The organism is Pseudaeromonas paramecii, from assembly GCF_039540575.1.
Taxonomy (GTDB): Bacteria; Pseudomonadota; Gammaproteobacteria; order Enterobacterales; family Aeromonadaceae; genus Pseudaeromonas; species Pseudaeromonas paramecii.
Genome location: NZ_BAABFC010000012.1, coordinates 227,257 through 283,946, shown reverse-complemented (window position 1 = coordinate 283,946; position 56,690 = coordinate 227,257). Strand labels below are relative to the sequence as shown.

Here is a 56,690-nt window from a genome sequence, read left to right as displayed (position 1 = left end):
CCCGGCCACCACGCCTTCTTCCACCGCGGCACGGGTCGCGTGCAGGGCGTCTTCGACGCGGGCCTTCTTCTCTTTCATTTCCACTTCGGTGGCGGCACCCACCTTGATCACGGCCACGCCGCCGGCCAGCTTGGCCACGCGCTCTTGCAGCTTTTCCTTGTCGTAATCGGAGGTGGACTCTTCGATCTGTTGACGGATCTGGGTCACGCGGGCTTCGATGGCGGAGACTTCACCGGCACCATCGATGATGGTGGTGTTTTCCTTGGTGATGGTCACGCGCTTGGCACGGCCCAGATCTTCCAGGGTGGTCTTCTCCAGTTCCATGCCGATCTCTTCGGAGACCACGGTACCGGCGGTCAGGATGGCGATGTCTTGCAGCATGGCCTTGCGACGATCACCAAAGCCCGGGGCCTTGACGGCGGCCACCTTGACGATGCCACGCATGGTGTTGACCACCAGGGTAGCCAGGGCTTCGCCCTCCACGTCTTCACCGATGATCAGCAGCGGCTTGCCGGCCTTGGCCACGCCTTCGAGCACCGGCAGGATTTCACGGATGTTGGAGATCTTCTTGTCCACCAGCAGGATGAAGGGGTCATCCAGCTCAACGGAGCCGGTTTCCGGCTTGTTGATGAAGTAGGGAGACAGGTAGCCACGGTCGAACTGCATGCCTTCTACCAGGTCCAGCTCGTCGTGCAGACCGCTGCCATCTTCCACCGTGATGACGCCATCACGGCCTACCTTTTCCATGGCTTCGGCAATCAGGTTGCCGACCGTGGTGTCGGAGTTGGCAGAGATGGTACCGACCTGGGCAATGGCCTTGGTGTCGGCACAGGGCACGGACAGGGCCTTGAGTTCTTCCACGGCGGCGATCACCGCCTTGTCGATGCCGCGCTTCAGATCCATGGGGTTCATGCCGGCGGCCACGGCCTTCAGGCCTTCGGTGATGATGGACTGGGCCAGGACGGTGGCGGTGGTGGTACCGTCACCGGCGGCGTCGTTGGCCTGGGAAGCGACTTCCTTGACCATCTGGGCGCCCATGTTCATGAACTTGTCTTCCAGCTCGATTTCCTTGGCCACGGACACACCATCTTTGGTGATGGTGGGGGCGCCGAAGGACTTGTCCAGCACCACGTTGCGGCCCTTGGGACCCAGGGTCACCTTGACGGCGTTAGCCAGAACATTCACGCCCTCGAGCATCTTTACGCGGGCATCACTACCGAACAGTACGTCTTTTGCAGCCATGTTGTTCAATCCTTAAATTCTGTTATCGGGAAGGACGGGATTATGCTTCGACAATCGCCAGGATGTCGGACTCGGACAGGATCAGGACTTCCTGGCCATCCAGCTTCTCGGTCTTCACACCGTAGCCTTCGTTGAAGATCACCTTGTCACCGACCTTGACGGCCAGGGGCTTGACGTCACCGTTGTCCAGGATCCGGCCCGCGCCAACCGCCAGCACCTCACCACGGGTGGACTTCTGGGCGGCAGAGCCAGTCAGGACGATACCGCCAGCAGACTTGGCTTCAACTTCGGTGCGCTTGATGATTACACGGTCATGTAATGGACGGATTTTCATCGATAACTCTCCTACTGAGTGTTGTTACCTTCAGCGGCCGCTTCGGCCGGCTGTAAATGGGAATGCCCTTCCAATGTGGGGACGGGATCCACGCCTTCAAGGGGGGGCCGTAAAAAAATTTTCTCAACGATCCTTACGCTCGTACTCGCCATCCACCGTAGTGCCCTGGGAGGCCGCCCGGCCATCGCGCTCCACCTGGCCCGAGCCAGTGGCGTCGTTAGCGGGGGATGCGAAGGGGCTGGCGGCCGGCGCAAAGCCCGGCACGGCCTTGAGCCAGCGGGCGATGAGATGGCGGCGCAGGGTCGGCTGCAACAATAGCAGACCCAGCAGATCGGTGAAGAAACCCGGCAGGATCAGCAGGCCGCCGGCCACGGCCAGCAGCAGCCCCTGCAGCATCTCGCCGGCCGGAGCTTGGCCCTGGGCCAGGCGTTGCTGGGCGGCCAGCAGGGTCTTGAGCCCCTGGCTGCGCACCAGGGAGATGCCCAGCACGGCGGTAAACAGCATCAGGGCCAGGGTGGCGAAGGCCCCCAGCACGGCGCCCACCTGGATGATGAGCCAGAGTTCGATCAGCGCCAGCAGCAGAAACGCCGGCAGCAGTAATTTGGTCAAAGGCACCTCGGCTTAGCGGCCCAACGGCGGGCCATGCTGGCTATATGGTGACATTTTGCCCGGATTCAAGGGGCCGGGCGCCACAAACCACCACCAGCGCATGACACTGCGATAAGCCCAGCAATGCATATGGATGCGCCACAAAACAAGAGACAGACCGCAAATAATCACTGGCCAAGCCGGCAATTCACAGACCGATGCGCTAAGGATATAGTCGGGTGAACCCAGTCGTAGGCCGGCCCCATCCGGGCCGTCATCCAGGCCGTGATCCCGATTACGGCAAGTCAGGGAAGACTGGCGCATGGTGGGGCACGAGGCCTGGTGCAGGATAGTCAGGTGGACGTCTGCCCCTGTTTTGGCAAGCCGCAGCACGGCCCACGGGCCGAGGGAGTAAGTCATGCAAGACAGTCAAGTGCGCATCGAAGAGGATCTGCTGGGAGAGCGGGCGGTACCCGCCGACGCCTATTACGGCATTCACACCCTGCGGGCGATTGAGAACTTCCAGATCAGCGACCGCACCATCAATCAGGTGCCGGCCTTCATCAAGGGTATGGTGAAGACCAAGCAGGCCGCCGCCCTGGCCAACGGCGAGCTGGGCCTGCTGCCGGAGGAGACGGTGGAGGCCATAGTGCAGGCCTGCCGCCTGATGCTGGAGCAGGATCGCTGCCTGGATCAATTCCCCATCGACCTGTTCCAGGGCGGTGCCGGCACCTCGGTGAACATGAACGTCAACGAGGTGCTGGCCAACCTGGCACTGGAGCTGCTGGGGCGACCCAAGGGAGACTACGCCGTGGTGAATCCCAACGACCACGTCAACTGCTGCCAGTCCACCAACGATGCCTACCCCACGGGTTTTCGGGTGGCCTTGTACGAGAGCAGCGAGACCGTCATCCAGGCCCTGACCTCGCTGATCGCCGCCTTCGACGAGAAGGCCAAATCCTTTGACGAGATCCTCAAGCTCGGTCGCACCCAATTGCAGGATGCGGTGCCCATGACCCTGGGCCAGGAGTTCCACGCCTGGGCCGTGACCCTCAACGAGGAGATAGGTCGCATCCACAAGGCGCGGGAGCTGCTGCTGGAGGTGAACCTGGGGGCCACCGCCATCGGCACCGGTCTCAACACCCCGCCGGAATATTCCGCCCTGGCGATCCAGAAACTGGCGGAGATCACTGGCGCCCCTTATGTGCCGGCAGAGGACTTAATCGAAGCCACCTCCGATTGCGGCGCCTACGTCATGCTGCACAGTGCCCTGAAGCGGCTGGCCATCAAGCTCTCCAAGGTGTGCAACGATCTGCGGCTGTTAAGCTCTGGCCCCCGGGCCGGCTTCAACGAGATCAACCTGCCTCAGCTGCAGGCCGGCTCCTCCATCATGCCCGCCAAGGTCAATCCGGTGATCCCCGAGGTGGTCAATCAGGTGGCCTTCAAGGTGGTGGGCAACGACATCACCATCACCATGGCCGCCGAGGCGGGACAGCTGCAGCTGAACGTCATGGAGCCGGTGATCGCCCAGTGCATGTTCGAGTCCATTTCCCTGCTGCAGAAGGCCTGCATCGGCCTGGAGCACAAGTGCGTGCGGGGCATCACCGCCAACCAGGCCATCTGCGAGGCCTATGTGTTCCACTCCATCGGCATCGTCACCCTGCTCAATCCCCACATCGGCCACCACATGGGCGACAAGGTGGGGCGGATCTGCGCCGAGACCGGCAAGTCGGTGAAGGAAGTGGTGCTGGAGCTGGGCCTGCTCACCGAGGCGCAGCTGGACGAGATCTTCTCGCCGGCCAACCTGCGGCGGCCCCAGTACCGCGGGCGGCGTTATCCCCGCGGCCTGCGCGGTGCGGACAAGGGGTAAACCACACGGCGACGTTGGGTCGGTGCCCCAGGTGAGGACGCTGACTCAGCGCGGCAGAACTGGTTTCCAGTGGGTCGATTAATTGCTGTGAGCCCGCTCATGGAACGATGATTTTTCATAGTCGGCTGGCTATAGTAGGGCCTGCACCCCCCTATCGGAGGCCCCATGACTGAGACCCTACTGGTGTTATGTACCTGCCCCAATCAGGGCGTGGCCCAGCTGCTGGCCCGCCAATTGGTGGAAAATCGACTCGCCGCCTGCGTAAATCTCATCAAGGGGGTCACCTCCATCTACCTCTGGGAAGGTCAGGTGGAAGAGACCCAGGAAGTCCAGATGCTGATCAAGACCCGCAACAGCCTGTTTGAACCCCTGCGGCAGTTCATCCGCCAGCATCATCCCTATCAGGTGCCGGAGATCCTCGGCCTGCATGTCTGCCAGGGGGACAGGGAATATCTCAACTGGCTACAGGAGAGCCTGGGGTGCGACTGATCCCCTGGCTACTGTGTCTTGTGCTGCTGTGCATCGGCCCGTCGCGGGCCGATGAGCTGCTGGACAGCCTGCTGGCCCCCAGTCAACGCACGCCCCAGTATCTGCCGGTCGAACGCGCCTTTGCCCTCAGCTGGCAACAGGAGGGCGACCGGGTGCGGGTACACTTCACCCTGGCCCCCGGCTACTACCTCTATCGGGACAAGCTCAGTTGGCAGGCCCAGGGCGCTCAGCTACAGGCGCCCACCCTGCCCGAGGCCCAGGCCCATGAGGACGACTTCTTCGGGGAGACCTGGGTCTATTACGATCAGCTGGACTTCAGCCTGCCGCTGACGGCGGTTGACGAGGGCGCGATCCTCAGCCTGCGCTACCAGGGCTGCACCGAGGGGCTCTGCTATCCGCCGGCGCAAGCCAGCCTGGCCCTGACGCCAGTCGCACCCTCTGTGACCCAGTTGGCGGAGACGACGCCGGATATCGCCCCCCAGCCGGTACCCCCCCCAGCCACCCCAGATGACACCCCCCTGGCTCGCGGTGGCGCCATGGGCCTGCTGCTGTTCTTCGTGCTGGGCCTGGGCCTCTCCCTCACGCCCTGCATGTTCCCCATGTACCCCATCTTGAGCAGCCTGCTGCTAGGCAATCAGGGCCTCAGCCCCCGGCGTGGCGCCTGGCTGGCCCTGCTGTATGTGCAGGGCATGGCCATCACCTACAGCCTGCTGGGGCTGGCCATCGCCAGCCTGGGGGCCGGCCTGCAGGCCCAGCTGCAGCAGCCCTGGGTGTTGTGGGGCGCCAGCGGCCTGTTTGTGCTGCTGGCCCTGGCCATGTTCGGCCTGTATCAGCTGCAGCTGCCCGGCCCGCTGCAGGGACGGCTGCACCAGCTGACCAACCGGCTGCCCAGCGGCCATGGCCTGGGGGTGCTGCTGATGGGGGCCTTGTCGGCCCTGGTCTGCTCCCCCTGCACCACGGCGCCCCTGTCCGGCGCCCTGCTGTTCGTGGCCCAGGGCGGCGATCGCGGGTACGGCGCCGCCGCCCTCTACCTGCTGAGCCTGGGCATGGGGCTGCCTCTGCTGCTCATCGGTGCCTTCGGCAACCGCTGGCTGCCCCGTGCCGGTCGCTGGATGGAGAAGGTCAAGACCCTGTTTGGCTTCGTGCTGCTGGCGGTGCCCCTGCTGCTGCTGGAACGGCTGCTGCCGGACTGGCTCATCCATGTCGCCGCCCTGCTGTTGGCCCTGGGAGCCATAAGCTACCTGCTCAAAGGCTGGGAGCCCCCCAAGTACCCGCGGCTGGGCAAGGGCGCCCTGCTGTTGACTCTGGCCCTGCTGGGCGGTCTGTGGATCGCCCCCCGGGATGAAGCCCCGGGACTGCCCTTCACCCAGGTGGCGGGCCTGTCGGGCCTGCAGGCGGCCCTGGCCCAGGCGCGCCAGGACGGCCAGCCGGTGCTGCTGGATCTGTATGCCGACTGGTGTGTGGCCTGTCGGCAATACGAGGAGGAGACCTTCCGGGATCCGGCGGTGCAGCAGGCGCTGGCATCCTATCGGCTGTTGCGGGTTGATGTGACGGCGGCCAGCGCCGAGAATCAGCAACTGCTCAGCCAGCTGCAGGTGTTCGGTCTGCCGGCCCTGCTGTTTTATGGCGAAGGCGTCGACCCCGTGGCCCGCCTGGATGGCTTCGTACCGCCCCGGCGTTTTGTTTCTCATATGGAAACCATTTTCAACTAAGCGAACACCCCCGGTAGTCCATCCTGTGCTCTGGCGCCATTTTTAACGGATCTTTATGGCTAACTGCTTGAGATGGCTGAGTAAAAAAACTAGTCTGTTCCCTTCTTAATCAGCCGAGCCGTATCATCATGTTGCCGAGCCATACTCCCCGGCTCCCATGCCGGACATTCTGCCCTTGCCATCGCGCCCATCAGGCGCCGACGGCTGGTCATCAGGCACTGCGCCACAGGGTGACACCCGAGGGGTGGACATGAGCGACTGGTCCCTCTACATGATCCGGGATGGCCACGGCTGCCTCTACACCGGCATCAGCACAGACGTGACGCGGCGCCTCACCGAACACACTAGCGGCATGGGCGCGCGAGCGCTGCGCGGCAAGGGACCGCTGGAGTTGGTATTCCAGCTGCAAGTGGGGGGCCACAGCCAGGCCCTGCGACTGGAATACCTGCTCAAACGCTGGCCCAAGTGGCGCAAAGAAGCCCTGCTGCGGGGTGAGTGTCAGTTACCTGAGTTGCAATGAGTGTCCTGAGACGAAAACGCCAGCCCGAGGGCTGGCGTTTTTTATGGCGGTGCCGGCAGTTAGAAGTCGTAGCGCAGACCCACGGCGACGATATCCTCGTCGGTATTGCCGAATTGACGCGCCTCGCTGGCGCTCAGCTGGTTCCAGCGGTAATCCACGTAGGCCATCACGTTGGGTTTGAAATTGTAGTACCCACCGACACTGACATATTCGGTCAGGGTGCTGTCGATGCCTTGGCTGGCATCCTTCACATCGGTGCGCACATAGGCCAGTGACGGCTTGAAGGCGTCGGTCAGCTGGTACTGCACCACGGCTTCATAGCCCTGGCTCTTGTCGAAGAAACCGTTGGCCTCGGCGTTATAGATGTGATGACGCCCGTAGGAGTAGGTAGCTGCCGCGTAGATGCGGTTGGCGTCATACTTCATCCCCACGCCGGTCAGTTCGGCATCCTGGGTGCCACCGAAGCTGGCATTGGCACGCTGATCGCTGGTCTTGTTCACCCGGTTATAGGCGGCGGCCAGGCTGACGCCTTCGGGGAAATCATAGCCCAGCAAGGCGGCATAGCCTTCGCCGTTGTTCTTGGACCAGCTGTCGGCATCCTGGTGCTGGGCATCGGCCTGCCCCGTGTATTGCAGGCCGGCGAACAGGCCGTTGTAGTTGACGTTGTATTGCAGCAGACCGCTGTTGCGACCGGTCCCCAGTAGATCGGCGCCACTGCCCAGACCGTCACCACCGAACTCCGGCAGCACATCGGTATAGTCGTTCAGCTTGGAGAACAGCCCAAACTGGCGGCCGTAGCTGACGGCACCGAAGTCACCGCCCAGACCGGCAAAGGCCTGACGCACCTCATCGTTATCGCTGCCGGAGGTGGGCAGGTTGTACTCGAAAGCACCAAAACCATACAGGGCGTTGTTGATTTGCGTACGGCCATCGAGGCCCACCCGCAGATAGCTCTCGTCACCTCGGCTGTCCTCATCACCGGAGCCATAGTAGAGGCCAACGACCCGGCCATTGAGGTTCAGCTGAGTGCCATCTTGGTCGTAGAGGGAAACGGCTTGGGCGGCAGAGGCGCCCAGTACAGAGGGGATCATCAACGCCAGAACTGAATGCTTCATCATGATTCCTTATTGTCGGTTGGCAGGCCAGGCCTGCCGGGAAGGGCCCCAAACAACCGGGGCCGTTGCTCTCCGGACTATATGCCCGCTGCCTAAACCCTGGCTTAACGAGACGCAGATCACAGCTGCGGCAAACCGCCAACACGGCAGTCGCATGACGGTCATACCGGGCGGTTAGCCCGCTGCGGCGAAGTGATGGTTCGACCAGGACAGGTCAACGGGGAGCGCATGGTGCTGGTTTGGTAGCCAACTTTACATTAGAGTAGGAAAATCATGATGTTGTCGCGCAAAGCCCCATCAGGAGGCCGGCATGTTCGGACTGATCAGACGCTTCTACCTGCCGCTGGGGCTGTTGCTGGCCTTGGGGATGGCCGCCCTCATCAACCTGCAACTCAACAGCGTCCCCATGGTGCGCACGGCGCCCCGCCATCCCGTCTATACCCTGAGCCAGGCCAGCGATGCCGACGCCGTGGCCCGGGGAGAGTCCATCGTCAAGCTGGGCCCCTGCCTGTTCGGCCTCTACCCGGGCACCCAAGCCTTCCCCTCGGAAGCCGATGCCCGTGATTACCGCGGTGCCCGTGGCCTGGATAGCCAGCAATGGCGGATCTTCCGCCTCTCCGGCGACTATCAGCTGGATGTGACCGACGGTGTGCTCAACAAGAGCCTGCAACTGGCCGAGTTGATGCCCTAACCGGCCAGCGGACGCGGCGGCCCCACCAGGCTGTGCCGCTCACGATAATGGGTCGGTGACAGCCCCATGCGTCGCTTGAAGGCGGTGGAGAAGTGATAGGGATTCTCGTAACCCAGTCGATCGGCGATCAGTTTCAGTGGCCAAGGCGTGGTCTGCAGCCAGTGGCTGGCCCGTTGCAGGCGCAACCATTCGATATGCTGCATGGGACTGCGCCCCAACTGGGCGCTGAACAACCGGTGCAACTGGGCCCGGGAGCAACCGAGCCGCCGAGCCAACTCCTCGGTGGACCAGGGATAGGCCAGGTTTTGCTGCACCTGCTGGATCACCTGCTGCAAGCGGGATGTCAGGCCACTGGGAGCCATGTCGCTGAGCAGGCGCCGCAGCTGCAGACTGAGCAACTGGCTCAGGGCCGATAGCGCCTGGCCACTGAGCAGATCCCGGCGGTTCTGTTCGGCCTGCAACTGCTGCATCAAGGGTCGCAGACTCACCACCTCCGGCCGGCTGTAGCGGGTCACCTCCCGAGGCAGATTGAGTTCCCGACTGTCCTGATCCAGCAGCAGGAACACCTTCTCCCAGGGCTCCCCCTCCAGGGTACGCAACTCGTAAGATGCCCCGGCCGGCACACACAGAATGTCTCCTCCACGCAGCCGCTGCACCCGTCCGGCCACCTGGCTCCAGCCCTCGCCCGAGAGGGTGATCTCCAATAACGGAAACGCCAGCTGCTGGGCCACCCGATAGTGGCCCGCCAGCTGGGCATAACCCACCACCTGCAGGCCAAAACCTTCGGCCAGGCTGCCGGTGCGACAGTCGAAGATATGCTGCTGACTCTCCGCACTGAGCTCTATGATGGGACAATGAGACAAATAGACATCCTAACGAAACAGCCAAGTATGGGGATTGGCCTATAAAAGCTGAGAGAATGACCAACGTCAAGTTGTTGATCTGGATTCCCTGGTGCGACAAAGAGAGAGGTTCTCTCGGGATGGCTTGTACAGGGGACCTGGTGAGTCACAACCACAGTCTCAGGGCTGGTTGAACGTTCAGCTTGATCCTTATGTTGTTTCTTTATAATGCCGCCACATACTTCTGGCGGCATTTTTTTATCCGCTGACAGCCCTCAGGCGGTCGTTTCACGCTTGGCGGCGACCAAAGAGAGCACCGTCTCCCCCGCCTTGGGTGGCGCCGAACCGTCCACCTCCATCACCCTGAGCCGCCCCTTGTCCGTCACCACAAACAGTGGCAGCGCGTCCGGATGGGTCTTCTGGTAATCCTGCCAGCTGAAGGCATCACCCAGGCGAGTCGCCTTGACCTGAGCACCCAGCGCCAGTTGGCTGGTGAGTTTGGCGTAGGTGGCATCGGGGGCAAACAGCCGCTGGCGCGCCCGGAAGGTGCGGCTCTCGCAGTTGGCCCGCCCCTGCTCACTCACCCGTAACGAGAAGACCTTGTCGGCCCCCAACATGTGGGCAAAGTGCAACACCCCCAGGGCGTTCTGATGGCGGTTGGGCGAGAGGGCCAGCACCCAGCGCACCGAGCCCAGCGGCAATTGCCGTTCCGCCTGCTCGGACTGCGGGTTGCCGTAATAGCTGGGCAGCCCGCTCATGCGGGCCTGACGGTAGTAATCCCACACCGGATCCGCCAGCAGCACCGGGATGTTCTGCTCCTTGAGCGCCGTCGCAATGACCCGTGCCAGATGGTTCGCCCCTATGATGAGCACCAGGCTGGCCTTGGGTTGCTGCACCTTGAGCCAGCGGGCCAGGGGGGAAGCGGTCAAACTCTGCACCACCACGGTGGCGATGATCACCGCAAACACCAGGGGCACCAGCTTGTCGGCATCCGGCACCTTGGCCTGCTCCAAGGAGGCGGCGAAGGCGGAGCCCACGGCGGCCGCGACGATTCCTCGCGGTGCCACCCAAGCCAGCAGGGCCCGGGCCCGCCAACTGAGATCGCTGCGCCAGCTGGAAAGCAAGATGCACAGGGGGCGCGCCACCAGCTGAACCACCAGCAGCAGCGCCAACACCATGGGGCCCAGCTGCCACAGCTGATGCATGTCCAGCCGAGCCGCCAGCAGGATAAACAGTGTGGAGATGAGGATGACGCTCAAGTCCTCCTTAAAGGCCAAGATCTCCTCCAGATCCAGATCCGAGCGGTTGGCCAGATAGAGCCCCATCACGGTAACGCTCAAGAGCCCGGACTCGTGACTCAAAAAATCCGAGATAGCGAACAGCCCCAGCACGGCCGCCAGGGAGGCAAACTTCTGCAACTTGGCGGGCAACAGATCCCGGCGGATCAGCTGGGCCAGCAGCCAGCCCCCCAGCCAGCCGAGCCCCAGGCCCACCCCCAGGGTTCGCCCCAGCGCCTGCAGTGAATGCAAAAAGACGCCATCCGGGCTATGCAAGGCCACCGCCTCAAACACCAGCACGGCAAACAGGGCGCCGATGGGGTCGATGACGATCCCTTCCCAACGCAGGATGCGATCGATCTCCGGGGTGGGACGAATGACATTGAGCATGGGAGCGATGACGGTGGGGCCCGTCACCACCAGCACAGCCCCCAGCACCAGCGCCACCTGCCAGGCCAGCCCCAGCAGGAAGTGGCTGGCCACGGCGATCACGCCAAAGGTGGCCAACATGCCGATGGAGCAGAGGTTGCGCACCACCCGCCCTATGCCCTTGAGCTCAGACAGATGTAGTCCCAGGGCGCCTTCAAACAAGATGATGGCCACCGACAAGGAGACGATGGGGAACAGCAGATCCCCCATGATGGCATCGGGGTTAAGCACCCCGGCCACAGGCCCCAGAGCCAGGCCGGTGAGCAGTAGAAACAGAATGGCCGGCACCCGCAGGGACCAAGCCAGCCACTGGGCCAATACGGAAACCAGGGAGATCGCCGCCAGCATCAATACCGTCATGCACACCCCTCACAGGCTGGCCGGGAGACTGCCCGGCGGTTCAGTCAGGCCTCACAGTGCCCCATTCGGCGGCATTTGACAACCATTGAGGCCGGCGCGCGGACATAAAAAAACCGGCCTGAAAGGCCGGTTTTTCGGACATCTAAGACTTACTTTTTGGCGTCGGCCGGCTTGGCTTCTGCCTTGGCGTCCGGCTTGACGATCTCCAGCAGCTCCACCTCAAACTGCAGTACAGAGTTGGGCGGAATGGAGCCGGCACCTTGCTCGCCGTAGGCCAGCTCAGAGGGCAGGAACAGCTTGTACTTGGAACCCACGGTCATCAGTTGCACGCCTTCGGTCCAACCCGGGATCACATGATCCAGCGGGAACTCGGCGGGCTCGTTACGATCCAAGGAGCTATCGAACTTGGTGCCGTCGATCAGGGTGCCGGTGTAGTGCACCTTCACCACGTCGCTGGCCTTGGGCTTGTCACCCTTGCCTTCGGTGATCACCTGATATTGCAGGCCGGACTTGGTGACCTTCACCCCTTCCTTCTTGGCGTTCTCTTCCAGGAACTTCTTACCCTTTTCCAGGTTGGCCTTGGCATCATCCTCGGCCTTCTTGGCAGCGGCTTCGTTGATCTTCTTATCGTAGGCCTTCAGCGCCTTCTCCAGCTCTTCGTCGCTCATCTTGGGCTGCTTGGCCAGACCATCCTGCACACCACGCAGAATCACATCGTTTGCCAGGGTCACACCCAGCTCTTGCTGACGCGCCAGGGTGTTGCTGATGTAACGGCCCATGGACAGACCGATGGCATAGCCGGATTGTTGTTCGAAGGTCTTGAGTTCAACCTGCGCCGGCTGCTCGGCCTTGGTGTCCTCTTTTTGGCAACCGGTCACGGCTACGGCCACGGCCACTGCCATCAGGGACATCTTGAAAAATTGCTTCATCATCATCTCCGCGATTGGAATCATTCTCTTTGTTTGTCAATTAAAAGAGAGGCTTATTAAGACAAGCGTTTTATACTACCCCCTAGAAGGAGTCGAACAATAGCGTGGAGCCAGCAATAATGAAAAAAATCTCTCGCTGGCTGGCTGCCAGCCTGCTGGGACTGCTGGCCGCCTGCACGGGAGGCAGCGATCCCGTGGCCCAGTGGGAGCAGGCACCAAGCGGTTCTTACGCCGCTGACCTCACCGAGGATGGTCGAGTCGCCGTGGTCTCCACCGTGGATCGCGGGGTGCTGGTGTGGGATTTGCCGCAAAACAAGGTGCGCTACCAGTGGCAACACAAGAAAGATACGGCCAATGATGTCTTCCTGGTACGCATCTCCGCCAGCGGCACCCATGCCGTCACCGCCGGCCGCAACGACTTCGTCATCTGGGATCTGGAGACCGGCAAGGCGGTAGGCTACTACTCCCAAGAGGAGTCCAGCATCCGGGATATCGCCATCTCCAGCTACGGCCGCTATGTGCTCATCGGTCGCAGTGATGGCAAGGTGGAACATGTGGATCTCAAGACCGGCCGGCGGCTGGAGTTCCTCGGCCACACCGAGAAGATCAACTCGGTGGATCTCTCCCCCAACGGCCGTTACGCTCTCACCGGGGGCAACGATTATGCCGCCTACCTGTGGGATACCCAGAGCGGACAGGTGATCTGGCGCTTCAACCACGGCAGCCGGGTCAGCAAGGTGGCACTGGATCCCAAGGGCCGTTACGCCTTCACCGCCGACAGCAAGAGCAAGGCCAACATCTGGTCTCTCAAGGATGGCAAGTTACTGAGCCAGTTGAAGATCCCTGCGCGACAGCTCATCTTCAGCGCGGTGCGCTTTGCCAACGATGGCAAGTGGCTGATCACGGGCTCGCCGGCACGCCGCCTGCAACTGTGGGACGTGCTCACCGGCCAGCAGCTCAAGGCCTGGCAGGTCTCGGCCCGCAACAAACTGCGCCCCTCCGGCGGCGTCATCTACTCGGTGGCGCTGCAGGACGACAATCGAATCATCACCGCCAGCTCCAGCGGTCTGGCTGAGGCCTGGTCGGTACAATGAGGTTATGATGCAAGACGACGTACAATCCCTGCTCGAACGGCTGGAAACCCGGCTGGCGTTCCAGGAAGACACCATAGAAATGCTCAACCAGGCCCTGATCCAGCAACAGCGTCAGCTGGACGGCCTGCACGAGAAGATGAGTGCCATCCAGTCCAAGCTCAAGGAAGTCCAGGGCTCGCCGGTGGCCAGTCAGGCCGAAGAGACGCCGCCGCCACACTATTGACGGCCATAAAAAAACCGCCCTCGGGCGGTTTTTTTATTCGCTGGCGCTTAGTGGCTACGGCAACCACCGCCGCCACAGCACTGATGCTCCTCTTCCTCGGCATGCTGATGACCGTGACCGCCGCAGCAGCCTTCGCCACCATGCTCATGGCCATGGTCGTGGCCGTGACCACCACAGCAGCCTTCGTCGCCATGGTCATGATCATGACCACCGCAGCAACCGCCACCGTGAACGTGACCGTGAGCGATCTCTTCGGCAGTGGCAGCACGCACGTCGCGCACCGTCACGGCGAACTGCAGGTTCACGCCGGCCAGCGGATGGTTGGCATCCACCTTGACGAACTCTTCGGACACTTCCACCACTGTCACCGGACGGTGACCATCGTCGGTATCGGCCACAAAGGTATCCCCTTCGGCCACTTCCATGCCGTCAAACAGCTCGCCCGGCACTTCTTGCACCAACTCTTCATGGTACTCACCGTAGGCGTCGGCGGCGTCCACCTTCAGCTCAAAGCTGTCGCCGGGTTCACGGTCATACAGTGCCTTCTCCAGACCCGGCACCAGGAAACCCGCGCCGTGCAGGTAGACCAAAGGTTCGCGGCCTTCGGTGCTATCCAGCACCTCACCCGCTTCGTCGGACACTGTGTAATCAAGGGTTACTACGCTCAGATGGCTTACTTTCATATCTAAATTCCGGCTGGCACTGTGGATAAATTGCCGCCAGCATACCGGAAAAAAGCCAAACTGAATACACGCCGGGGTCCCCATCTGCCCCCCTGGCGGTTTTGACGTATAATGCGCCCTCGATTTGCCACCAGTGCTGTTTCCATGCCCTATCCCATCGAGTTTTTGTGCCAGACCAGTTGCCATCTTGAACTGCCCCAACGGCAGCGCGATCCCCATGCCCAGTTGCTGCATCTGTATGCCGGCAGCGCCCTGTTGCGCCTGGGCAAGCAGCAATGGCTGCTGCCCAAAGGGGCCAGCTTCTGGCTGCCGGCGGAGTGCCTGTACGGCCTGACCCGGTTGGCCGGAGCCCAAATAGGGCGAGTGCGCTGCTCGGTGCGGATCAGCCAGGGGTTGCCGACGGAGGCCGGTTTCTTGACCGGCGCCCCCCTGCTGCCCGCCCTCCTCGATAGCCTCAGCCAGGATACCGATTTGGATTGGCAAGGCGCCCATGGCCGCAAGCTGTTGGTGCTGCGTGACACACTGCAAACCTGCAGCCTGCGTCAGCAGGCGCCCTTGGCGGCACTGGATCCCGGGCTGGCCGCCGTGGTGGAAGCCATCATGGCCGGTGGTGATGCCAGCGCCCAGGCCACCGCCTGGACACACACCACCGGCTTGTCCCCCCGCAGCCTGCCGGCACGCTTTCGCACGGCCCTGGATCTGGGGCCGAGCCAGTGGCAGAGCCAGTGGCAACTGTTGCAGACCCTGGACGGCATCAAGCGTGGGCTTAGCGAAGCCCAGGCCGCCACAGCGGCCGGCCTGAGCGGTCTGGCCGCCTATCAACGACTGGTGCAGCGCTACCTGCCCAAACACGCCCATGCGGGCAACCGGAGTTCAGCGTCATGATCCTCGCCTCCCACATCGAACTGCTGCGTGGCAGCACCAAGCTGCTGGAAGATGCCAGTGCCACCATACACCCGGGCCAGAAGGTGGGCCTGGTGGGGCGCAACGGCTGCGGCAAGTCCTCCCTGTTTGCCCTGATCAAGGGGCAGCTGCAGGTGGACAACGGCCAGCTGAGCGTGCCCGCCGGCTGGCAGATCGCCAGCGTGGCCCAGGAAACCCCGGCGCTGGACATGCCGGCGCTGGAATACGTCATCGACGGCGATCAGGAGTACCGTCAGCTGGAGCAGGCCCTGGCGGCCGCCACCGAGGCGGATGACGGCCTCAAGGTGGCCGAGCTGCACGGCAAGCTGGAGGCCATCGACGGTTGGAGCATACGCGCCCGGGCCGGCGCCCTGCTCCACGGCTTGGGCTTTGCCGCCGAGCAGCAACAATCCCCGGTACGCGCCTTCTCCGGCGGCTGGCGCATGCGCTTGAACCTGGCCCAGGCCCTGCTCTGCCGCTCCGATCTGCTGCTCTTGGACGAACCTACCAACCACCTGGACTTGGATGCCGTGATCTGGCTGGAAGGTTGGCTCAGGAGCTACCGTGGCACCCTGCTGCTCATCTCCCACGACCGGGACTTTCTCGACAAGGTGGTGGGGCGCATCATCCATATCGAAAACGGCAAGCTCAACGAATACACAGGCGGCTACTCGGACTTCGAGCTGCAGCGCGCCGAACAGCTGGCCCAGCAGCAGGCGCTGTACGAGCGCCAGCAGTTGACCCTGGCCCACATGCAGTCCTATGTAGAGCGCTTTCGCTACAAGGCTACCAAGGCCCGCCAGGCCCAGAGCCGCTTGAAGGCCATGGAACGGATGGAGCGGATCCTGCCCGCCCACGTCGACTCCCCCTTTAACTTCAGCTTCCGCGCCCCGGATGCCCTGCCCACCCCCTTGATGCGCATGGAGCAGCTGTCCGCCGGCTATGGTGACAAGCGGGTGCTGGAGCAGATCAAGCTCAACCTGGTGCCGGGTTCGCGCATCGGCCTGCTGGGACGCAACGGCGCCGGTAAGTCCACCTTCATCAAGCTGCTGGCCGGCGAACTCGCCCCCTTATCCGGCGAGCTGGAGCCCGCCAAGGGCGTCAAGATCGGTTACTTTGCCCAGCATCAGCTGGAATACCTGCGGGGGGACGAGAGCCCCCTGGCCCACCTCACCCGCCTGGCGCCCCAGGCCAGCGAGCAGGAGCTGCGCAACTACCTCGGCGGCTTCGACTTTCACGGTGACAAGGCCCTCTCCCCGGTGGCCCCCTTCTCCGGTGGCGAGAAGGCCCGCCTGGTGCTGGCCCTGGTGGTGTGGGAAAAACCCAATCTGCTGCTGCTGGACGAACCCACCAACCACCTGGATTTGGAGATGCGCGAGGCCCTGACCCTGGCGTTGCAGGGCTTTGAGGGAGCCATGGTCATCGTCTCCCACGATCGCCACCTGTTGCGTACCACCACAGACGATCTCTATCTGGTCCATGGCGGCCGGGTAGAAGCCTTTGATGGCGATCTGGACGACTACCACAAATGGTTGCTGGAGCAGGACAAGGCCCAGGCCAGCCCCCAAGGCAGCGGCGAGCCGAGCCAGAACAGCGCCGCCGCCCGCAAGGATCAAAAGCGTAAGGAGGCGGAATTCCGCCAGAGCCTGCGGCCCCTCAAGCAGCGGCTCGACAAGCTGGAGAAGCAGCTGGAATCCCTGCAAGGGGAGCTGGACGAGATAGAACAGGCCCTGGCCGACCCGGCCATCTATCAGGAATCGGCCAAGGCCCAACTGACCGCCCTGCTCGGCCGCCAAGGCCCCCTGAAACAAGCCCTGGAGGGCGTCGAGCTGGAGTGGATGAGTCTGGGCGAGGAAATAGAGCAGAAGGAGCAGGATTTTGCCCAAGCCCTGTGAGCCGGCTGTTCCGAGCCCGGCTGAGCTATGGCAAGCCACCCAGGCCCTCTACCGCGAGCCTGGGGTGGAGGCCCTGTGCCTGCAGGCCCAGGACAAGGCCGGTGCCGACATCAACCTCCTGCTGCTGCTTGTCCTGCTGGCCCGCCGGGGACAGGGGGCCCTGCTGCCGCCACTGCTGGCCACCAGCCAGCGTCAGGCGGCGGTGCTGCAACCCTGGCGCGCCTTGCGCCGCCGCCTCAAGGCCCGGGTGGAAACCAGTGACTACCAGGCCCTGCTCGCCCATGAGCTGGCCTTGGAGCAGTGGGCCCAAGAGGGCCTGCTGAGCACGCTCACCCTTGGCAAAGGCCACGGCCTGACCGACTATTTAACTCATCTTGGCTTGGATCAGAGCCCGCTGCACCCAGCGTTGCTGGCCCTGGCCACCCCTACAGCCCCGGAATCCGCCCCATGCTAAGTTATCGCCATGCCTTTCACGCCGGCAATCATGCCGATGTCCTCAAGCACGCCGTGCAGAGCCTGCTGCTGGAGGCCTTGAAGGCCAAAGACAAGCCGTTTTGCTACATAGACACCCACGCGGGCGGCGGCTGTTATGACTTGAGTGGCGAGTGGTCGCAGAAGAAGGCCGAATTTGAAGACGGCATCGGCCGCCTGTGGTCCCAGCCGGCCGACTGGCCGGAGCTGGCCGCCTACCTGGGCGCCATCGCCACCCTCAACGACGAGCAGGGACTGCGGTTTTATCCCGGCTCGCCTGAGCTGGCCCGCCACCTGCTGCGTGAGCAGGACAAGCTGATGCTGATGGAATTGCACAACAACGAGGTGGAGATACTGCGCCGCCATCTGGGCGCCGACCCCCGGGTGGCCATTCACCACAGAGATGGCTTCGAGGGACTGCTGGCCCTGCTGCCCCCCACGCCAAGACGCGGCCTGGTGCTCATCGACCCGCCTTACGAGCTGAAGACCGACTACGACAAGGCCGTGAAGGGGCTGGAAAAGGCCCTGCGGCGCTGGCCCACCGGCATCTATGCCCTCTGGTACCCGATTCTCGGCAAGCAGGCCGACCGCAGCCGAGAGATGCTCGAACGCCTGGCCGCCTTGCCGCTGCCCTCCCTGCTCAAGGTGGAGCTGGAGGTGGCCGCCCAGCCGGCGGACTGGGGCATGAACGGCTCGGGGCTGGCCATCATCAATGCCCCCTGGCAACTGGACAGTCAGCTCGGGGCCCTACTGCCTCGTCTGAGTCACTGTCTGCACCAGGCCGACGGCGCACAATGGAGCCTGGAATGGCTCATTCGAGGATCTTGAAAATACTCTAACGAAACCCTTCGTTTCTTCCGAAGAAACAACTCTCCGCTCACAGAACTGGCCGCCATGCATATACAAGACAGCGGCTTATGGTGATAATTCGCCCGCGAACTGCGGCTTTCTTCGCCGCTGGTCTGACAAGGGATTCACCTCATCACAGGGAATAAGGATTGTATCGGTCCAGTTATTGGACTGTCGTGACACAAGAGGGCGTATGGCGGGTAGTCGCTCCCCATCCTGTACAGGTTTCACATTAATCGAATTGTTGGTTGCCGTGGCCATCCTGGCCATAGTGGCGATGATTGGTGTGCCTTCATTTCAGAGTTTCATGGAAAAACAGCGCGTCATGGAGCGCCGTGATGCCTTGCTGGGCGGCTTGTCTCTGGCCAGGGAAACCGCCCTCAACCAGTTGCAACCCGTGGTGTTGTGCCCGTCAAACGATGGCAGTAGCTGCGGCAGCAGTTGGGCAAACGGCTGGCTGGCGTTTATCGACAGCGACCGGGACGGCGCCTTGGACAACGGCGAGGATATCATCGCCGTGCAACAGCAGGATGCGAGCATCAGCGTGAGCCAGAGCGGCGCCAGCAGTACAGTCACCTTTCAACCCAATGGGTTTGTCACCAGCAGCACCTTTAGTTTTTGCTCCGCAACCGTCAGCACCAGCAATCGACGGGTAGGGATCAGTAGCGTAGGCAACCTGACGCTAGGAGATGGCAGTGCAATTACCTGTAGTTAGTCAACAACGTGGCACCACCTTGATTGAGGTGCTGATCGCCCTCGTCATCATCGCCATCGGCCTGCTGGGCTTTGCCAGCCTGCAGATGAACAGCATGCAACGCCAGGAGCAGGCCAAGGCCTATCAGGCAGCCGTGCAGTCGTTGCAGGAGCTTTCGGAAACCATGACGCAACATGCTGATTTGACCGTCAGTGGCAATTTCGATTTTGCCGGCCTCTCCGGCAGCACACCTGCTGCCATGAGCTGCAGTCCCTGCACCGGCGCCGATCTGGCTAAACAGCAATTGCACAGCTGGTATCAGCGCATGAGCGCCCGCCTGCCCTCCCCGCGCTTTGCGGTGGCCAGCCAGTCCCTTGAGGGCGGACGCCAGGTCACCATTACCCTGACCTGGGACGCCAATCTCACCGGTAGCGGCGCCAGCAGCTGCACTACCGCCGACAGCCACCAATGCCACCACCTGACCTTTTGGGTAAGTAGCTGATGTTAATGATATCGCCCCGCAAACAAGCACAAGGATTTGGCTTGGTGGAACTGATGGTCGCCATCGCCATCGGCCTGTTTATCATCGCCGGTCTCTACAGCATGCTCAGCAGCAGCCAACAGACCTATGCCCTATCCCAGGCCAACGGCCAACTGACCGAGGCCGGCCGCCGCGTCAACCGCCTGCTGCAAAACACCCTGGCCCAGGCCGGCTTTATCAACTATCAACGCCTGCGCCTCAATAACAGCCTGCCGGTAGCGACGGTCGCCTCACCGTCGGTGAGCTGGACACTGGGGCAGTCCGTGTCAGGATCCAACGATCTGGCCAGCAGCGGTACCGCCCTGGCGGGTACCGACGTGCTGCTGATGCGCTTTTACGGCTCAAGCAAGAGTGATAATGATGGTGGCACAGATACCAGCGCAGATGGTTTTTTGTTCGATTGCAGTGGCAACGCCATGAACAATCAGAAGTTGGTGACCCTGAGCCTGTATGTCTCGCCCAACAAACAGCTGATCTGCGCCGACAATCAAGGCAACAGCCAGGTGCTGGCCAACGACATCGAGTCCTTGCAGTTTCGCTTCCTGCCCGACACCACTGGGGCCAGCTTTGTCACCGCCGATAACATCACGAACTGGAGCGGCGTGATCGCCGTGGAATATGCCTTCCTGGCCAGCGCGGCGTCGGGCCAGGGGATCCAGAGCGCCAGTCAGAGCTATCAATTGCTGGACAAAACCGTCACAGCCGGCGGAGATCGTCAACTGCGCCAGGTGTTTAGCGGCAACATCACACTCCACAACCAGGGGGGCTAACCATGAACCGTTCCCAGCAAGGCATTGCCCTCATCACGGCGCTGATCATTACCCTGCTGATTGGCATCATCGCCCTGGCGGTGGGCAAGACGGCGATTCGCAGTCAGCAGACCGCCTCCAGCCAGTATGATCAGGCCCGCAGCCAAGCCATCGCCCAATCGGCCATGCTGCGCGCCGAGGCCCTGTTTCGCAGTACCGTCGCCTCGAACATAGATCAGATCTTTGCCGGCGCCTCCGGCAGTATCAGCACCAGTTTGCAGAGCGATGCCGCCTGGTGGCGTGACAGCAGCAACTGGGCCAGCAACGTCACCAGCTTCAGCGGACTCACCGAAGGGTCACCCAAGTTTCGTATCGAAGAGCGGGAGTTTGTCCCCATCTCGGCTGACGTGGAAGAACAGCAGGGCCGGCAGTACTTCCGGGTCACCAGCCGAGGCGAAGGCCCCGGCGGGGCACACACCCTGCTGCAATCCTACTTTGTGGTGACCACCACACAGAAAACGTCAGGTTAACAACGAATTAGTAACGAATAAGGAAATCGGCTATGGGGCACCGAGGCTTTACCCTACTGGAACTGATGATCACAGTGGTGGTGGTGGCAATTCTCGCCGCCGTCGCCGTACCCAGCTACTTCAGCTATGTGCGGGATTCCCGCCGGGATCTGGCCAAGCAAAGCCTCTTAGCCGCCGCTCAGAAGATGGAAAGCTATTACGCGCTGAACATGAGCTACGCCGGGGCCGCCGCCTCAAGCGGCAGCCCCACCGTCTTCAGCGACAAGGTGCCGGCCGATGGCACAGAGCGTTACTACACCCTCACGGTCAGTGCCAGCCAGTCCAGTTACACCCTAAACGCCGTGCCACAAGGCTCACAGACTAGCGACAGCTGCGGCACCCTGAGCCTGACCCGCACCGGCGCCAAGAGCCCCAGCACCAGTGGCTGCTGGTAAATCCATGGAGAGGACCACAATGAAACAATTTGGCTTGCTGTCGTTGCTATCCATGTGGCTGCTGGGCCAAGCCCAGGCGGCCGATCTCAGCCTGCCCACCAGCCCTATCTTCGTACAGGGCCAGGTAGCGCCCCTGGTGATGCTGGTGATGGGACGGGATCATACCCTCTATTACGAGGCCTATAACGACGCCACCGATCTCAATGAGAACGGCAAGATTGATGCCGATGAGATCCGCTACGCTCCGGAAGCTCGGGACTACTTCGGTTATTTTGACTCCTATAAGTGCTACAGCTACAGCAATAGCATGTTCACGCCGACCTCTGTCACTACTGATAAAACCTGTAGCGAACTCTGGAGCGGTGATTATCTTAATTACCTGACCACCAGCCGTATGGATGCCTTACGCAAGGTGCTCTACGGTGGCTATCGTTATCATGAACAGACCAATGCCAGTCACCCCATCCTTGAACGCTCCTTTATTCCACAAGATGCCCATAGCTGGGGTAAAACCTGGAACCCCAGCGTGATGGGGCAAATACTTAATAGCAAAACGGGCAAGTATTTAAATATCTCAGACTACACGCCACTGGCAGAAGCGGATGGGTCAGGAAACTTACTCGGCTATATGTTTGCCAACACCTCTACCAGTGAGGATGGCGCCCCTTTGCTGCGAGTGCTCACACTACCCCGAGGCCAGATGGGAGAGTCCTATACAGGGACCGCTTATACCGAAACCCCCAGCTCCCAATCGTCAACCTACAGCACCATGTATTTTCGTGGCGACCCCAATGGTTGGGGAAATAATGCAACCACTGTAGACCCCATGACCAAGGTCGGTAAAAACACCTGGCAGACCTTGCAAGTGTTTGAGGCAAACGGCAAGGAGAAGGGGTTTAAGTTTACTACTGCCCCTTACGACTGGAGCCAGGTTCATTTTGGTGATAATAACCAGGATGGCACAGCCGACATGTGGGGGGGGGACATTAAAACAACCAATGCAGGCCCTTATATTGTCAAATTCAATGACAGCACAAAAAAATATACGCTAACCGCATTTGAGCAGCCTATCTATATCTGGAACTGGGTCAGCAAAGAAAGACCCGTATCTGGCGACTATATGGATAACAAGACAGGCTCGCTGACATCCCTCCGGACCGATTATACGGTGCGGGTGGAAACCTGTAATGACAGCGTCGGGCTGGAGAGTAACTGCAAGAAGTATGGCTCCGGCAACAGTGCCACCTATATGCCCATCGGTCTGCTGCAAGAGTATGGTGAAGGCGACACCCCACAGATGGAATTTGGCCTCATCACCGGCTCCTTTGTGAAAAACCTCTCCGGCGGCGTGCTGCGCGCCAAGATGGGCAAGATAGATGACGAGATCAAGAGCAACGGTAAATTCGAGCCGTCGGTGACGCGCATCATCGACACCCTCAATAAGCTGCGCATCACCAAATTTACCTTCGCGGCTACCGATGACTATCAATATCAAGGTGCCAATGGCTGTGGCTGGATCAAGACCCGGGCGCTGAACGAAGGGGAATGCACCAACTGGGGCAACCCCATCGCCGAGATGCTCTACGAGAGCCTGCGCTACTTTGCCGGTGCAGAGGAGCCCACTGCGGCCTACGCCGTCGATGAGGACGAACTCGCGCTACCGATCGATACCTGGGATGACCCCTACGACGATCGCAATTATTGCGCCAAACCGGTCAACCTGGTGATCAGTGATGAAGGCACCTCCTACGACTCGGATCAGTTGCCTGGCTCGCTATTTCCCAAGGACGGCTTTACGCCAACCGGAACCACCCTCGACGGCCTGGACGTCAGCAGCTGGACCAGTACATTGTCGGAGAAGGAAGGCAATATCAACGGCGGTCTCTTCTATATCGGCGAGGTCAAAGACAGCACAGAAGGCAAGAATGCGCCTACCGCCAAGACGGTTCCCAGCCTGGACGAGGTGCGGGGCCTTGCCCCCATGGAGCCCACCAAGCAGGGCGGCTATTATGCCGCCGGCCTGGCTTATTACGGGCATCAAACAGATCTCAATACCTCCAAGCAAGGCACCCAATCCACCAGTACGGTAGTGGTGGCCCTGGCCTCCAACCTGCCCAGCATAGAGATCCCCTTCGGCGAAAAGAAAATCACCCTGATCCCCTATGCAAAATCCGTCGGTGATGATGCGACCGCGGGCTCTGACAACAAGATAGATCCCACAGGGGACTTTCAGCCAACCAACACCATTGTGGACTTTTATGTAGAAAGCCTAACCGATGATGAAGGCACTTTCCGAGTCAACTATGAGGATGTAGAGCAAGGTGCCGATCACGACATGGACATGATAGTACGCTATCACTATGTCAAGAGTGGTAATCAGCTGACCATTACTCTCACCTCGGAGTATGCCGCTGGCGGCATTGACCAGCATGCCGGCTATGTGATCTCCGGCACTACGGCCGATGGCCTCTATCTGGACGTCAAGGATAAGAGCGGGGCGCACGTCAATTATTCTCTGGATACGGTGGGGAATCTGCCGAGAAAAGACGATCCATCGAATGCCACCGTCGATCTGCCCTTAACCAAAACCCGCACCTTTACGGTGAATACCAGTGCTAACAGCACGGCGGCACAACTGCTTAAATCCCCCCTCTGGTATGCCGCCAAATGGGGTGGCTTTATCGACGATACCAAGAATGGAACCCTGGGAGACCTGGATCTGGATCGCGACACAGAGTGGGACGAAGATGGTGATGGGATCCCGGATACCTATTTTCGCGTCACCAATGCAGGCACCCTGGGGACACAGATCAAGGCTGCGCTGGACAAGGCACTGGATAACACCCGCTCTGCCAGTGCGGTGAGCTTTAGCGGCTATCAGCTTGGTAACGATTCTCAGGCCTTCCTGGCCAGCTTCGAGGCCAAGACTTGGTCTGGTGATCTGCAGGCCTATGCCGTCACCAGCGGCGCCATCGCCACCAGTCCCAGCTGGAGTGCGGCCGAGGAGCTGGATGCCCGCAGCGGAGTAAGCGATCGCGTGATCATCACTTGGGATGGCACCAGCAAACGGCTATTTTCCCAACCCAGCAGTTTAAGCGGCAGCACCACGGGTCTCTCGTCAGACATGATTGATGAATTACTGACGGGAATCACTGGCAGCTCAGCTGATAAGCTGAGCTATGTTCAAGCGTTGGTGGACTACCTGCGAGGCGATCGCAGCAATGAGGCGGGAGGCGTACAGGTACCCATCGTCAAGACCAACTTCCGCCCTCGCAGCAGCCGGCTGGGGGATATCGTCCATAGCACGCCTGTCTATGGCAAGTCGGTGGATGGCGTGCCCTTTGTGGTGGTTTCTGCCAACGATGGCATGGTGCATGTGTTCCACGCCGATACCGGTGAAGAGATATTGGCGTTTATCCCCCATGGCATCTACGACAAGCTCAACCAGCTGGCGGATGTGGATTACGACAGTGCCCACCAGTTCTATGTGGATGGCGAAATTAAGGTCTCCTCCATCAAGGACGATGATGATGAGTCCAGGGTCATCGCCGTGGGTACATTCGGGCTGGGTGCCAAGGGCGCCTGGGCGCTAGATTTGAGTAACCTCAGCAGTGTCAGCAACACATTGAGCGCCGCCGATAAGATCCTTTGGGAAGTGGATAGTCTGGGTTATGTGCTCTCCCCCCCCGCCGTGGCGAAGGTCCAGGATAGCAATAATCAACGCTGGGTGGCGGCCTTTGGCAATGGCTATAACGATGGCACCACCGCAGGCTACAGCAGCATCAAGGTCTACGACCTGCTGGACGGTGAACTGCTCAAGACCCTGACCAGCCCCAAGGGCAAGACTAACGATCCGACAGGACAATCCCGTCCCAACGGCATGGCCGAGCCGGTGTTCGCCGATAGCGATCTCAACGGCGTGGCCGACCGCCTGTACGCCGGGGATTTGTTTGGCTATCTGTGGAAAATTGACGTCAACAAAGACAACATCAGCGACTGGGACTTTGCCATCAAGAGTGGCAGTACACCCAGTCCCTTGTTCATTACCCAGTATGCCACCGGCACCACCCCGGCCTATGAGCCACAACCCATCACCACACGCCCGGCGGTGGCCTTCCACCCCTCAGGTGGCCTGATGGTGCTGGTCGGTACCGGCAAGTACTTGGAAGCCAGCGATACGGACGTATCCGATCAGGTGACCCAAAGCCTGTACGGCCTGTGGGATAACGGCGCGAATGACACCATTTCCCGCACCAATTTGGTGAAACAGGAGATCACGGCCCAAACCACATACCGCACCCTGAGCAATAACAGCATCGACTGGAGCACCCAGAAAGGCTGGTATCTGAATCTAATCGTTAAAAATGCGACCAGCAATGAAGGAGAGCGGATCGTCAACAACATCACGGTGCGCAACACCAAGGCGTCGCTGACCACATTGATCCCCAATGAAGATCTCTGCTCCGGCGGTGGCACCGGCTGGTATATGGAGATCAACCTGTTGACCGGTGACAATCAGGGGCTGGAAGAAAACTCCGAATTGCTGGAAAAAATTCCCAGCAAGCCCGTCACCAAGCTGGTCACCACGGCGGATGGGGATGTGGAAGTCTCCAACAGCGTGCGGCTGGATGGTGAAGATGAGCTGTTCGAGAGTAATCCGACGGTGGAGCGCACCGGGGCCGTCTCCTGGCTCAAGGTCTACTGATCCACCGCTGCACTGAAAAAACGGCTGCCAACTGGCGGCCGTTTTCTTCTCTTAAAAAGCAAATTTATTCATCTATTGCACTTTGCCACAATCTGCTCTCTATCCCGCTCACAGGCGCGGATCATTCGAGCTAAAACCCAAAAAAGGCAAGATAGTTAGATTTTATAACCTGTTTACCACATATCCATTGGTTGTAAATGCTTAGCCTTAGACAAAACAAGTCTCACATGAATACTTTTGGTGTTTTTTATTGATTGCATAGCCAGTCAAAAGTCCCATAATGCGCCCGTTCGTTATTTCGTCACTTCGACAGCAGGCCAAATCGGTCGGTCGGAGGTTAACTTGGTGACAGGGCCATGGCCCTTTTGTGAGGTGTTTGCATAAGATGAACAGCCAATTCGTTGCGGGTATGGATTATCGTGGCCTGGTGGCCAAACATGGCTCTCCGCTGCTGGTCTTGGACAAGGCCGCGGTGCGTCATCAGTACCGTGCGCTGGCCGCCGCCCTGCCGGGTGTGCGTCTGCATTACGCGCTTAAACCCCTGCCCCATATGGGCGTAGTGGAAACCCTCAAAGAAGAGGGTGCCGCCTTCGATCTGGCCACCAACGGTGAGGTGGATCTGATGCGTGAGGCCGGCATCGCCCCCAACGAATGTATCCATACCCACCCGATCAAGCGCGATGGCGATATCCGTCACGCCCTGGAGTATGGCTGCCAGGTGTTCGTCTTTGATAACCCGGTGGAGCTGGACAAGTTTGTCGCCTACCGTGACCAGGCTCGCCTGTTGCTGCGCGTCAGCTTCCCCAACCCGGAAACCAAGGTGGATCTGTCCAAGAAGTTTGGCTGCACCCCGGAGGCCGTGCTGCCCCTGCTGCGGGACGCCAAGGCCAAGGGGATCCAGGTCATCGGCCTCTCCTTCCACGTGGGCTCCCAAGTGCCCAACGCCAAGCGCCATGTGGAAGCCATCGAAGCCTGTAACGACCTGCTGCGCCAAGCGGCGGCCGAAGGGCTGGATCTGGCGGTTCTGGATATCGGCGGCGGCTTCCCGGTGGCCTATCAGGGCGAGGCTCTGGATATCGAGGCCTTCTGCGCCCCCATCCGCGCCGCCCTGGCCAACACCCCGGCGGGCACCCGTCTGCTGGCCGAACCGGGTCGCTTCATCAGCGCGCCGGCCATGACCTCCATCAGCAGCGTCATGGGCAAGGCCGAACGTTTCGGTCGTACCTGGTACTACCTGGACGATGGCCTGTACGGCAGCTACAGCGGTCAGCTGTTCGACCACATCACCTACCCCAAGATGGCGCCCTACGCCCAGGGTGAGCTGCACCCCAGCGTGCTGGCCGGCCCCACCTGCGACAGCATCGATGTCATCGCCGAAGACATACTGCTGCCGGAGCTGGCAGTGGGCGATCTGGTGGTGGGTGGCATGATGGGCGCCTACACCTGGGCCTCCGCCACAGAGTTCAACTTCTTCCGCAAGGCCAACATACTGGTGGTGGACAGCGAACCGGCGGCCCTCCAAGCGGTCGCCTGAAAGGGTTAGCCCTCGAGGTTGAGTCATAGAATGCAAAAGCCCCGCGATGCGGGGCTTTTTGTTTTGCCAGAACGGCCTCTGGCTCAGAGGGAGTTCAGGTTTGACCAGTTCTCCACCGGCTTGGCATACATGGCCCGCACCAGCGGTCTAAGTTGCTCGGGCATGGCCGCCAGGCGGGACTCGAAGCGCTGACGCTCCTCCTCGCTGACCGGCGCCTGGGCTCCCTGAGCCGCCACCAGGTTGCTCGGGAACAGCCGGTATTGCCGATGAATGGCGTCATCAATCTGGGCCGCCAGGGACTCCGGACTATCAAAACCCGCAGTAAGCGGCTTGCCAAAGCTCACATGCACCCGGCCCTTGTAGCCGACGATCCCCGCCACTATGCTGGCGATGTCCTCAAACTCGCCCTTCTCGTAGGCGCCGGTCTGCGCCTTCTCGAACAGCTCCCGGGCCTTGGCCAGATCGCCGGGATCGTACTCATAGCTGATGCTCACCGGCACCAGGTTCAGGCTGGCCATGTAGTCGGCAAATTCGCGTTTTTGCTGCTTGCCGGCCATGTAAAACATCTTGAGGATGGCCGGATCCGTGCTGTCATCCCCATCCTTGGCCCGGCCTTCCTTCTGGGCGATCCAGATGGAATGCCCCTCGGCCAGGGAGTGGGCAATGTAGGCCGACAGCTCGTTGAACGCCTTCATCATCTCCCGTGGCCCCTTGGCCGAGCGCTTGACGATGAAGCTCTTGTTCAGGCGCATCAGCTCGGTGGCACAGGGCTTGCGCAGCAGATTGTCGCCAATGGCGATGCGTACCGTCTCCAGGCCGCACTTGTACAGCCCCCAGTTGACGAAGGCCGGATCCAGGGCAATATCCCTGTGGTTGGAGACAAACAGGTAGCCGGTACCGGACTGCAGCTGTTCCAGCCCTGAGAAGGTGACGCCGTCCGTGGTGCCGGCAATCATCTTCTCCATGAAGCGGGCCACCTCCTCCTGCACATCCCGTACCGTGCGCACCTTGGCCCAGCGCCGATGCAGGGCATGGCGGATGAGCGGGCGGATCAGCCAGCCCAACCAGGGGGTCAGCCGGGGAAAGCGAAAGCGGGCAATGGCACTGAGCAGTTCAGGATCATCGATCAGGCGGTCGATGGCCGCCGGCACTTCATCATCGTGATAGGGGCGGATATCGGCAAACGGCTCCACCGCTGGGGTCATATTGGTCATGGTGTGGTCTGGGCTCTAGTCACTGCCTGAGAAAAACGCGGCAATTCTACACGGTTCGGGCGCTAAACTCGAACTCCTACCACCAGAGCATCAAGACACAGGCCGCCGTCAGGCCCGCCATGCTGACATTGAATCCCTGCCAGGCCCGGGGCGAGCGCAACCAACGCCCCACACTGGCGCCAAACAACAGCCAGACTCCGCCGGTCAGAATGCCCATGGCAAAGAACACCCCCTGCACCCCCAGGGCACTGGCCCAATACTGCTGACCCGCCAGGGTAAAGCCGCTGATGGCCGACAGGGCCATCAACCAGCCCTTGGGATTAAGCAGCTGCAGCAGCGCCGCCTGATACCAGTTCGGCAGACCACTGGCTTCCTGCGTGCCCGGCGGGGCGGCCCAGGCCAGTTTCCAGGCCAGCCACAACAGATAGAGGCTGCCCACCCCCTTGAGCAGCAGGTGCAACAGGGGCCAGTGAGTGAACATGACCCCCAACCCCATGGCGGTGGCCAGGATCAATAGATTAAGCCCCCCCACCACGGCAAACAGCATAGGCAGGCTGCGCCGCACCCCCAGGTTAGCCCCGGCACTGGTGAGCAACATATTATTGGGCCCAGGTGTCCCACAGGTGACTAATGCAAACCCCAACAGGGGCAACCACCAGCTCGGCTCCATTTCTACCTCAATGCAATGCCTTAGATCAGCGCCATATCATCACCACACAGGCGGCAGTGAGCAAGCCCATCACGCCATTGAATCGCCGCCAACTGAGCGGTGTCTTGAGCCATTGCCCCACCTGAACCCCAAACTGGGCCCATAACAAACAGGATCCCAGGCAGATGAGACAAAACAGGCCGATAAGCCAGGCCACCGAGCCCCAATAAGCTTCGCCAGCCAGGGTAAAGCTGGAGATGGCCGACAGGCTCATCATCCAGGCCTTGGGGTTGACGAACTGAAACAGCACCGCCTGATGAAACGCCATGGGCTTATCCCGACTATCAGGAGCCAGACTGGGGGCACCCGCCCGGCCGATCAGCCAGCCCAGCCACAGCAGATAGGCACTCCCCACCAGGCGCAATCCCCATTGCACCATGGGCTGAGCGGCAAACAATTCCCCCAGCCCCAAGGAAACCAAGAGCAACATCAGCCCCATGCCGGCACTGATCCCCACCACATGCAGCAGGGTGCGCTGCAAGCCAAAGCGTGCCCCGGCACTGGTGAGCATGAGATTATTGGGCCCTGGCGTGATACTGCTCACCAGGGCAAACGCCGCCAGCGGGCCCCACCATTGCATTTCCATAACTAACTCCCGAGAAAGGGCATCCGGACGCAAAATTGTATCGATACAAATACTGTTTTGAGACATGATTTGTGCTGCAACCAGCACAATCACACCCTATAATCGACCCAATAATGGATCAACAGGTTTATTGTCACCATGACAATCTGGACACCCCAGCTTAGCGGGCAAGGCCCGCTCTATCGTCAACTGGCGGAGGCCATCGCCCAAGCCATAGAGTCAGGTGAGCTGGCTGCTGAGCAGCGGTTGCCCACCCACAGAGCCCTGGCGGACCAGCTGGGGGTAACGGTGGGCACCATCACCCGGGCCTATGCCCTGGCCGAACAGCAGGGCTGGCTGCAGGCGCGTGTGGGTGCCGGCACCTATGTCAGACGCCCGCTGGGTCACGCCAGTCAGGCCTGGCACCTGCAGGCCCCGGATCCTCACAAGGTGGAGATGTGGCAGAACCTGCCGATCCCCCAGGAGCGCCACGGTCCTCTGCAACGAGCACTTGTCGAACTGGCTCAGGAACCCCAGCGTCTGAGCCAGCTGATGGACTACGGTGAGGCGCAAAGCCCGGCGCCCCTGCGCCAGGTCCTGGCCGACTGGCTGGCAAGCCAGGGCATTCTACTGGATGCCGAGGGGATCTTCTTTACCTACGGGGTACAAAGCGGTCAGCTGCTGAGCTTGATGGCTCTGGGGCTGGCCGGCGGGAACCTGTTGTGCGAGGGCATGACCTATCCTGGGCTCAAGAACCTGGCCGCCGTGCTGAACATCCAGCTCAAAGGGCTGGCCCTGGATGAAGAAGGACTGCTGCCGGACGCCCTGGAGCACGCCTGTCGTCAGGGACAATACCGCGCCCTGTACCTGGTGCCCACGCTGCAAAACCCCACCACCGCCACCATGAGTCTGGCGCGACGCCAAGCCATCATCGCCATTTGCCGCCAGTATCGCGTGCTGGTGATCGAGGATGATGTGCATGGCCTGCTGCCGCCTGAGCGCCCGCCTTCGCTGGCGGAGCTGGCCCCGGAGCAGGTCATCTATCTGGGCAGCCTGTCCAAGGGGATCAGCGCCGGCCTGCGTTTAGGCTATGCCCAGGTGCCCGCCAGCTTGCGGGGCGCCTTCGCCCAGGCGGTACGCGCCAGCAGCTGGATGATCTCCCCCTTGCTGGTGGAACTGGCCTGCGGCTGGCTGCAACAAGGCGACGCCGCGCAGCTGCTGCAACGCCAGCGGGATCTGCTGGCCCAGCGCACTCGCCTGTTACAACTGCGGCTGGGTGACAAGGGCATTCGCCACCAGGCCGGCAGCATGCATGCCTGGCTGCCCCTGCCCCCCCACTGGCGCGCCGAGGCCTTCGTGCAGGCCGCCCGGGAGATGGGCGTGGTGGTCGCCGGCGCGGAAGCCTTTGCCGCCGGTCATTTTGCGGTACCCCAGGGGGTGCGGCTGTCCATCAGCCAGCCCCTGGACAATCCCAGTCTGGAGCGCGGGTTGACCCTGTTGCGCCAATTGCTGGAGCGTCAGCCCGGCAATCCCGCCCTGTTGTAAGTCAAGGAGCCCCCATGCTGATCCCCTGGCAGAGCCTGAGTGAAGAGACCCTCACCAACCTCATCGAATACTTTGTCCTGCGGGAGGGGACCGACTATGGCGAGCAGGAGGTGAGCCTGGCGGACAAGGTGGCCCAGGTGCGCCAGCAACTGCAACGGGGCGAGGTGGTGATCCAGTACAGCGAACTGCACGAGAGCGTCACCCTGCTGAGTCAGGCGCAGTGGCGCCAGCAGTCTCTTTGGGCAGAAGATGACAGCCACTGAGCAGCACCTGACTGCCACTGCGTAGCACCCCCTCCTCCCCCTTGATCCAGAAGCTGAGGCGCCCGTTGTCGTAGCGCACCCCTGAGACTGTCTTCAGCTTGGGCAGGATGTAATGCTCGCCGTTGTGGGTCAGCTCCAGCCAGTCGAAGTGGCCATCCAGTCGCACCGGCAACAGGGTGTCGCCGCACTGGTAGACCCGCGCGTAGGGATCCGGCTCCGGCTCGGAGGCACAGGCCGATAGCATAATCGACAGCCCAACGGTACCGGCCAAGCGCCCACAAATATTGAGATAACCCACAGATTCCTCCTGTTTTTTTGATGGATCCGATCCGGATCTTTAGCCGTCACTGGTTTCGGCGCCGCAACCCTTGCCATAGGCAACAGGGCCCCTTATGCTACCCCAGTTATTATAAAGACAAAGACCGCTCACAGGCTGAACCTGCTGCGCGGCAGCTATATACGAGGACTAACAATGGTTATTGGCAAGCCGCAAAGCGACCCGACGCTCGAATGGTTCCTGTCTCACTGTCACATTCACAAGTATCCGGCCAAGAGTACCCTGATCCACGCCGGAGAAAAGGCAGAGACCCTCTACTTCATCGTCAAAGGCTCGGTCGCCGTGTTGATCAAGGATGAAGAAGGCAAGGAGATGATCCTCTCCTACCTGAACCAGGGGGATTTCATCGGTGAGCTGGGTCTGTTCGACGATGCAGAAAATCCCACCCGCTCCGCCTGGGTTCGCGCTAAGAGCCCCTGCGAAGTGGCCGAGATCTCCTATAAGAAGTTCCGTCAGCTGATCCAGGTCAATCCGGATATCCTGATGCGCCTGTCTGGCCAGATGGCTCGCCGTCTGCAGACCACCAGCCAGAAGGTGGGTAACCTGGCCTTCCTGGATGTGACCGGTCGTATCGCCCAGACCCTGCTGAACCTGGCCAAGCAACCGGATGCCATGACGCATCCGGACGGCATGCAGATCAAGATCACCCGTCAGGAAATCGGCCAGATCGTGGGCTGCTCCCGGGAAACCGTGGGTCGCATCCTCAAGATGCTCGAGGATCAGGAACTGATCTCCGCCCATGGCAAGACCATAGTGGTGTTTGGCACCCGCTAAGGGCCGCCCACCGACAAGAACGCCACCCATGGGGTGGCGTTCTTTTATGGCAGCAGTTGCTCGGCCAGGGCGCTGAGGCTGGCCACCTCCTCCTCGGCCTGCGGCGTCCCCCGGCGTCGCAGCCAGCGGGCTTGCAGACCACAGGCCTTGGCGCCGGTATAGTCCTCCACCCGGGTATCCCCCACCATCAGCACCGCCGCCGGTGGCAAGTCCAGTTGCTGGCAGACCCGCCGATACAGCTCAGGATGGGGCTTGGGATAGCCCAGCTCGAACGACCAGCACCACAGATCCAGCTGGTCATGGAGCAATTGCCGCACCGGCTCGGCATAGGGTTGCGCCAGATTGGCCACCACTCCCAGACGATAGCCCTGCGCCCGTAACTGGCCCAGCACGGCCGAAACCTCCGCATAGAGACGAACCCCAGCAAGCTCATCCGCCAGATCCTGCGCCAGGGGAGCCAGCTGCTCCGGAGTCAAGCTCAGGCCACCACGGTGCGCCGCGTCCATCAGCCCCAGCGGCTGGGTCATCACCGCCTTGGTAAAGCCGATGGGATCCAGCACCTGCCTGGCCAGCTGGCGATAGGGCCGCCGTCGCACCTCCATGTGACACAAGGTGCCATAGGCATCAAACAAGATTGCCTTGATCTCACCTCGGCTCATAGCGCCTCCTGCCTGTGTGTTCAGAAAACGAGCATATGCCTGAGGACACGCCGGGGCAATCCTGTTCCGCCCGGCTTGTGAGCACCCCAAATGAAACAGGCTCCCCGCAGGGAGCCTGTCATGTGACACCACAAGATGACTCGGCCGGGTCTTTAGCCCTGGCAGACCTGGGCCACCGCTTCGGCGAAGCGGGCCATGCCCACCTCGAACTCCTTGCGGGTCAGGTTAAGGGCCGGAGCAAAACGCACCACATTGCCCCCCGCCACCAGCACCAGTACCCCAGCTTGAATACCCGCATCCACGAAGGCCTTGGCCTTGCCTTGGTAATCGGCGGTCAGTACGGCGCCAATCAAGAGGCCGGCCCCCCGCACCTGCTCGAAGCAGTGATACTGGGCATTGATCCCTGCCAGGGCCTCACGGAACCAGGTTTCGCGCTCCAGCACGCCCTTGAGCAGGGCCGGTTGATTGATGAGATCGAAGGCCGTCTCGGCCACCGCACAGGCCAGGGGATTGCCACCAAAGGTGGTGCCGTGCACACCGGGCTTGAACACGGCGGCGATGGCGTTGCGAGTGAGCATGGCGCCGATGGGGAAGCCACTGCCCAGGGCCTTGGCGCTGGTGAGGATATCCGGCTCCACCCCCAGAGCCATGTAGCCAAACAGATGGCCGGTGCGGCCCATGCCGGTCTGCACCTCGTCCATGATCAGCAGGGCATCATGGGCATCACACAGCTCACGGACGGCCCTGGCAAAGGCCGGATCTGCCGGCAGCACACCGCCCTCCCCCTGCATGGGCTCCATCACCACGGCACAGGTGCGGCCCGAGATGACGGCCTTCAGGGCCTCGATGTCGTTATAGGGCACGTGGGTGATCTGGCCCGGCTTGGGACCAAAGCCATCGGAGTAGGCGGCCTGGCCCCCCACGCTGACGGTGAAGAAGGTACGGCCATGGAAGCCGTGGCTGAAGGCGATGATCTGATCCTTCTGGGGGCCATGGGTCTCGTGGGCGTAGCGGCGAGCCAGCTTGAGGGCGGCCTCGTTGGCCTCGGCGCCTGAATTGCAGAAGAAGGCCCGGTCGGCAAAGGTGGCGTCCACCAGCTTGCGCGCCAGGCGCAGCACCGGCTCATTGGTCATCCAGTTGCTCACATGCCACAGCTTCTGGCCCTGGCTCACCAGGGTATGTACCAGCGCCGGGTGGCAGTGCCCCAGGGCATTGACCGCGATGCCACCCGCCAAGTCGATGTACTCACGGCCTTGCTGATCCCACAGGCGGGAACCCAGGCCCCGCACCGGCACAAATTCCGCCGGCGCATAGGTCGGCACCATCACCTCATCAAACCACGCCCGGGTCACCTGCTGCATGCTTGTATCCTCACGCCATCAAAATGAAATAATAATCACAAGGCGTGCATAATATATCAACAAGACCCCAGCCATCCATGGGTTTTTGCATAAATGCCGTCATGAGTGCCAGAAGTTGCCCAGCAGGGCCACCCCCTGCTGGCTGAGGATGCTCTCGGGATGAAACTGCACCCCCTCGATGGGCAGGCTGCGGTGGCGCAACCCCATGATCTCCGCCGGCTGATCCCCGTCAGCCTGGCTCCAGGCGGTGACCTCCAGGCAAGCCGGCAAGCTATGCGCCTCGACGATGAGGGAGTGGTAGCGGGTGACCGTCAGAGGGTTGGCCAAGCCGGCAAACACGCCGCGACCATCATGGGTGATGGCCGAGGTCTTGCCATGCATCACCTTATGGGCCCGCACCACACGGCCACCGAACACCTGGGCCAGGGCCTGGTGCCCCAGGCACACCCCCAGGATCGGCAGGCGACCGGCAAAATGCGCGATGGCCGCCAGCGAAATCCCCGCCTCGTTGGGGGTGCAAGGGCCCGGCGAAATCACCAAATGGCTGGGGGCCAGCGCCTCGATACCCGCCAGGTCGATGGCATCGTTGCGCACCACCTGGACCGGCGCCCCCAGTTGGCCGAAGTACTGCACCAGGTTGTAGGTAAAGGAGTCGTAATTATCGATGATCAGCAGCATGCCACACCCAATGTAAGCGAAGAGGGTTTGCCTCGGCCTGGCAGCCGGGCCCGCCGATCTTCTCACGAGGCGGCACAGGGATAAACCTCTAAACCGCCCCGAATCGGCGCAGGCCGACCAGGCACAAGACGATGATGGGATGGCAAGGCTGCTCAGATCTCGGCCCGGTTAGGCCGGTGGAGACACCACCGGCTTGCCCACCGCCGCAGACTGAGTGCAGCGCCTGACATGCTGCCACAGCCCGGTGCCGGCCAGCACGCCAACCAGGGTCAGCCCCAACCAGATCAGGTGGGAGGGTTGGCTGCCGGCCGCCCCCAACAACGCGCCCACCAGCAGGTTCCCCACCAGGGCCAGGCAGCCCCCCAGGCTGGCATACAGGCCGTAATAGCTGCCCAGCTGGCCGGCTCGGGCAAACTGCGGTAGCTGAGCGGCAAACAGCGGATAACAGAGGAGGGAGCCCAGCGACAGCAGGGCGACCTGCAGCAATACGGCCTGGGCCGGCCAGGGCGCCAACAAGGGCAGCGCCAGATAGCTCAGCCCCATGAGCCCCAACCCCAGGCCCATGGCCGGTGCGACCCCCAGTCGCCGCTCAACCAGCCGCGATACCGGCAACTGCAGCAGCACCCCGATGATGGCCGATAAGGTGAACACGGCCCCCAGCAGATGCTCGGCCTGAGGCTCCGACTGCAAAAAGGCCGGAATGGCCAGATAGAGTTGATGGAACAGCACCTGATAACAGCCCGCCAGCAGGGTGAACAGCACAAAGGCGCGCTCGCCCAACATGCGCCGCCACTGACCCAGTACCCCCTGGGAGGCCGCTGTCGTCTGGGCCACCACTGGGGGCAGTAGCCAGTATTGCAAGCCGCCCAACAGGGCGAACAGGCCACCGGCCAGCAGACCAATCAAGGCAAAGCGCTGCAGGCTCAACAGCATGCCCAGCACGGGCCCCAGCAGCATGCCGGCACTGCTGGCCAGGTTATGCAGGGCAAACGCCCGTTGCCGCAGGGATGGCGTGGTGCATTCGCCGGCCAGATACGCCTGGGCACAGGGGGTGAACAGGGCCCCGGCAAACCCGGTCAAGGCGGCGGCCAGCAGCAGCAGCGACAGGCTGTCGGCCCAGCCCAGCAGGACAAAGCCCAGCGCCCGTACCAGACACCCCAGCACGATGGCACTGTGGTAGCCGATACGATCCCCCAGGCTGCCCCCCAGCAGGAACAGCCCCTGCTGACTGAAGACCCGCAGGCCCATCACCAGGCCGCAGGCCCAACCGGCCAGCCCCAGGCTGCCGCCCAGATGCTGGGCCAGGAAGGGCATCAGCATGTAAAACCCCAGGTTGAACGCCAGACCGTTGAAGATCAGCAGACGCGCCGCCGGGCTCAACGACCGCCAGGTCTGCCACTGACGCCCCGCCAGGCTGGCCCGATCTCGGGAGTCAGCCATGGGAGACAGACCGCAAGGGGCGCAGAAACGGGATGCCCTGTCCGTCCCGCAGCACAGCCACCGGCACCTGGTACAATCGTTCCACCAGGGCAGCATCCAGCACCTGGGCCGGCGGGCCATAGGCCTGCAGAGCCCCGTCCGCCAGCACGATGAGCCGATCGGCAAACTGGGCGGCCAGATTCAAATCGTGCAACACCACCAGGGTGACCCACTGCTTGGCCCGGGTCTGCTGACACAGGTGCTCCATCAGCTGCATCTGGTGCTGCAGATCCAGGGCGCTCACCGGCTCGTCCAGCATCATGATGCGCGGATCCCGCAGCAACACCTGGGCAAACAGCACCATCTGCCGCTGCCCGCCACTGAGGGCATGCAGGGGGCGATCCGCCAGATGGGCGATGCCCAGCGCCTGCAGGGCCGCCGCCGCCGCGAGAATATCCTCATCGGCCAGCCGCATGGCGAGGCTATCCAGCCGCCCCAGAACCACCACCTCCAGCACACTCAGCTCCAGCTCCAGCTGGATATTCTGCGGCATATAGCCGAACAGACGCCGCCACTGGGCCGCCCCCAGCTGGCGCGGGCTCTGGCCGGCGAAGCACACATGCCCCTGCCGGGGCGCCAGCTCGCCGAACAGGGCGCGCAGCAAGGTGGTTTTGCCGGTGCCGTTGGGACCTATGATCACATGTACCTGGCCCGGCGCGAGCTGCAGGTTCAGCTCCCGCATCAGGGTCTGTTGGCCCACCGCCAGACTCAGGTTCGCTATCTCAAGCACCCTTGCGCCCCCGTCCCAGGATCAACCAGATGAAAAACGGCACCCCGATCAGCGCCGTGACAATGCCGATGGGGAACAGGGCACCGGGGACGATGGACTTGGAGAGCACGGAGGCCGCCGACAGCATGACGGCGCCACACAGGGCGGACACCGGGATCAGGAAGCGCTGATCCTCACCCACCAGCATGCGCGCCATGTGCGGCGCCACCAGACCGACGAAGCCGATGATGCCGACGAAGCTGATGGCGGTGGCGGTGAGCAGGGCCACCAGCACCAGCGTCTTAAGCCGCAGCCGATCCACATCCACCCCCAGACTGCGGGCCCGGGCCTCCCCCAGCCGCAGACAGGTCAGCTTCCAGGCGTCCTTGTAGATGAGCAGCCAGCAGATCAGGGTCACGGCGGCCGTCAGCGCCAAGGAGGCCCAGGTGGTGCGCATCAGGCTGCCAAACAGCCAGAACAGGATCTGCTGATTGAGTTCCGGCGAGGAGAGAAACTGCAGCAAGGAGAGCAAGGACTGAAACAGGAACAGCAGGGCAATGCCGGCCAGTATCAGGGTCTGATTGCTCACCCGACGCACCACCGCCAGGGCAAACAGCAAACTGGCGGCCAACATGCAGAACACGAAAGCCCCCAGGGGAATGGCAAACAGGGAGGTCAGGCCCCAGAAGCCACCGCTGACCAGCGCCAGCGCGGCTCCCAGCCCGGCGGCGGCGGCCAGACCGAGTGTGTAGGGACTGGCCAGAGGGTTATCCAGCAGAGTCTGCATCTGCACGCCGCCCAGGCCCAGGGCCGTGCCCACCACCAGCGCCATCAAGGCGATGGGCAGCCGCATGTCGTAGACGATGGTCAGCGTCATGGGGTCTGCCTGCGCGGGGCGCAGCAGCGCCCCCAGCACCTCCTGCAACGGCAGCAAGGAGGGGCCGGTGGCGATATCCAGCAGCAGGGTGATGGCCAACAGGCCCAGCAGCAGCGCCAGGTAATGCCAACGGCGGCGCTCCCGCTGCCGCTGGCGCGCCAGGGTTTGTTGCATTACCAGAGTGTCATTCATTGCCATCATCCCATCCGAGCCAACCACCACGCCTCATTCAGCCGAACCGGCTCGCCCGTGTCACTGAGCCCCCTGAGGGGCCAAACCCAGCATAAAGGTACCCTGCGGGCGGATGGGCAGGTAGCGGCGATAGAAGTCCAGGTAGGTGGCCTGGGGATCCAGATCGGCAAACAGATCCGGGTAGAAGGCCTTGGCCATGAATTGCAGCAGGGCCGCATCCATGATGCTGCGGGTAGCCCCGTGGTACACCCCATAGACCCGCCCCTGCTGCACCGCCGGCAAGTCGGCCCAGCCGGGTCGCTGGATGAAGCCATTGAGCCGCGCGCGCACCGTCTCGGCCGAGATGTCCTGGCCTATCTGCATGGCCTGGTCATTGCTGACGTTCTCGTAGCCCGCCAGCAATATCACGTCCGGCTTGCTGGCCAGCAGCTGCTCGGGATGCAGGCTACCCCAGCGCTCCACAAAGGGCGCCGCCACGTTATCCCCGCCCGTCAGCAGCGCCATGGCGCCCCACATGTCCTTGCCATAGGTGTAGCTGTATTCAGCCGGGCCCTTGTCACCCAGTTCGATATACACCCGAGGCTTGGGCTGCTTGGCCTGAGCGATCCGGCTGGTGATGGTTTCCACCACCTGACGGTACTCCTCCGCCATCTGCTGCGCCCGCTGAGCCTGGCCGGTCAGCTCACCCAGAATACGGGTGCTGGCCAGATGCCGGGCCAGGGTCTGGGCGTTGTAATCGATCACCACCACCGGGATCCCCGCCTGCGCCAGCCGCGGCAGATCCGGCGCCAGTGCCTGATATTGCCAGTCCGCCAGGATCACCACATCCGGGCGCACCGCCAGGGTCTTCTCGATGGAGAAGCTCTGATCCTGCACATTCCCCAGATCCGGTACCTTGGCCAGCTGCGGTTGCTGGGCTACATACAGAGCCCAGGTAGCCGGGCGCGACTTGACGAACCAGCCCAGTGACATACCCACCAGGCGATCCGCCGCCTGTTCACTCCCCACCGCCAGGTAATCCTCCGGATAAAAACCCAGCACGATACGCTTGGCGGGGAGCTCCAGGGTGACCTTACGGCCTAGCACATCTTCGACTTGAGTGGGGGCGGCCTGAACCAGCCCAGCCAGGACGACCAGGCTCAGCGCCAGCAGGGGATAACCAATTACGCGACGCAACATCCAAACACCTCGATAATAACCAGCAAGTTCAGGGTTGCGAATTATTACCATTTGCAGTGAGGATTGCAAACACTCCCCAACAGGACGAGCAAGGGCATCCCGACACACAGTGCAGGATACCCAGGAAATAGTCAGAGGAATGACCTAGGCGCAGGTCAGCAAAGGTAGGGCCGTCGGCAGGACTAGCGGTTGAGCAGAACGCCGGTTTCCAGTTCCCGCTCCCGCTGACACTCGGCCAGGTAGATGGCCGCCTCCACCTTGGCATTGCCATAGTGGGTGTCGAGGGCCTTGGGTACCATCAGCTCTAGGGTTTTCATGGTCTTGGCCATGCGAAACTTGCGCAGCCAATACCCCTTGGTTTCCAACTCGTTTGGATCGACGTCTTGCTGTGACATGAATGGATATTACCCGGCAGAAGAGAAGAAGGCGGAAGAAACAGAAAAGCCAGGTTGCCCCGGCTCTCCATCTACACCTTCCCAGTAAATCAGGCTTTTGGAACGAAGCCGATCACATCATAAACGGCTTTAAGAGTTTTTTCAGCCCGTTCGCGCGCCTTTTCTGCGCCCTGGCTCAAAATCGCGAGCAGATGGGCCTCGTCCTGACGCAGGGTGGTGAAGCGCTCCTGCACCGGCGCCAACATGGCCAGCACGGCCTCGGCGGTCTCGGACTTCAAATGGCCGTACATCTTGCCCTCGAAGTGACGCTCCAGCTCGACGATGGACTGGCCGGTGGCACCGTGCATCAGGGTCAGCAGGTTGGAGACCCCGGGCTTGTTGTCGATGTCGTAACGCACCACCGGCGGCTCTTGCGAGTCGGTCACCGCCCGCTTGATCTTCTTGGCGATGGCCTTGGGATCCTCCAGCAAGCCGATCCGATTGTTGTCGTTGTCGTCAGACTTGGACATCTTCTTGGTGGGCTCCTGCAGGCTCATGATGCGGGCGCCCTGCTCGGGGATGAAGGGCTCCGGCATGGTGAAGACGTCGCCATACAGGGTGTTGAAGCGGTAGGCCACGTCACGGGTCAGCTCCAGGTGCTGCTTCTGGTCGTTGCCCACCGGCACCTGATTGGCCTGGTACAGCAGAATGTCCGCCGCCATCAGCACGGGATAGCCGAACAGGCCGACGTTGACGTTGTTCTCGAAGCGCTGGGCCTTGTCCTTGAACTGGGTCATGCGGGACAGCTCGCCCATCTGGGTATAGCAGTTGAGGATCCAGCCCAGCTCGGCGTGCTGCGGCACGTGAGACTGCAGGAAGACGGTGCTCTTGCTGGGATCGATTCCCACCGCCAGATAGAGGGCGGCCGCATCCAGACAGGCGGCCCGCAGGGCCTTGGGATCCTGGCGTACCGTGATGGCGTGCAGATCCACGATGCAATAGAGGCAGTCGTAGTCATCCTGCATCCGCACCCACTGGCGCAGGGCGCCCATGTAGTTGCCTATGGTCAACTGGCCCGAGGGCTGGGCCCCACTCAACACGATCGGTTTTGACATCATTTCATCCTTTAGAGTGACCCCAGCACCAGGGGGGTCAGCTTGGCAAAATCATCCAGGATCCAATCCGGGTCACTGGCGGCGATGGGCTCGCCATGGTTGTAGCCGTAGGTCAGCCCGACCACCGGCATGCCGGCATGGCGGGCCGCCAGCACATCGCTACGGGAGTCCCCCACCATCAGGCTCTGTTCTGGCGGAATACCCGCCTGGGCGCAGATATGCAGCAGGGGAGCGGGATCGGGTTTGCGCACCGGCAAACAGTCGCCACCCACCACCTGGCTGAAGAGATCGCGCAGCCCCACCTGGTCCAATATGGCCGGCACGAAGCGGCTGGGTTTGTTGGTCACCAGCGCCAGACACTTGCCAGCCTGCTGCAGGCTGGTGAGGGTCTCGCGTACCCCGGGGTAGAGAGACACCCCCTGGGTGGCCGCCTCGGCGTAATCGGCATCGAAGGCCGCCCGCAAGGCGGGCAGTTCTGCCGGCGGCATGGCATCCACCTCATGCCGGCCCTGCCAGGCGCGGCGCAGCAGCATGTCCGCCCCATTGCCCACCCAGGCGCTCACTTCAGATAGCGTCACCGGCCCCTTGCCCAAGGCGGCCAAGGCGGCCACCACGGAGCGATGCAGCTGGGGCGCGCTGTCCACCAGGGTGCCGTCCAAATCAAACAGCACCAGGCGAACCTGAGACAAGGGCGCCGTCATCAGGCCTTGGCCAGTTCGGCACGCATCTGATCGATGACCGCCTTGTAATCCGGTTGGCCGAAGATGGCCGACCCCGCCACGAACATGTCGGCCCCCGCTTCGGCGATGGCGCGAATGTTATCCACCTTGACGCCACCGTCGATCTCCAGACGGATATCCCGGCCACTATTGTCGATCAGGCGACGCACCTGGCGCAGCTTGTCCAGGGTGCCGGGAATGAAACTCTGGCCACCGAAGCCTGGGTTGACCGACATCAGCAAGATCACATCCAGCTTGTCCATCACGTAGTCCAGGTAGTGCAGTGGCGTAGCCGGGTTAAACACCAGGCCAGCCTGACAGCCCTGATCCTTGATGAGCTGCAAGGTGCGATCCAGGTGCTCGGACGCCTCCGGATGGAAGGTGATCAGGCTGGCACCGGCCTTGGCAAAGTCCGGGATAAGCCGGTCCACCGGCTTGACCATCAGATGCACGTCGATGGGGGCCTGGATACCGTAGTTGCGCAGGGCTTGGCAGACCATGGGGCCAATGGTGAGATTGGGCACGTAATGGTTGTCCATGACGTCAAAGTGCACCACATCGGCACCGGCGGCCAACACCTGGGCCACGTCCTCGCCCAGTCGGGCAAAGTCGGCTGAGAGAATGGAGGGGGCGATCAGAAACTCTTTCATCGATTGATATCCAGTGGGCTAGCCAAAAACGGGGAAAATTCTACCCTAACGAGCCGACCGGCTCTAGGTCAAAGATCCCCCAGCCGGCCTCAAGGCAGATAGAGGGCCAGCAATTCCGCCACACTGTTACGGCTCTCGCCACTGCGGCTGATGGTGCGCTTGACCTTGATCTCATCCAGCTGGGCATCGCGATACAGCTCATAGGTCAATGGCGTGGCATGGTTGCTGATGAGCACAGGGATGCCGCGCTCCTGCACCGTCTCCCGTGCCAGCTTGGCCAGCAGCGCCTGATCATCCAAGGAGAAGCCGCCGGTGGCATAGCTGGTGAAGCTGGCGGTAGTGGACAGAGGCACATAGGGTGGGTCGCAATACACCACATGATCCGGCTGCAAGCGGGCAAAGGTCTGGGAGTAGCACTCGCAGACAAAGGTGGCCCGTTGGGCCTTCTCGGCGAACAGCCACAGCTCCTCTTCCGGGAAGTAGGGTTTCTTGTAGCGGCCAAAGGGGACATTGAAGCCCCCCTTGCGGTTGTAGCGGCACAGGCCGTTGTAACCATGTCGGTTGAGATACAAAAATAGCAGTGCCCGCTCAAAGGTATCGCGACTGTCGTTGAAGGCCTGCCGCAACTCGTAATAAGCCTCCGCCTGATTGTTCCCCGGAATGAATAGGCCGCGAGCTTCTGCGATCACCCGCTCCGGGCTGTGCTTGAGCAGATTGTAGAAACCAATGAGATCCGGGTTGATGTCCGCCAGCAAATAGGCCGGGTAATCCGTGTTGAGGAACACAGAACCTGCGCCGACAAAGGGCTCCACCAGCACCTGCCCGGGTGGCAGCCGCCGGCTGATGGCCTCCACCAGGGAGAACTTGCCACCGGCCCACTTCAAAAACGCGCGATTTTTTTTCATAGCAAGCAAAGGGCCCATCGGCAGGGATCAAAAAGGGGGCCAAGTGCGCCCCCCCTATCGGCGTACCTTAACGTCATTGTTTGAGTTCTTTGTGTACCTGGGCGAACGACTTGGGCCAGGGACGGTTCTTCTGCAAGGTGGCAGACAGCTGTCGAATGGCTTGATTGGCCCGTTTACTGTCGGCGTAATCCCCTTTGATCAACACAAACCAGGGCGCCCCCTTGAATTGGGTCTCATACATCCAAACCTGCCCAGCCAGATGTTGTTCATTGACAAAGCGGGCCAGGGCATTGGCATCGGCGGCAGCCATCAGCTGGATGGTGTAGTGACGCGATGCGCGGCTGAGCAGGGTGGCATTAGGCGTGCGCAGGCTGCTGGCAGTCACCGGCTTCACCGTTACCGGCTTGGCCTCGGGCTTACTGGCGACCGGCTTATGGACAGTCGTGGTCGTGACCTTGACCGATGGACTCACGGTTGGCTGGCTGGCCGAGACGGCTGGCGTCACCGCCACCTTAGCCGGGTTAGCCATGCTGGCCGTGGCGGCGGAGACAGGGTCGCCTTGCTTGATCTGCTCTACGACAGGGGTCAACGCCTGCAATGAGGTCACGGCACCCGATACCGCCGGCAGCGCCGCCTGAGCATTGGACGTCGCACCACTGACACTGCCCTGATGCGCCATGATGTCCTGCACCACCTGATCGGCAATGACGACCCGGCGGCCTTCGTAGTTCTGTGAGTCAACCGTCATGCCGTCACCCGCCTCATCCGGCAGTACGGCATGCTGTAAGGGGGTCGGCGCCACCACCGTCTGCTCGACAGTGGCGCTGGCCGCTGATGGCACTTCCGCCTCACTGGTCACAGAGGGTTCCTGGCGCAACATGGAAGGAACTATCCAGCTGAGCAACAGTACCACGGCGGCAACCACCGCCAGGGTGGCTACCCATTTATTGATAGGGAGAGGCTTTGCTCTGACACTGCGTTTCTTGCTGTTCATGGTCTTCTCCGCCAAGGCCACCAATTCGGCGGGCCAACCCGCCACCGACGATAACAGCCGCTCCATGGCTTCCCAACGCCCCTGATCCAGCGGGTAGTTACCACGCAGAAGATAATACTGCAAACAGGTACGCTGCTCAGCCGCCGAAAGGGGTTCCATATCCATTTCCACCGGCGGTTGTTCACGCCCCTTGAGCCGGGCGGACTGCTGTTCACACCATATCTGCGGGGCAGTCAGGACAAACCCCATCTTGTGTCCCCGCCCCAGGGCGTCATTGATGCTCGCCAGCTCCCATAGCTCGTCGACAAACGACTCTGGCAGGTTATTGGCATCATCCAGCACAATTAACAGCTGGGCAGGGCTCTCCCCCAACAAGCGGAAGAGGTTATCACCCAGGGTGTCCTGCGGATCGAACACGGAATGGGGAACCAGCTGGTGGATCAGCGTCTCGCGCAACTCATCCAAAGGACTAGCGATAGTGCCCGTGACAAACGCCGTGCGCCAAGGGAGACTAAGCCGGTCCAACAGCAGCTCACAAACCCGGGTACGACCACTACCCGGCGGACCAGCTAATAAGATGAAGGGGAAAGAGAACTCAAGTAGATGCTGCAGACGCAGCACCATTTGATCTTGACTGGGCAGTTCAGGGAAACCGGGGTTGTTCAAGCTTTGCGTTCCGCCTCTATGATGGATGACAGCAGGCTATCACTGACGTCGCTAAAGACCGCAGCCTGTCCTATGGCTGTCGGCAACACCAGACGCAATTTACCAGAGAGTACCTTCTTGTCCCGCATCATGTGTCGCATAAATGCGGCAAAGTCCATGGACGCTGGCGCCTTGATCGGCAACTTAGCCGCAGCGAGCAAACTGACGATGCGCTCCACCTCTGCCACGCCGATCAGCCCAAGTGCCTGGGCCGTCTTGGCCGCCAACACGGTTCCTGCGGCCACCGCTTCGCCGTGCAACCAGTTGCCATAACCTTGTTCTGCCTCAATCGCATGGCCGAAGGTATGCCCCAAATTCAGCAAAGCACGCAGACCTTGCTCGGTCTCATCCTGTGCCACCACCTCAGCCTTGATGGCACAACAGCGTCGGATAGCATAGGTCAGCGCCTCCGGCTGCAATGCCTGTAACTGAGCCATATGTTGCTCCAGCCAAGTGAAGAATTCGGCATCATAAATAATGCCGTATTTGATCACCTCAGCCAGTCCGGCCGCCAACTCTCTGGGCGGCAGGGTCATCAGACAGTCGGTATCAATCACCACGGATTTGGGCTGATAGAAGGCGCCGATCATGTTCTTGCCCAGCGGATGATTCACCGCGGTTTTACCACCCACGGACGAATCCACCTGGGACAACAGGGTGGTAGGAACCTGAATGAAGGGGATCCCGCGCTGATAACAAGCCGCCGCAAAGCCTGCCAGATCCCCTATCACGCCGCCCCCCAGCGCGATCAGGGTAGTATCACGACCATGCCGTCCTTCCAACAGACTCCCCATCAGAGCCTCAAAGCTGGCCAAAGACTTGTAGGACTCACCATCCGGAACGATATGGACATCCAACTGATACTCAACCAACAGCTGTTTCAAGGTATCGAGATAAAGAGGAGCCACAGTATCATTGGTAACGACCATGATACGTCGGCCAGCAATGACAGACGAAAACAACTCGGCCTGCCGAAGCAGGCCTGGACCGATGGAAATGGGATAGCTACGGCTATCCAGGTCAACGATCAACCGTTCCATGGCTTTGACTCCTTTGTATTACAGCCCTAACAGCTGAATGATCTGGTTGGCAACCAGCTTGGCACTCTGCTCATCGGTACGCACAGTGTAATCGGCCACCTCTTGATAAAGAGGTTCACGTTCTTGGGACAAACGCTCCAATACGTCCTTGGGATCCTCTTCGGTTTGCAACAAGGGACGGCGTTTATCCCGCTGTGTACGCGCTAGCTGTTTTTCGATTGGGGTTTCAAGATAGACGACGATGCCACGCGCCGAGAGCCGATTACGGGTATTTGCACTCTTAATGGCCCCACCACCCGTGGCCAAAACGATCCCCTGAAGTTCTGTGAGCTCAGAGATCATCTGTTCCTCACGCTTGCGGAAGCCCTCTTCGCCTTCCACATCAAAAACCCAGCTGATATCGGCGCCGGTACGACGCTCAATCTCATGATCTGAGTCATAGAATTCCATATGCAGCTGGTCAGCCAGATGACGACCTATGGTGCTTTTACCTGCCCCCATGGGACCGACAAGGAAGATATTGCGTTTTTCAGCCATAATTTTTCGTCAATTACATCAATAATCCATGCTCCGCCCGCAGGCGAAACCCAAGAAGTACCTTACTGTTTGCGACAGGACGGGGAATTATGCAGCAGCCCCTCGGGATTGGCAATCCGAATAACAGACATCCCCGAAGGCGCTGCCTTCGGGGATGTCATCAGATAAAAACAATTTTTTCAGATGGTTACAGTGAGTCAGCAACAATTTTTGGCGTAACGAAGATCAGCAACTCACGCTTCTTGTTACTTTCTGACGTGTTCCGGAACAGGACGCCCACGCCAGGAATGTCACCCAGTACGGGTACCTTGGTCACGTCTTTCTTGATGGTCTGTTGATAAATGCCACCCAGCACCAGCGTCTCACCATTATCCACCAACACCTGAGTACTGATCTGTTGGGTGTTGACTGCCGTGCCTGTACCCGTCCCGGTCTGAACCTGATCGCCCAGCGTATCCTGCGTCACGGTGAGATCCAGTATCACCTTGTTATCCGGCGTGATCTGCGGGGTAACCTTCAGACTCAACACCGCCTTCTTCCACTCGATGGAGGTTGCGCCACTGGAGGTCGAGACATTGCTGGGAAATTCGGTACCCTGTTCAATGACCGCTTCTTTCTGGTTGGCTGTGGTCACCCGCGGACTGGCAATGATTTCAGCCTTGTTTTCCTGTTCCAGCGCACTCAATTCGAGATCCAGCAACAACCCATCGGCCAACTTGGCCACCTGGAAGGCGATACTACCAGCCGCGTTGGCAACCGGCAGATTGACGTTGAGACGATCATCAACACTAGCACTGGTCCCATCATCGTTGCCTTCAATGGTGCCAGATGTACCGCCGTCATTGTTGGCCTTGGTGACCCCCCAACGAACCCCCAGATCCTGCTCAACACCATCGTCTATGGTCACCATGCGAGCTTCAATGACTACCTGCTTAACCGGGATATCCAGCACGGTAATCATCTTCTTCACATGGTCGATGACATCTGCCGTGTCCTTGATGAGCAGCATGTTAGTGCGCTCATCCACACTGACCGCGCCGCGGGATGAAAGCAGCCGGGTTTCGTCACCTGAGAGTAACTTGGCCACATCGGTCGCCTTGGCATAGTTAATCTGGATGTATTCGGTCTGTAGTGGCGCCAACTCTGCCACTTGTTGACTGGTTTCCAGGGTTTGTTTCTCTTGGGCTGCCAGCTCACTGGCCGGGGCAACCAAAAGAATGTTGTTATCCAAACGCTTATCCAGTCCCTTGACCTTCAAGACGGTATCCAGCGCCTGTTCCCATGGCACACCATCCAGCCGCAGGGTGATATTACCAGCCACACTGTCTGTCACCACCAGATTGAAGTGATTGAAGTCAGCAATCAGCTGCAACACGGTCCGAACCGGAACATCCTGGAAGTTCAGAGAGATGGGCTTTCCTTGATAGGACTTGGCGCCACCCGTCTTGGGTTCTGCTTTCTTATTGACCTCAATGATGAAGAGATTGTCAGCCTGATCATAGCGGTAATCGAAGCCGCCATTCACCGCCAAGTCGAGCGTGACACTACGTTCGCCGCGAGACACATCTATTTTGCTGACCGGAGTGGAAAAATCATTCACGTCCATCAAGGCGATCAGATCGTCGGCCACACCGGTGGCATGGAATTTAGCGACTACATGACTACCTCTGCGGCTGACATCGACAGCAGCGGAAGAATTATTCAACTCAACCAACAGCTGTCCCTGCCCTGTCTTGCCACGACGAAAATCAAGGCTCTTGATTTGGTTGATTAGGCCCCCCTGAGCCGGAGAAGACGCTTGGGACCGCACAGGTTTACTGGCCACAGCGACTGGCGAAGCCACAACTGCAGAGGCCTGAGCCGCCACAGGAGCCTGGCCCAGGGTAACTAGCAGACGTTCTCCATCCTGTTGTATCTGATATGGCATCAAGCGCATCAAACTGACACTGATATCCAAACCATCACCACTGGGTTGAACAACAACTTGTTCAACGCCATGCCGCTCCACCGCCATCTGGTTCATCGGTAGGGCGGATTGTGATTGAGGCACATGCAAAAACAACTGGTTAGGCTGATATTTCAGACGATCCGTGTATTGCGAAACGGCACCATCAAAGTCCAGTTCAAGCACCAGTTGGTCGGTCAATAAGGGGTTGACCTTGATCTGTTCCAGTTTGACAGCGGCATAACTTGAGATACTGGTCCCGAGAAGCAAGGCCAGCGCAGCCAATTTGACTGAAAGAGATAGTTTAGAATTCATATCACATCCCTGCTTTTTCATTCTAGTTTGCCACCGTCAACTTAAGCTGCGTCTTGCGCGTCACCCAACAGCCTTTGCCATCAGGAACATACTCCAGCAGTTCAACCTCATCCGGAGTGATTGACTCAATCCTGCCCTGATTCAATCCCATGTATTGACCGACAGAGACACGATGCACTTCGCCCACTTGGGTATGGATCAGTGCCCACAGGCTCTTGCCACTTCCCATGGTGCCGCGCATGCTGAGGTTATCCAAAGAGAACTGCTCCAAATACTCTTTCTCATGGACAGGAAGAGTTACTTCACAGGTTGGTTTCTTGGCCACAGCATCGCGTTGCAACAGCTCTGGATGCGGTTGGCTAAATGGATTGCGCTCTGAGCTAGCCACATACTTCATCGGCTCGAACGGTCGGATTACCGGCAGAGGCTCAATGGGAGCCGGAGGCCGAGCCTTAACTTGGGCAACATACGCCTGTAAATCATCCCCGCCGGAACAGGCAGTCACCAGAAGAACAGCGGCCAGACTCATGATTAATTGTCTCACTTGGCCTCCTGCTTCGGTGTGTAGCGGAAGGTTTTCGCCAATACAGCCATGGCGACCTCACCATCTGTCTGCTCGGTCAACTTGAAGCTGTCCAGGATCACAATACGAGGCAAGGCTGCAATATCCGCGGTGAACTTACCCAATTGATGATAGTCACCACTGACTTCGATCCGCATGGGCAGCTCGGTGGAAAACTCATGTTTTCTTTCTGCTTCCCAGTTGATGCGATTGAGCTTTAGCCCGTTGTCCGCAGCGATAAAACTGATGTCGTCCAGCAAGCCGGCAACTTCGTTCTTGTTGGGCAGTTGTTTTAGTTGAGCCTGCAACATCTCCTCCAACTCCACCAACTGTTGGCGGTAGGCAAGGAGATTAGATGCCATGGCAGCTTTGATTTCGAACTGACTCTTCAGCGCAGTTTCTTTTTGGCGTTCAGAATCCAGTCTAGTGATGGCATCGGCAATCAGGTAATAGTATCCGCCTCCCAAGATCAGGATGCAGACGACGGCGATAACCAGCACCTTAGCCAGTTTTGGCCAGCTGCCAATGTTCTCCAAATCCAGATCATTTAGCTCTTGTAAGTTCATTTTTCCCCTCCTTGCACACCGGAACCCAAGGGGGCAGGAATGACCTTAAACTGGGCGGAGAATTGACTCAGTGCAATCGGCTTGTTACCCGTGGAGAAGATAGAGCTGATATGGGGCTGCCCCAGCCAACCCGACTTTTCTATCTGGCGGACCATGCTGGCTACTCGACTGTAGGCTTCCGTATCACCGACCACATTGATGTTGTCTGCCGCCAAGTCCAATGACTTAAGATAGACACCATTGCTGACCAACGCTGGCAGCTCATTGAATAAATGAACAGGCAGATTTCGTTTCTGCTGCAGCTCATCAATCAATTTCATCCGGTCAATCAACTCTTTTTTCCGTTTCTTAAGCTGATTTATTTCACCCAACTGGGTATCAAGCACCACCATCTCATTGGTCAAAAATTGATTACGTTCAACCTGTCCTTGAACCAGTTGTCCAAAAATCATATTGACCGCCAGCACCAGCAATGCGGCGACAAAAGCACTCCCCCCAAGAAGGATGAAAAATTGCGTTTTTTCTCGCTGCTTGACGACCTCGCGCCAAGGCATCAGGTTTATATTTGACATGGAGTGAAACTCCTCAGTGCCAGCCCAAGGGCGGTCATATACTTGGCACCATGCACCGACGGCTCACCCTTGCCCATCAGTTTTGCCGGATCCGGATGCCGAACATCCAGCTGCATCTCCATCGCCAATTGCTGACTTAAGCCAGGAATCATGCTGCCACCGCCGGAGAGAACCAACATGTCGACACTGCGATACCCGGATGAACTACAAAAAAGCTGAATATTGCGACGGATCTGTTGAATCAACAAAGTGATATAGGGTGCCAGCACATCCATGTCAGCATCCGCAGGCAGGCTATTTTGTACCTTAGCCCGCTCGGCATCATCCATGGACATGTTGTAAAAGGAGGCAATAGACTGGGTGAAATTATCCCCACCAAAACTCTGCAGGCGCGAATATATAATCTCGCCATCCAGCATGACCCCAAAGGTCAAGGAGACGGCACCGATATCCACTAGGGCGCAAACCTTGTGCTCATCTTGCTCCTGGAGCTCAGGCAACATGTTCATCACCGCACGGCCCAGGCTGTGCAATCCGACATCAACCACCTTCACCTGAACCCCGGAATCTTGCAATGCGTTGACTCGGCCATTGATGCTGTCGGTTCGAGCAGCACTCACCAGCACGTCATTACGGGTTGGATCATTGAGGTTGGGACCCAAGATCTCAAAATCGAGACTGATCTCATCAATGGGAAATGGGATGAGCTGTTCGGCCTCAAGCTGTATGTGCCCCTCCAACTCAAGCGGTGACAACTTGCTGTCGACCTGCGTGATCTTGGTGATCACATTGGAGCCCGTGACCGCAGTCGCAGCAAACTTAGGCCGGTTGCTCAATAGCTTCAGCAATTGTTTGAGCGCTTGTGTCACCTTTTCGATGTCATGCAACTGGTAGTCCTGAATACTACCCTTAGGCGTCGCCACCTCGGCACAAGCGTCAATCTGAAATTTGCCGGGTCGCCCGGATACCACCACCGCCTTGATGGTCTGGCTACCGAAATCGACGCCTATCATGGGGGTCGTGTGACCCTGACTCATAAAGCCAAACATATCTGCTTCCGTGCCATTTGATACCGCTGATAATTGTCCAAGCCTAAATGGCTCTGAACGCATGCTATACACAGGCTTACCTAAACGCCACATAAGGATAGTCAGTAAACCTCTCGAATTTGAAGTATGTAGCAAATATACTCAGCGCTGTTAACGACTGGACTGGCTGGATCTGTTTGTGATGATGAAGTGGCTTAAGCGTCTGTTTTGGTTGATGCTCTTGATGTTCGCTCTGGGGGTCGCCGCTGTAGCGGCATTTTATTTTCATCTGGAAAAGGATCTGCCGGATGTCTCCTCTCTCAAGGATGCCAGCCTTGAAACCCCGATGAGGGTCTACAGCCGTGATGGCAAGCTCATCGCCGAATTCGGTGAAATCCGACGGATCCCCCTTCAATATGACGAGATCCCAGAGCAGTTGCGCCACGCCTTCCTTGCCATAGAGGACTCGCGCTTTTACGAGCATCCGGGCATTGACCTCATTGGTATTACTCGCGCCTTTGTCGTCTGGATGACCACAGGTCAGATGAGACAGGGCGCCAGCACCATCACTCAGCAGGTGGCCCGCAACTTCTTCTTAAGCCGAGAAAAAACCCTGCTTCGTAAGGTCAAGGAAGTGTTCTTGGCTTGGCGTATTGAACAGGAATTGAGTAAAAACGAGATCCTCGCCCTGTATCTCAATAAGATCCCCCTGGGTTACCGAAGCTATGGTATTGGGGCCGCCGCACAAGTGTACTATGGCAAAGAGGTCAAGGATCTGACCCTCGGCCAGATGGCGGTCTTGGCCGGCTTGCCCAAGGCCCCTTCCATGCTCAATCCTATTCGCTCCCCCCAACGGGCGCTGGCCAGACGAAATCTGGTACTGCAGCGGATGTTGCAACTGGGCATGATCGATCAGGCACAGCATGATGCCGCCGCCGCAGAGCCCATCAAGACACGCTATCACGGTGCTGAGGTCCAGCTGGATGCCCCTTACCTGGCGGAAATGGTACGCAGCCAGATGGTCGAGCAATACGGCGATCAAGCCTACATTCAGGGACTCAACATCTACACCACGGTCACAGCCACACGGCAACAGGCCGCCAACGACGCCTTGTTTAAGGGGCTACTGGATTACGATCAACGGCATGGCTACCGAGGCCCAGCAAAGAGTCTCTGGGCCAAGGGAGCGACTCCGTGGAGCAACGAGCAGATATTTGCTCATCTTGACGAAGTGGGCAGCATAGACCCCTTTGAACCAGGCGTTGTCGTAAAGGTTGGTGAGCGCTATGTGGATGTGCTGCTTAAGGGCGGGCTAGAGGCCCGTATTGAGTGGGAGGGGCTGTCCTGGGCGCGGCCCTTCATCTCTGACAGCCGGCAGGGCGCCGCCCCGCGTAAGGCCGCAGATATATTGAGAACAGGGGATCAAATCTGGGTCTGGCCGGAAACAGAATCCAAGCTTTGTCTTGTACAGATCCCAGATGCTAATGCCGCCCTGATTGCCTTGGATCCCATTGACGGCGCCGTAGAGGCCATCTCCGGCGGTTTCAGCTTCCAGGTCAGTAAATTCAACCGGGCCCTGCAGGCCCGCCGCCAAGTGGGTTCGAACATCAAACCCTTCCTCTACTCCACGGCCTTGGATCACGGCTTTACCCTGGCCTCCATCATCAACGATGCCCCCATCAATCAATGGGATGCTGGTAGTGGCAAGGCTTGGCAACCCAAAAACTCCCCGCCCATCTACGATGGCCCCATCAGCCTACGGGAGGCCCTGGCCAAGTCAAAGAACGTGGTCTCCGTTCGTCTGCTGCGCAGCATTGGTATCGATACCTTTCACGAGCGCTTGCAAGCGCTGGGTTTCCCCGCCAGCAGCCTGCAACGAAACGAGTCCATCTCCCTGGGCTCGGTGGAGTTTACCCCCATGGAGCTGGTGTCTGGCTACGCCATTCTGGCCAATGGCGGCTTTAAAGTAGCCCCCTATTTCATCGACCGGATAGAGGATGCTCAAGGTCAACGGCTGTTTGAGGCCACTCCGCAATCCGCTTGCCGTGGTTGTGGTCAACTGGCGCAACGCAGCCTGAATAGTGCCCAAGCCTATCTGGATGAACCCGCCAACTGGCAAGCCAGTTGCCCTATAGACCCGACGCTCACCCCAGCGCCTCAGATCATCAGTGAAGCCAACTCAGCGCTGATCACCGAAGCCATGCATTCGGCCATCTACGGCGGAAGCGATCGCGGCCTGGGCGGATGGTTGGGCACCGGCTGGCGTGCCGCCAAGGCGCTGCAACGCCCCGATCTGGCTGGCAAGACCGGCACAACGAATGAGTCCAAGGATGCCTGGTTCTCAGGGTTTGCCCCCGAGGTGGTTGCCACCGCCTGGATTGGTTTTGACGATCACAGGCGCAAGCTCGGTCGAACCGCGCAAGGTGGCGAGTTCGGTGCCAGCGCGGCACAACCGATCTGGATCGAATTCATGAAACAGGCCCTCCAAGGTGTGCCCGTGCAGTTACCGCCAAAACCCGAAGAGGTCATCACGGTACGCATTGACAAGGCCACCGGTTATCTGAGTCAACGAGAGGATGCCAGCAGTCGGAATGAATTCTTCCAAAAGGGGACCGAACCCAAGCAGCTGGCCCCTCAGGAGGGGGTACTATTCGGCCATGGGGAGAATACTGATGCCCCGGCGGATGATAACAGCGCGGAAGACATATTCTGATCCAGAGGCCCGAGTGATATCGGGCCTCTTCGTTACAGGCCCAGCTACGTCCAGGCCAAACAGCCACATTTTTCTGACAACAACTGCACCGTGGATTACACCAAGCCACACCTGAATGAAACCCTCCCCATCTTCTTCTGCTTCCAGTTCAAGCCGGAGAAGACCGCCGACACCACCCACGCCGGCACTCTGGAGGTCAGCCTGAAGATGCCCTCGGAAGGCGTAACCCTGACCTCTCGCTCCATTCCTGTGATCGACTAATCATCCACCCTCAAGCAAACGGCCCGCATCGCGGGCCGTTTTTCTTGGCATCAACAAGGCTTAACCGGCCGATGTCAGCATACCGCCCCGATACCGCCCTGGCTTATGATTCATGGTCAGCACCAGGTTGAGCAGTACGGCAGCGATAATCGACAGGCCCAAGGCCCACCAGGAGACCAGCAGCGCCGAGCCCAGCACTATGCTGCAATCGAGCCCCATCTGCACCTTGCCGGCCCGCAGGCCGAAGCGCTCCTGCAACCAGAGCGCCAGAATGTTAAAGCCCCCGAGACTGGCCTGATGACGAAACAGGATAAGCAGCCCCACCCCAATCAGACAGCCGCCGGTCAACGCGCAATACAGCGGTGCCGCCACACTCACTTGCAACCACTGATGCAGGGCATTGCTGATCAGCGACACCAGACCGATGGCCAGGAAGGTACGCAAGGCGAAGCGCCAGCCCAGGCGCCAGAACGCCAGCGCGTAGAACGGCAGGTTCAGCACGAAGAAGATGAGGCCAAACGAAAAGGGCAGCAAGTGGGTCAGCACCAGGGCCAGGCCGACGGTACCACCGCTGACCAGACCGGCCTGATTGAGAAAAAACACCCCCAGGGCCGCCAGACTTGCGCCTGTCAGCAGCGCCAAGCCATCTTCCAGCAGGGAATGGCGAGCATCCATGACAACTACTCCAAATTGTGGATCCGGCGGCGATGCTAGCCAGTCCAGGGCCTCAGACCAAGCCGGCGCTCTGCCATGATGCGCCGGCTGGCGTAAAGCAAACGCACCACGACCACCAAAAATGGTGCAGCCGGCACAGCTTCTGACCAAGACATGGCGGCGCCATTCCCCACCGCCAACGGATGGTTTAAAATCACGGCCAATCATTGACCAGATAACGGACTCTTATGGCTCAGTTTATCTACACCATGAACCGGGTCGGCAAGGTGGTGCCGCCCAAGCGTCATATTCTCAAGAACATCTCTCTCTCCTTCTTCCCCGGCGCCAAGATTGGTGTCCTGGGTTTGAACGGTGCCGGTAAGTCCACCCTGCTGCGTATCATGGCGGGCATCGACACCGACATCGAAGGGGAAGCCCGCCCGCAACCGGGGATCAAGATCGGCTACCTGCCCCAGGAGCCCAAGCTGGACCCGGAGCAGACGGTGCGTGCCGCCGTGGAGGAAGCCATGAGCGTGGTGGTGCAGGCCATGGCCCGACTGGATGCCGTCTACGCCGCCTATGCCGATCCGGAGGCCGACTTCGACAAGCTGGCCAAGGAGCAGGGTGAGCTGGAAGCCATCATCCAGGCCCACGACGGCCACAACCTGGAAAACCAGCTGGAGCGCGCCGCCGACGCCCTGCGCCTGCCGCCCTGGGATGCCCAGATCAAACACCTCTCCGGCGGGGAACGCCGCCGGGTCGCCCTGTGCCGCCTGCTGCTGGAAAAGCCA

At 60.3% G+C, this 56,690-nt stretch carries 57 protein-coding genes and 1 pseudogene (2 of these 58 only partly in view); 25 read left to right on the top strand and 33 right to left on the bottom strand.

Features of this window, described 5'->3' with window-relative positions; genetic code table 11:
- From groL to ABD847_RS09940, 3 genes are all read right to left on the bottom strand, one after another.
- Positions 1-1,242, bottom strand: partial view of a chaperonin GroEL gene (gene groL / locus ABD847_RS09950; RefSeq protein ID WP_345012514.1) — the 5' portion only. The gene continues 396 nt to the left of window position 1, outside the view; only the first 1,242 of its 1,638 coding nucleotides appear in the window; its start codon is at positions 1,240-1,242; the stop codon falls past the left edge of the window.
- A gap of 40 nt (positions 1,243-1,282) precedes the next feature.
- On the bottom strand, positions 1,283-1,576 hold the full coding sequence (locus ABD847_RS09945; RefSeq protein WP_345012512.1) for a co-chaperone GroES: 294 nt from the start codon (positions 1,574-1,576) through the stop codon (positions 1,283-1,285).
- 123 nt (positions 1,577-1,699) lie between these two features.
- Positions 1,700-2,185, bottom strand: coding sequence for an FxsA family protein (locus tag ABD847_RS09940; RefSeq protein WP_345012510.1), 486 nt, complete (start codon positions 2,183-2,185; stop codon positions 1,700-1,702).
- A gap of 397 nt (positions 2,186-2,582) precedes the next feature.
- On the opposite strand from ABD847_RS09940, the gene aspA reads away from it, so the two are divergent.
- The 4 genes from aspA (at position 2,583) to ABD847_RS09920 (ending at position 6,755) form a co-directional block, all read left to right on the top strand.
- A complete protein-coding gene (aspA, locus tag ABD847_RS09935) occupies positions 2,583-4,034 on the top strand; it encodes an aspartate ammonia-lyase (protein WP_345012508.1) in 1,452 nt (483 codons plus the stop codon).
- 165 nt (positions 4,035-4,199) lie between these two features.
- A complete protein-coding gene (gene cutA, locus ABD847_RS09930; protein WP_345012506.1) occupies positions 4,200-4,523 on the top strand; it encodes a divalent-cation tolerance protein CutA in 324 nt (107 codons plus the stop codon).
- Positions 4,514-6,235, top strand: a complete 1,722-nt coding sequence (gene dsbD / locus ABD847_RS09925; RefSeq protein WP_345012504.1) for a protein-disulfide reductase DsbD — start codon at positions 4,514-4,516, stop codon at positions 6,233-6,235. Before cutA ends, dsbD begins: the two co-directional genes overlap by 10 nt.
- Positions 6,236-6,485: 250 nt before the next feature.
- Positions 6,486-6,755, top strand: coding sequence for a GIY-YIG nuclease family protein (locus tag ABD847_RS09920; RefSeq protein ID WP_345012502.1), 270 nt, complete (start codon positions 6,486-6,488; stop codon positions 6,753-6,755).
- A gap of 59 nt (positions 6,756-6,814) precedes the next feature.
- On the opposite strand, the gene ABD847_RS09915 is transcribed toward ABD847_RS09920, so the two are convergent.
- Positions 6,815-7,870 carry a porin gene (locus ABD847_RS09915; RefSeq protein WP_345012500.1) on the bottom strand — a complete coding sequence of 352 codons (1,056 nt, stop codon included), beginning with the start codon at positions 7,868-7,870 and terminating at the stop codon, positions 6,815-6,817.
- Positions 7,871-8,180: 310 nt separating this feature from the next.
- Between ABD847_RS09915 and ABD847_RS09910 the strand changes: the two genes are divergently transcribed.
- Positions 8,181-8,561, top strand: a complete 381-nt coding sequence (locus ABD847_RS09910; protein ID WP_345012498.1) for a hypothetical protein — start codon at positions 8,181-8,183, stop codon at positions 8,559-8,561.
- On the opposite strand, the gene ABD847_RS09905 is transcribed toward ABD847_RS09910, so the two are convergent.
- The 3 genes from ABD847_RS09905 to fkpA all read right to left on the bottom strand — a co-directional run bounded on the left by ABD847_RS09905 (position 8,558) and on the right by fkpA (position 12,398).
- A complete protein-coding gene (locus ABD847_RS09905; RefSeq protein ID WP_345012496.1) occupies positions 8,558-9,424 on the bottom strand; it encodes a helix-turn-helix domain-containing protein in 867 nt (288 codons plus the stop codon). The two genes, ABD847_RS09910 and ABD847_RS09905, sit on opposite strands and share 4 nt — an antisense overlap.
- A 254-nt stretch (positions 9,425-9,678) precedes the next feature.
- Positions 9,679-11,469 carry a cation:proton antiporter gene (locus ABD847_RS09900; RefSeq protein ID WP_345012494.1) on the bottom strand — a complete coding sequence of 597 codons (1,791 nt, stop codon included), beginning with the start codon at positions 11,467-11,469 and terminating at the stop codon, positions 9,679-9,681.
- A 149-nt stretch (positions 11,470-11,618) separates the two neighbouring features.
- Positions 11,619-12,398, bottom strand: a complete 780-nt coding sequence (gene fkpA / locus ABD847_RS09895; RefSeq protein WP_345012492.1) for an FKBP-type peptidyl-prolyl cis-trans isomerase — start codon at positions 12,396-12,398, stop codon at positions 11,619-11,621.
- Positions 12,399-12,517: 119 nt separating this feature from the next.
- Here fkpA and ABD847_RS09890 point away from each other — a divergent pair, with 119 nt between their 5' ends.
- Both ABD847_RS09890 and ABD847_RS09885 read left to right on the top strand, forming a co-directional pair.
- The gene (locus tag ABD847_RS09890) at positions 12,518-13,492 is read left to right on the top strand and encodes a WD40 repeat domain-containing protein (protein WP_345012490.1); all 975 of its coding nucleotides are present in this window, start codon (positions 12,518-12,520) and stop codon (positions 13,490-13,492) included.
- Positions 13,493-13,499: 7 nt separating this feature from the next.
- Positions 13,500-13,715 (top strand): SlyX family protein, encoded by a 216-nt coding sequence (locus tag ABD847_RS09885; RefSeq protein WP_345012488.1) that lies wholly within the window; start codon positions 13,500-13,502, stop codon positions 13,713-13,715.
- A 47-nt stretch (positions 13,716-13,762) separates the two neighbouring features.
- Here ABD847_RS09885 and slyD read toward each other — a convergent pair whose 3' ends face one another.
- Positions 13,763-14,398: a peptidylprolyl isomerase gene (gene slyD / locus ABD847_RS09880; RefSeq protein ID WP_345012486.1), complete on the bottom strand. Its 636-nt coding sequence runs from the start codon at positions 14,396-14,398 to the stop codon at positions 13,763-13,765.
- A 111-nt stretch (positions 14,399-14,509) separates the two neighbouring features.
- Here slyD and ABD847_RS09875 point away from each other — a divergent pair, with 111 nt between their 5' ends.
- The 12 genes and pseudogenes from ABD847_RS09875 (at position 14,510) to ABD847_RS09825 (ending at position 27,703) form a co-directional block, all read left to right on the top strand.
- Positions 14,510-15,283 carry a hypothetical protein gene (locus ABD847_RS09875; protein ID WP_345012484.1) on the top strand — a complete coding sequence of 258 codons (774 nt, stop codon included), beginning with the start codon at positions 14,510-14,512 and terminating at the stop codon, positions 15,281-15,283.
- Entirely contained in the window at positions 15,280-17,196 is a 1,917-nt protein-coding gene (locus ABD847_RS09870) for an ABC transporter ATP-binding protein (RefSeq protein ID WP_345012482.1), read from the top strand. Before ABD847_RS09875 ends, ABD847_RS09870 begins: the two co-directional genes overlap by 4 nt.
- The gene (locus ABD847_RS09865; protein WP_345012480.1) at positions 17,180-17,650 is read left to right on the top strand and encodes a TIGR02444 family protein; all 471 of its coding nucleotides are present in this window, start codon (positions 17,180-17,182) and stop codon (positions 17,648-17,650) included. Before ABD847_RS09870 ends, ABD847_RS09865 begins: the two co-directional genes overlap by 17 nt.
- A complete protein-coding gene (locus ABD847_RS09860; protein WP_345012478.1) occupies positions 17,644-18,495 on the top strand; it encodes a 23S rRNA (adenine(2030)-N(6))-methyltransferase RlmJ in 852 nt (283 codons plus the stop codon). Before ABD847_RS09865 ends, ABD847_RS09860 begins: the two co-directional genes overlap by 7 nt.
- Positions 18,496-18,709: 214 nt before the next feature.
- A pseudogene (locus ABD847_RS16860) lies at positions 18,710-18,796 on the top strand (prepilin-type N-terminal cleavage/methylation domain-containing protein); the annotation flags it as partial.
- 27 nt (positions 18,797-18,823) lie between these two features.
- A complete protein-coding gene (locus ABD847_RS09855) occupies positions 18,824-19,231 on the top strand; it encodes a GspH/FimT family protein (protein WP_345012476.1) in 408 nt (135 codons plus the stop codon).
- Complete coding sequence (gene pilV / locus ABD847_RS09850; RefSeq protein ID WP_345012474.1) at positions 19,212-19,712, top strand: type IV pilus modification protein PilV; 501 nt, start codon at positions 19,212-19,214, stop codon at positions 19,710-19,712. The genes ABD847_RS09855 and pilV overlap by 20 nt, the downstream gene beginning before the upstream one ends.
- Entirely contained in the window at positions 19,712-20,521 is an 810-nt protein-coding gene (locus tag ABD847_RS09845) for a PilW family protein (RefSeq protein WP_345012472.1), read from the top strand. Before pilV ends, ABD847_RS09845 begins: the two co-directional genes overlap by 1 nt.
- Before the next feature lie 2 nt (positions 20,522-20,523).
- Positions 20,524-21,030 (top strand): pilus assembly PilX family protein, encoded by a 507-nt coding sequence (locus tag ABD847_RS09840; RefSeq protein ID WP_345012471.1) that lies wholly within the window; start codon positions 20,524-20,526, stop codon positions 21,028-21,030.
- 32 nt (positions 21,031-21,062) lie between these two features.
- On the top strand, positions 21,063-21,464 hold the full coding sequence (locus ABD847_RS09835) for a type IV pilin protein (protein WP_345012469.1): 402 nt from the start codon (positions 21,063-21,065) through the stop codon (positions 21,462-21,464).
- Positions 21,465-21,483: 19 nt separating this feature from the next.
- Positions 21,484-26,169: a PilC/PilY family type IV pilus protein gene (locus ABD847_RS09830; protein ID WP_345012467.1), complete on the top strand. Its 4,686-nt coding sequence runs from the start codon at positions 21,484-21,486 to the stop codon at positions 26,167-26,169.
- Between the two features lie 385 nt (positions 26,170-26,554).
- Positions 26,555-27,703, top strand: a complete 1,149-nt coding sequence (locus tag ABD847_RS09825; protein ID WP_345012465.1) for a type III PLP-dependent enzyme — start codon at positions 26,555-26,557, stop codon at positions 27,701-27,703.
- An 83-nt stretch (positions 27,704-27,786) separates the two neighbouring features.
- Here ABD847_RS09825 and ABD847_RS09820 read toward each other — a convergent pair whose 3' ends face one another.
- The 3 genes from ABD847_RS09820 to ABD847_RS09810 form a co-directional block, all read right to left on the bottom strand.
- Positions 27,787-28,908: a 1-acyl-sn-glycerol-3-phosphate acyltransferase gene (locus tag ABD847_RS09820; protein ID WP_345012705.1), complete on the bottom strand. Its 1,122-nt coding sequence runs from the start codon at positions 28,906-28,908 to the stop codon at positions 27,787-27,789.
- Positions 28,909-28,993: 85 nt separating this feature from the next.
- Positions 28,994-29,587, bottom strand: a complete 594-nt coding sequence (locus ABD847_RS09815) for a LysE family translocator (protein ID WP_345012463.1) — start codon at positions 29,585-29,587, stop codon at positions 28,994-28,996.
- Between the two features lie 25 nt (positions 29,588-29,612).
- Complete coding sequence (locus ABD847_RS09810; protein WP_345012461.1) at positions 29,613-30,212, bottom strand: LysE family translocator; 600 nt, start codon at positions 30,210-30,212, stop codon at positions 29,613-29,615.
- Between the two features lie 138 nt (positions 30,213-30,350).
- Between ABD847_RS09810 and ABD847_RS09805 the strand changes: the two genes are divergently transcribed.
- Positions 30,351-31,736, top strand: coding sequence for an aminotransferase-like domain-containing protein (locus ABD847_RS09805; protein WP_345012459.1), 1,386 nt, complete (start codon positions 30,351-30,353; stop codon positions 31,734-31,736).
- Between the two features lie 14 nt (positions 31,737-31,750).
- Positions 31,751-31,999, top strand: a complete 249-nt coding sequence (locus ABD847_RS09800; protein ID WP_345012457.1) for a YheU family protein — start codon at positions 31,751-31,753, stop codon at positions 31,997-31,999.
- Here the strand turns inward: ABD847_RS09800 and ABD847_RS09795 are convergent.
- The gene (locus ABD847_RS09795; protein WP_345012455.1) at positions 31,935-32,297 is read right to left on the bottom strand and encodes an MliC family protein; all 363 of its coding nucleotides are present in this window, start codon (positions 32,295-32,297) and stop codon (positions 31,935-31,937) included. The two genes, ABD847_RS09800 and ABD847_RS09795, sit on opposite strands and share 65 nt — an antisense overlap.
- Positions 32,298-32,471: 174 nt before the next feature.
- Between ABD847_RS09795 and crp the strand changes: the two genes are divergently transcribed.
- The gene (crp, locus tag ABD847_RS09790) at positions 32,472-33,110 is read left to right on the top strand and encodes a cAMP-activated global transcriptional regulator CRP (protein WP_345012453.1); all 639 of its coding nucleotides are present in this window, start codon (positions 32,472-32,474) and stop codon (positions 33,108-33,110) included.
- Between the two features lie 44 nt (positions 33,111-33,154).
- Here the strand turns inward: crp and ABD847_RS09785 are convergent, their stop codons facing one another.
- From ABD847_RS09785 to pilM, 20 genes are all read right to left on the bottom strand, one after another.
- Positions 33,155-33,769 carry an HAD family hydrolase gene (locus ABD847_RS09785; protein ID WP_345012451.1) on the bottom strand — a complete coding sequence of 205 codons (615 nt, stop codon included), beginning with the start codon at positions 33,767-33,769 and terminating at the stop codon, positions 33,155-33,157.
- Between the two features lie 152 nt (positions 33,770-33,921).
- A complete protein-coding gene (locus ABD847_RS09780; protein WP_345012449.1) occupies positions 33,922-35,130 on the bottom strand; it encodes an aspartate aminotransferase family protein in 1,209 nt (402 codons plus the stop codon).
- A 99-nt stretch (positions 35,131-35,229) separates the two neighbouring features.
- Positions 35,230-35,808: an anthranilate synthase component II gene (locus tag ABD847_RS09775; protein ID WP_345012447.1), complete on the bottom strand. Its 579-nt coding sequence runs from the start codon at positions 35,806-35,808 to the stop codon at positions 35,230-35,232.
- 168 nt (positions 35,809-35,976) lie between these two features.
- Positions 35,977-37,248, bottom strand: a complete 1,272-nt coding sequence (locus tag ABD847_RS09770; RefSeq protein WP_345012445.1) for an MFS transporter — start codon at positions 37,246-37,248, stop codon at positions 35,977-35,979.
- Positions 37,241-38,017, bottom strand: coding sequence for an ABC transporter ATP-binding protein (locus tag ABD847_RS09765; RefSeq protein ID WP_345012443.1), 777 nt, complete (start codon positions 38,015-38,017; stop codon positions 37,241-37,243). Before ABD847_RS09765 ends, ABD847_RS09770 begins: the two co-directional genes overlap by 8 nt.
- Positions 38,010-39,065, bottom strand: a complete 1,056-nt coding sequence (locus tag ABD847_RS09760; protein WP_345012441.1) for a FecCD family ABC transporter permease — start codon at positions 39,063-39,065, stop codon at positions 38,010-38,012. Before ABD847_RS09760 ends, ABD847_RS09765 begins: the two co-directional genes overlap by 8 nt.
- A gap of 60 nt (positions 39,066-39,125) precedes the next feature.
- The gene (locus tag ABD847_RS09755) at positions 39,126-40,244 is read right to left on the bottom strand and encodes an ABC transporter substrate-binding protein (RefSeq protein WP_345012440.1); all 1,119 of its coding nucleotides are present in this window, start codon (positions 40,242-40,244) and stop codon (positions 39,126-39,128) included.
- A 182-nt stretch (positions 40,245-40,426) separates the two neighbouring features.
- Positions 40,427-40,639 (bottom strand): hypothetical protein, encoded by a 213-nt coding sequence (locus ABD847_RS09750; protein WP_345012438.1) that lies wholly within the window; start codon positions 40,637-40,639, stop codon positions 40,427-40,429.
- Positions 40,640-40,728: 89 nt separating this feature from the next.
- Positions 40,729-41,733, bottom strand: a complete 1,005-nt coding sequence (gene trpS / locus ABD847_RS09745) for a tryptophan--tRNA ligase (protein ID WP_345012436.1) — start codon at positions 41,731-41,733, stop codon at positions 40,729-40,731.
- An 11-nt stretch (positions 41,734-41,744) separates the two neighbouring features.
- Complete coding sequence (locus tag ABD847_RS09740; RefSeq protein ID WP_345012434.1) at positions 41,745-42,422, bottom strand: phosphoglycolate phosphatase; 678 nt, start codon at positions 42,420-42,422, stop codon at positions 41,745-41,747.
- Between the two features lie 11 nt (positions 42,423-42,433).
- Positions 42,434-43,102, bottom strand: coding sequence for a ribulose-phosphate 3-epimerase (gene rpe / locus ABD847_RS09735; RefSeq protein WP_345012432.1), 669 nt, complete (start codon positions 43,100-43,102; stop codon positions 42,434-42,436).
- Positions 43,103-43,191: 89 nt separating this feature from the next.
- The gene (locus ABD847_RS09730) at positions 43,192-44,007 is read right to left on the bottom strand and encodes a Dam family site-specific DNA-(adenine-N6)-methyltransferase (protein ID WP_345012430.1); all 816 of its coding nucleotides are present in this window, start codon (positions 44,005-44,007) and stop codon (positions 43,192-43,194) included.
- Between the two features lie 73 nt (positions 44,008-44,080).
- Entirely contained in the window at positions 44,081-45,625 is a 1,545-nt protein-coding gene (locus ABD847_RS09725) for an AAA family ATPase (RefSeq protein WP_345012704.1), read from the bottom strand.
- Positions 45,626-45,663: 38 nt separating this feature from the next.
- Positions 45,664-46,746, bottom strand: a complete 1,083-nt coding sequence (gene aroB, locus ABD847_RS09720) for a 3-dehydroquinate synthase (protein ID WP_345012428.1) — start codon at positions 46,744-46,746, stop codon at positions 45,664-45,666.
- Between the two features lie 18 nt (positions 46,747-46,764).
- Entirely contained in the window at positions 46,765-47,283 is a 519-nt protein-coding gene (aroK, locus tag ABD847_RS09715; RefSeq protein ID WP_345012426.1) for a shikimate kinase AroK, read from the bottom strand.
- A gap of 187 nt (positions 47,284-47,470) precedes the next feature.
- On the bottom strand, positions 47,471-49,543 hold the full coding sequence (locus ABD847_RS09710) for a type IV pilus secretin PilQ (protein ID WP_345012424.1): 2,073 nt from the start codon (positions 49,541-49,543) through the stop codon (positions 47,471-47,473).
- 22 nt (positions 49,544-49,565) lie between these two features.
- A complete protein-coding gene (locus ABD847_RS09705) occupies positions 49,566-50,072 on the bottom strand; it encodes a pilus assembly protein PilP (RefSeq protein ID WP_425568454.1) in 507 nt (168 codons plus the stop codon).
- Positions 50,073-50,083: 11 nt separating this feature from the next.
- The gene (locus ABD847_RS09700; RefSeq protein WP_345012420.1) at positions 50,084-50,671 is read right to left on the bottom strand and encodes a type IV pilus inner membrane component PilO; all 588 of its coding nucleotides are present in this window, start codon (positions 50,669-50,671) and stop codon (positions 50,084-50,086) included.
- Positions 50,668-51,243: a PilN domain-containing protein gene (locus ABD847_RS09695; protein WP_345012419.1), complete on the bottom strand. Its 576-nt coding sequence runs from the start codon at positions 51,241-51,243 to the stop codon at positions 50,668-50,670. Before ABD847_RS09695 ends, ABD847_RS09700 begins: the two co-directional genes overlap by 4 nt.
- Positions 51,231-52,292 (bottom strand): type IV pilus assembly protein PilM, encoded by a 1,062-nt coding sequence (pilM, locus tag ABD847_RS09690; protein ID WP_345012417.1) that lies wholly within the window; start codon positions 52,290-52,292, stop codon positions 51,231-51,233. Before pilM ends, ABD847_RS09695 begins: the two co-directional genes overlap by 13 nt.
- Before the next feature lie 181 nt (positions 52,293-52,473).
- On the opposite strand from pilM, the gene ABD847_RS09685 reads away from it, so the two are divergent.
- On the top strand, positions 52,474-54,984 hold the full coding sequence (locus tag ABD847_RS09685; protein ID WP_345012415.1) for a penicillin-binding protein 1A: 2,511 nt from the start codon (positions 52,474-52,476) through the stop codon (positions 54,982-54,984).
- A 90-nt stretch (positions 54,985-55,074) separates the two neighbouring features.
- Positions 55,075-55,245 carry a hypothetical protein gene (locus ABD847_RS09680; RefSeq protein ID WP_345012412.1) on the top strand — a complete coding sequence of 57 codons (171 nt, stop codon included), beginning with the start codon at positions 55,075-55,077 and terminating at the stop codon, positions 55,243-55,245.
- Between the two features lie 60 nt (positions 55,246-55,305).
- On the opposite strand, the gene ABD847_RS09675 is transcribed toward ABD847_RS09680, so the two are convergent.
- The gene (locus ABD847_RS09675) at positions 55,306-55,920 is read right to left on the bottom strand and encodes a YitT family protein (protein WP_345012410.1); all 615 of its coding nucleotides are present in this window, start codon (positions 55,918-55,920) and stop codon (positions 55,306-55,308) included.
- A gap of 227 nt (positions 55,921-56,147) precedes the next feature.
- Here ABD847_RS09675 and ettA point away from each other — a divergent pair, with 227 nt between their 5' ends.
- Positions 56,148-56,690: the beginning of an energy-dependent translational throttle protein EttA gene (ettA, locus tag ABD847_RS09670; RefSeq protein WP_345012408.1), read on the top strand. The gene runs 1,125 nt beyond the window's last position; 543 of the gene's 1,668 nt are visible here — the first part of the coding sequence; it begins with the start codon at positions 56,148-56,150; its stop codon lies off the right edge, out of view.

Coding starts and splice junctions, on each gene's coding strand:
- ABD847_RS09945 (WP_345012512.1), bottom strand. CDS start 1,576: ATGAAAATCCGTCCATTACATGACCGTGTAATCATCAAGCGCACCGAA.
- aspA (WP_345012508.1), top strand. CDS start 2,583: ATGCAAGACAGTCAAGTGCGCATCGAAGAGGATCTGCTGGGAGAGCGG.
- cutA (WP_345012506.1), top strand. CDS start 4,200: ATGACTGAGACCCTACTGGTGTTATGTACCTGCCCCAATCAGGGCGTG.
- ABD847_RS09920 (WP_345012502.1), top strand. CDS start 6,486: ATGAGCGACTGGTCCCTCTACATGATCCGGGATGGCCACGGCTGCCTC.
- ABD847_RS09915 (WP_345012500.1), bottom strand. CDS start 7,870: ATGAAGCATTCAGTTCTGGCGTTGATGATCCCCTCTGTACTGGGCGCC.
- ABD847_RS09910 (WP_345012498.1), top strand. CDS start 8,181: ATGTTCGGACTGATCAGACGCTTCTACCTGCCGCTGGGGCTGTTGCTG.
- ABD847_RS09900 (WP_345012494.1), bottom strand. CDS start 11,469: ATGACGGTATTGATGCTGGCGGCGATCTCCCTGGTTTCCGTATTGGCC.
- fkpA (WP_345012492.1), bottom strand. CDS start 12,398: ATGAAGCAATTTTTCAAGATGTCCCTGATGGCAGTGGCCGTGGCCGTA.
- ABD847_RS09890 (WP_345012490.1), top strand. CDS start 12,518: ATGAAAAAAATCTCTCGCTGGCTGGCTGCCAGCCTGCTGGGACTGCTG.
- ABD847_RS09885 (WP_345012488.1), top strand. CDS start 13,500: ATGCAAGACGACGTACAATCCCTGCTCGAACGGCTGGAAACCCGGCTG.
- slyD (WP_345012486.1), bottom strand. CDS start 14,398: ATGAAAGTAAGCCATCTGAGCGTAGTAACCCTTGATTACACAGTGTCC.
- ABD847_RS09875 (WP_345012484.1), top strand. CDS start 14,510: ATGCGCCCTCGATTTGCCACCAGTGCTGTTTCCATGCCCTATCCCATC.
- ABD847_RS09870 (WP_345012482.1), top strand. CDS start 15,280: ATGATCCTCGCCTCCCACATCGAACTGCTGCGTGGCAGCACCAAGCTG.
- ABD847_RS09860 (WP_345012478.1), top strand. CDS start 17,644: ATGCTAAGTTATCGCCATGCCTTTCACGCCGGCAATCATGCCGATGTC.
- ABD847_RS09855 (WP_345012476.1), top strand. CDS start 18,824: ATGGAAAAACAGCGCGTCATGGAGCGCCGTGATGCCTTGCTGGGCGGC.
- ABD847_RS09845 (WP_345012472.1), top strand. CDS start 19,712: ATGTTAATGATATCGCCCCGCAAACAAGCACAAGGATTTGGCTTGGTG.
- ABD847_RS09840 (WP_345012471.1), top strand. CDS start 20,524: ATGAACCGTTCCCAGCAAGGCATTGCCCTCATCACGGCGCTGATCATT.
- ABD847_RS09835 (WP_345012469.1), top strand. CDS start 21,063: ATGGGGCACCGAGGCTTTACCCTACTGGAACTGATGATCACAGTGGTG.
- ABD847_RS09830 (WP_345012467.1), top strand. CDS start 21,484: ATGAAACAATTTGGCTTGCTGTCGTTGCTATCCATGTGGCTGCTGGGC.
- ABD847_RS09825 (WP_345012465.1), top strand. CDS start 26,555: ATGAACAGCCAATTCGTTGCGGGTATGGATTATCGTGGCCTGGTGGCC.
- ABD847_RS09820 (WP_345012705.1), bottom strand. CDS start 28,908: ATGACCCCAGCGGTGGAGCCGTTTGCCGATATCCGCCCCTATCACGAT.
- ABD847_RS09815 (WP_345012463.1), bottom strand. CDS start 29,587: ATGGAGCCGAGCTGGTGGTTGCCCCTGTTGGGGTTTGCATTAGTCACC.
- ABD847_RS09810 (WP_345012461.1), bottom strand. CDS start 30,212: ATGGAAATGCAATGGTGGGGCCCGCTGGCGGCGTTTGCCCTGGTGAGC.
- ABD847_RS09805 (WP_345012459.1), top strand. CDS start 30,351: ATGACAATCTGGACACCCCAGCTTAGCGGGCAAGGCCCGCTCTATCGT.
- ABD847_RS09800 (WP_345012457.1), top strand. CDS start 31,751: ATGCTGATCCCCTGGCAGAGCCTGAGTGAAGAGACCCTCACCAACCTC.
- crp (WP_345012453.1), top strand. CDS start 32,472: ATGGTTATTGGCAAGCCGCAAAGCGACCCGACGCTCGAATGGTTCCTG.
- ABD847_RS09785 (WP_345012451.1), bottom strand. CDS start 33,769: ATGAGCCGAGGTGAGATCAAGGCAATCTTGTTTGATGCCTATGGCACC.
- ABD847_RS09780 (WP_345012449.1), bottom strand. CDS start 35,130: ATGCAGCAGGTGACCCGGGCGTGGTTTGATGAGGTGATGGTGCCGACC.
- ABD847_RS09775 (WP_345012447.1), bottom strand. CDS start 35,808: ATGCTGCTGATCATCGATAATTACGACTCCTTTACCTACAACCTGGTG.
- ABD847_RS09770 (WP_345012445.1), bottom strand. CDS start 37,248: ATGGCTGACTCCCGAGATCGGGCCAGCCTGGCGGGGCGTCAGTGGCAG.
- ABD847_RS09760 (WP_345012441.1), bottom strand. CDS start 39,065: ATGAATGACACTCTGGTAATGCAACAAACCCTGGCGCGCCAGCGGCAG.
- ABD847_RS09755 (WP_345012440.1), bottom strand. CDS start 40,244: ATGTTGCGTCGCGTAATTGGTTATCCCCTGCTGGCGCTGAGCCTGGTC.
- ABD847_RS09750 (WP_345012438.1), bottom strand. CDS start 40,639: ATGTCACAGCAAGACGTCGATCCAAACGAGTTGGAAACCAAGGGGTAT.
- trpS (WP_345012436.1), bottom strand. CDS start 41,733: ATGTCAAAACCGATCGTGTTGAGTGGGGCCCAGCCCTCGGGCCAGTTG.
- rpe (WP_345012432.1), bottom strand. CDS start 43,102: ATGAAAGAGTTTCTGATCGCCCCCTCCATTCTCTCAGCCGACTTTGCC.
- ABD847_RS09730 (WP_345012430.1), bottom strand. CDS start 44,007: ATGAAAAAAAATCGCGCGTTTTTGAAGTGGGCCGGTGGCAAGTTCTCC.
- ABD847_RS09725 (WP_345012704.1), bottom strand. CDS start 45,625: ATGGTGCTGCGTCTGCAGCATCTACTTGAGTTCTCTTTCCCCTTCATC.
- aroB (WP_345012428.1), bottom strand. CDS start 46,746: ATGGAACGGTTGATCGTTGACCTGGATAGCCGTAGCTATCCCATTTCC.
- aroK (WP_345012426.1), bottom strand. CDS start 47,283: ATGGCTGAAAAACGCAATATCTTCCTTGTCGGTCCCATGGGGGCAGGT.
- ABD847_RS09710 (WP_345012424.1), bottom strand. CDS start 49,543: ATGAATTCTAAACTATCTCTTTCAGTCAAATTGGCTGCGCTGGCCTTG.
- ABD847_RS09705 (WP_425568454.1), bottom strand. CDS start 50,072: ATGAGTCTGGCCGCTGTTCTTCTGGTGACTGCCTGTTCCGGCGGGGAT.
- ABD847_RS09700 (WP_345012420.1), bottom strand. CDS start 50,671: ATGAACTTACAAGAGCTAAATGATCTGGATTTGGAGAACATTGGCAGC.
- ABD847_RS09695 (WP_345012419.1), bottom strand. CDS start 51,243: ATGTCAAATATAAACCTGATGCCTTGGCGCGAGGTCGTCAAGCAGCGA.
- pilM (WP_345012417.1), bottom strand. CDS start 52,292: ATGTTTGGCTTTATGAGTCAGGGTCACACGACCCCCATGATAGGCGTC.
- ABD847_RS09685 (WP_345012415.1), top strand. CDS start 52,474: ATGATGAAGTGGCTTAAGCGTCTGTTTTGGTTGATGCTCTTGATGTTC.
- ABD847_RS09675 (WP_345012410.1), bottom strand. CDS start 55,920: ATGGATGCTCGCCATTCCCTGCTGGAAGATGGCTTGGCGCTGCTGACA.